53 protein-coding genes, 1 tRNA gene and 2 pseudogenes are annotated in these 57,671 nt (G+C 37.3%); 3 read left to right on the top strand and 53 right to left on the bottom strand.

The window, feature by feature from the left end; genetic code table 11:
• Positions 1 to 73: 73 nt before the first annotated feature.
• The 10 genes from cysK to spoIIE form a co-directional block, all read right to left on the bottom strand.
• Positions 74 to 1,003 (bottom strand): cysteine synthase A, encoded by a 930-nt coding sequence (gene cysK, locus KQI21_RS04455; protein WP_216482834.1) that lies wholly within the window; start codon positions 1,001 to 1,003, stop codon positions 74 to 76.
• A gap of 77 nt (positions 1,004 to 1,080) precedes the next feature.
• On the bottom strand, positions 1,081 to 1,992 hold the full coding sequence (locus KQI21_RS04450) for a peptidylprolyl isomerase (protein WP_216482833.1): 912 nt from the start codon (positions 1,990 to 1,992) through the stop codon (positions 1,081 to 1,083).
• 670 nt (positions 1,993 to 2,662) lie between these two features.
• Positions 2,663 to 3,541 (bottom strand): Hsp33 family molecular chaperone HslO, encoded by an 879-nt coding sequence (gene hslO / locus KQI21_RS04445; protein WP_216482832.1) that lies wholly within the window; start codon positions 3,539 to 3,541, stop codon positions 2,663 to 2,665.
• A 28-nt stretch (positions 3,542 to 3,569) separates the two neighbouring features.
• A complete protein-coding gene (locus KQI21_RS04440; RefSeq protein ID WP_216482831.1) occupies positions 3,570 to 4,343 on the bottom strand; it encodes a type III pantothenate kinase in 774 nt (257 codons plus the stop codon).
• Between the two features lie 423 nt (positions 4,344 to 4,766).
• Entirely contained in the window at positions 4,767 to 6,821 is a 2,055-nt protein-coding gene (gene ftsH, locus KQI21_RS04435) for an ATP-dependent zinc metalloprotease FtsH (protein ID WP_216482830.1), read from the bottom strand.
• A gap of 137 nt (positions 6,822 to 6,958) precedes the next feature.
• On the bottom strand, positions 6,959 to 7,501 hold the full coding sequence (hpt, locus tag KQI21_RS04430) for a hypoxanthine phosphoribosyltransferase (RefSeq protein WP_216482829.1): 543 nt from the start codon (positions 7,499 to 7,501) through the stop codon (positions 6,959 to 6,961).
• Positions 7,502 to 7,515: 14 nt separating this feature from the next.
• Positions 7,516 to 8,910: a tRNA lysidine(34) synthetase TilS gene (gene tilS / locus KQI21_RS04425; RefSeq protein WP_216482828.1), complete on the bottom strand. Its 1,395-nt coding sequence runs from the start codon at positions 8,908 to 8,910 to the stop codon at positions 7,516 to 7,518.
• A 600-nt stretch (positions 8,911 to 9,510) separates the two neighbouring features.
• Positions 9,511 to 10,449 (bottom strand): serine/threonine protein kinase PrkT, encoded by a 939-nt coding sequence (gene prkT / locus KQI21_RS04420; RefSeq protein WP_216482827.1) that lies wholly within the window; start codon positions 10,447 to 10,449, stop codon positions 9,511 to 9,513.
• Positions 10,418 to 11,152, bottom strand: coding sequence for a VWA domain-containing protein (locus KQI21_RS04415; protein WP_216482826.1), 735 nt, complete (start codon positions 11,150 to 11,152; stop codon positions 10,418 to 10,420). Before KQI21_RS04415 ends, prkT begins: the two co-directional genes overlap by 32 nt.
• A 652-nt stretch (positions 11,153 to 11,804) precedes the next feature.
• Positions 11,805 to 14,249, bottom strand: coding sequence for a stage II sporulation protein E (spoIIE, locus tag KQI21_RS04410; protein WP_216482825.1), 2,445 nt, complete (start codon positions 14,247 to 14,249; stop codon positions 11,805 to 11,807).
• 965 nt (positions 14,250 to 15,214) lie between these two features.
• On the opposite strand from spoIIE, the gene KQI21_RS04405 reads away from it, so the two are divergent.
• Positions 15,215 to 15,288 (top strand) — tRNA-Met (locus tag KQI21_RS04405).
• 1,036 nt (positions 15,289 to 16,324) lie between these two features.
• Here the strand turns inward: KQI21_RS04405 and KQI21_RS04400 are convergent.
• The 25 genes from KQI21_RS04400 to KQI21_RS04280 form a co-directional block, all read right to left on the bottom strand.
• Positions 16,325 to 16,708, bottom strand: coding sequence for a S1 domain-containing RNA-binding protein (locus KQI21_RS04400; protein WP_077317487.1), 384 nt, complete (start codon positions 16,706 to 16,708; stop codon positions 16,325 to 16,327).
• Positions 16,709 to 16,811: 103 nt separating this feature from the next.
• Positions 16,812 to 17,192 carry an FtsB family cell division protein gene (locus KQI21_RS04395; RefSeq protein ID WP_216482824.1) on the bottom strand — a complete coding sequence of 127 codons (381 nt, stop codon included), beginning with the start codon at positions 17,190 to 17,192 and terminating at the stop codon, positions 16,812 to 16,814.
• 4 nt (positions 17,193 to 17,196) lie between these two features.
• Complete coding sequence (gene yabQ / locus KQI21_RS04390; protein WP_216482823.1) at positions 17,197 to 17,796, bottom strand: spore cortex biosynthesis protein YabQ; 600 nt, start codon at positions 17,794 to 17,796, stop codon at positions 17,197 to 17,199.
• The gene (yabP, locus tag KQI21_RS04385; RefSeq protein ID WP_216482822.1) at positions 17,793 to 18,092 is read right to left on the bottom strand and encodes a sporulation protein YabP; all 300 of its coding nucleotides are present in this window, start codon (positions 18,090 to 18,092) and stop codon (positions 17,793 to 17,795) included. The genes yabQ and yabP overlap by 4 nt, the downstream gene beginning before the upstream one ends.
• Before the next feature lie 59 nt (positions 18,093 to 18,151).
• Positions 18,152 to 18,412, bottom strand: coding sequence for an RNA-binding S4 domain-containing protein (locus tag KQI21_RS04380; RefSeq protein ID WP_216482821.1), 261 nt, complete (start codon positions 18,410 to 18,412; stop codon positions 18,152 to 18,154).
• A gap of 1 nt (position 18,413) precedes the next feature.
• Positions 18,414 to 19,862, bottom strand: coding sequence for a bifunctional methyltransferase/pyrophosphohydrolase YabN (yabN, locus tag KQI21_RS04375; protein ID WP_216482820.1), 1,449 nt, complete (start codon positions 19,860 to 19,862; stop codon positions 18,414 to 18,416).
• The gene (locus tag KQI21_RS04370; RefSeq protein WP_216482819.1) at positions 19,855 to 21,447 is read right to left on the bottom strand and encodes a putative polysaccharide biosynthesis protein; all 1,593 of its coding nucleotides are present in this window, start codon (positions 21,445 to 21,447) and stop codon (positions 19,855 to 19,857) included. Before KQI21_RS04370 ends, yabN begins: the two co-directional genes overlap by 8 nt.
• A 298-nt stretch (positions 21,448 to 21,745) precedes the next feature.
• A complete protein-coding gene (gene spoVT, locus KQI21_RS04365; RefSeq protein ID WP_216482818.1) occupies positions 21,746 to 22,282 on the bottom strand; it encodes a stage V sporulation protein T in 537 nt (178 codons plus the stop codon).
• Positions 22,283 to 22,401: 119 nt separating this feature from the next.
• Positions 22,402 to 25,920 (bottom strand): transcription-repair coupling factor, encoded by a 3,519-nt coding sequence (gene mfd / locus KQI21_RS04360; RefSeq protein WP_216482817.1) that lies wholly within the window; start codon positions 25,918 to 25,920, stop codon positions 22,402 to 22,404.
• Positions 25,921 to 26,069: 149 nt separating this feature from the next.
• Positions 26,070 to 26,300 carry an anti-sigma-F factor Fin gene (fin, locus tag KQI21_RS04355; RefSeq protein ID WP_216482816.1) on the bottom strand — a complete coding sequence of 77 codons (231 nt, stop codon included), beginning with the start codon at positions 26,298 to 26,300 and terminating at the stop codon, positions 26,070 to 26,072.
• Between the two features lie 117 nt (positions 26,301 to 26,417).
• Positions 26,418 to 26,981, bottom strand: a complete 564-nt coding sequence (gene pth, locus KQI21_RS04350) for an aminoacyl-tRNA hydrolase (protein WP_216482815.1) — start codon at positions 26,979 to 26,981, stop codon at positions 26,418 to 26,420.
• Positions 26,982 to 27,328: 347 nt separating this feature from the next.
• Positions 27,329 to 27,964 (bottom strand): 50S ribosomal protein L25/general stress protein Ctc, encoded by a 636-nt coding sequence (locus KQI21_RS04345; protein WP_216482814.1) that lies wholly within the window; start codon positions 27,962 to 27,964, stop codon positions 27,329 to 27,331.
• A 248-nt stretch (positions 27,965 to 28,212) separates the two neighbouring features.
• A complete protein-coding gene (locus KQI21_RS04340; protein ID WP_216482813.1) occupies positions 28,213 to 29,166 on the bottom strand; it encodes a ribose-phosphate diphosphokinase in 954 nt (317 codons plus the stop codon).
• A 16-nt stretch (positions 29,167 to 29,182) separates the two neighbouring features.
• The gene (glmU, locus tag KQI21_RS04335) at positions 29,183 to 30,562 is read right to left on the bottom strand and encodes a bifunctional UDP-N-acetylglucosamine diphosphorylase/glucosamine-1-phosphate N-acetyltransferase GlmU (RefSeq protein WP_216482812.1); all 1,380 of its coding nucleotides are present in this window, start codon (positions 30,560 to 30,562) and stop codon (positions 29,183 to 29,185) included.
• A gap of 447 nt (positions 30,563 to 31,009) precedes the next feature.
• Complete coding sequence (spoVG, locus tag KQI21_RS04330) at positions 31,010 to 31,300, bottom strand: septation regulator SpoVG (protein ID WP_021290353.1); 291 nt, start codon at positions 31,298 to 31,300, stop codon at positions 31,010 to 31,012.
• Positions 31,301 to 31,488: 188 nt separating this feature from the next.
• Positions 31,489 to 31,740, bottom strand: coding sequence for a hypothetical protein (locus KQI21_RS04325; RefSeq protein WP_216482811.1), 252 nt, complete (start codon positions 31,738 to 31,740; stop codon positions 31,489 to 31,491).
• Positions 31,741 to 32,144: 404 nt separating this feature from the next.
• Positions 32,145 to 32,993, bottom strand: coding sequence for a pur operon repressor (purR, locus tag KQI21_RS04320; RefSeq protein ID WP_216482810.1), 849 nt, complete (start codon positions 32,991 to 32,993; stop codon positions 32,145 to 32,147).
• Between the two features lie 66 nt (positions 32,994 to 33,059).
• Positions 33,060 to 33,911, bottom strand: a complete 852-nt coding sequence (gene ispE / locus KQI21_RS04315) for a 4-(cytidine 5'-diphospho)-2-C-methyl-D-erythritol kinase (protein ID WP_216482809.1) — start codon at positions 33,909 to 33,911, stop codon at positions 33,060 to 33,062.
• A gap of 237 nt (positions 33,912 to 34,148) precedes the next feature.
• Complete coding sequence (locus KQI21_RS04310; RefSeq protein ID WP_216482808.1) at positions 34,149 to 34,328, bottom strand: small, acid-soluble spore protein, alpha/beta type; 180 nt, start codon at positions 34,326 to 34,328, stop codon at positions 34,149 to 34,151.
• Positions 34,329 to 34,508: 180 nt separating this feature from the next.
• The gene (gene veg, locus KQI21_RS04305; protein WP_216482807.1) at positions 34,509 to 34,775 is read right to left on the bottom strand and encodes a biofilm formation stimulator Veg; all 267 of its coding nucleotides are present in this window, start codon (positions 34,773 to 34,775) and stop codon (positions 34,509 to 34,511) included.
• A 420-nt stretch (positions 34,776 to 35,195) separates the two neighbouring features.
• The gene (gene yabG / locus KQI21_RS04300) at positions 35,196 to 36,074 is read right to left on the bottom strand and encodes a sporulation peptidase YabG (RefSeq protein ID WP_216482806.1); all 879 of its coding nucleotides are present in this window, start codon (positions 36,072 to 36,074) and stop codon (positions 35,196 to 35,198) included.
• Positions 36,075 to 36,395: 321 nt separating this feature from the next.
• Positions 36,396 to 37,280: a 16S rRNA (adenine(1518)-N(6)/adenine(1519)-N(6))-dimethyltransferase RsmA gene (gene rsmA / locus KQI21_RS04295; protein WP_216482805.1), complete on the bottom strand. Its 885-nt coding sequence runs from the start codon at positions 37,278 to 37,280 to the stop codon at positions 36,396 to 36,398.
• 2 nt (positions 37,281 to 37,282) lie between these two features.
• Positions 37,283 to 37,843 (bottom strand): ribonuclease M5, encoded by a 561-nt coding sequence (rnmV, locus tag KQI21_RS04290; protein WP_216482804.1) that lies wholly within the window; start codon positions 37,841 to 37,843, stop codon positions 37,283 to 37,285.
• 213 nt (positions 37,844 to 38,056) lie between these two features.
• The gene (locus KQI21_RS04285; RefSeq protein ID WP_216482803.1) at positions 38,057 to 39,304 is read right to left on the bottom strand and encodes a resuscitation-promoting factor; all 1,248 of its coding nucleotides are present in this window, start codon (positions 39,302 to 39,304) and stop codon (positions 38,057 to 38,059) included.
• A 269-nt stretch (positions 39,305 to 39,573) separates the two neighbouring features.
• Positions 39,574 to 40,344, bottom strand: coding sequence for a TatD family hydrolase (locus tag KQI21_RS04280; protein ID WP_216482802.1), 771 nt, complete (start codon positions 40,342 to 40,344; stop codon positions 39,574 to 39,576).
• 169 nt (positions 40,345 to 40,513) lie between these two features.
• Here KQI21_RS04280 and KQI21_RS04275 point away from each other — a divergent pair, with 169 nt between their 5' ends.
• Complete coding sequence (locus KQI21_RS04275; RefSeq protein WP_216482801.1) at positions 40,514 to 40,696, top strand: hypothetical protein; 183 nt, start codon at positions 40,514 to 40,516, stop codon at positions 40,694 to 40,696.
• 765 nt (positions 40,697 to 41,461) lie between these two features.
• Here the strand turns inward: KQI21_RS04275 and metG are convergent.
• A complete protein-coding gene (gene metG / locus KQI21_RS04270; protein WP_216482800.1) occupies positions 41,462 to 43,417 on the bottom strand; it encodes a methionine--tRNA ligase in 1,956 nt (651 codons plus the stop codon).
• A gap of 666 nt (positions 43,418 to 44,083) precedes the next feature.
• On the opposite strand from metG, the gene abrB reads away from it, so the two are divergent.
• Positions 44,084 to 44,362 (top strand): transition state genes transcriptional regulator AbrB, encoded by a 279-nt coding sequence (gene abrB, locus KQI21_RS04265; protein ID WP_216482799.1) that lies wholly within the window; start codon positions 44,084 to 44,086, stop codon positions 44,360 to 44,362.
• A 413-nt stretch (positions 44,363 to 44,775) separates the two neighbouring features.
• Here abrB and rsmI read toward each other — a convergent pair whose 3' ends face one another.
• From rsmI to KQI21_RS04180, 17 genes and pseudogenes are all read right to left on the bottom strand, one after another.
• Positions 44,776 to 45,645: a 16S rRNA (cytidine(1402)-2'-O)-methyltransferase gene (gene rsmI, locus KQI21_RS04260; protein ID WP_216482798.1), complete on the bottom strand. Its 870-nt coding sequence runs from the start codon at positions 45,643 to 45,645 to the stop codon at positions 44,776 to 44,778.
• Positions 45,623 to 45,913 (bottom strand): GIY-YIG nuclease family protein, encoded by a 291-nt coding sequence (locus KQI21_RS04255; RefSeq protein WP_216482797.1) that lies wholly within the window; start codon positions 45,911 to 45,913, stop codon positions 45,623 to 45,625. Before KQI21_RS04255 ends, rsmI begins: the two co-directional genes overlap by 23 nt.
• A complete protein-coding gene (locus tag KQI21_RS04250) occupies positions 45,903 to 46,646 on the bottom strand; it encodes a tRNA1(Val) (adenine(37)-N6)-methyltransferase (RefSeq protein WP_216482796.1) in 744 nt (247 codons plus the stop codon). Before KQI21_RS04250 ends, KQI21_RS04255 begins: the two co-directional genes overlap by 11 nt.
• 155 nt (positions 46,647 to 46,801) lie before the next feature.
• Positions 46,802 to 47,122, bottom strand: coding sequence for a DNA replication initiation control protein YabA (gene yabA, locus KQI21_RS04245; protein WP_216482839.1), 321 nt, complete (start codon positions 47,120 to 47,122; stop codon positions 46,802 to 46,804).
• A gap of 52 nt (positions 47,123 to 47,174) precedes the next feature.
• Positions 47,175 to 47,999: a PSP1 domain-containing protein gene (locus tag KQI21_RS04240; RefSeq protein ID WP_216482795.1), complete on the bottom strand. Its 825-nt coding sequence runs from the start codon at positions 47,997 to 47,999 to the stop codon at positions 47,175 to 47,177.
• Positions 48,000 to 48,005: 6 nt separating this feature from the next.
• Positions 48,006 to 48,995: a DNA polymerase III subunit delta' gene (gene holB, locus KQI21_RS04235; protein WP_216482794.1), complete on the bottom strand. Its 990-nt coding sequence runs from the start codon at positions 48,993 to 48,995 to the stop codon at positions 48,006 to 48,008.
• A 328-nt stretch (positions 48,996 to 49,323) separates the two neighbouring features.
• Positions 49,324 to 49,758, bottom strand: coding sequence for a YaaR family protein (locus KQI21_RS04230; RefSeq protein ID WP_216482793.1), 435 nt, complete (start codon positions 49,756 to 49,758; stop codon positions 49,324 to 49,326).
• A gap of 24 nt (positions 49,759 to 49,782) precedes the next feature.
• The gene (gene darA, locus KQI21_RS04225) at positions 49,783 to 50,112 is read right to left on the bottom strand and encodes a cyclic di-AMP receptor DarA (protein ID WP_216482792.1); all 330 of its coding nucleotides are present in this window, start codon (positions 50,110 to 50,112) and stop codon (positions 49,783 to 49,785) included.
• A pseudogene (gene tmk / locus KQI21_RS04220) lies at positions 50,081 to 50,756 on the bottom strand (dTMP kinase). The gene darA and the pseudogene tmk overlap by 32 nt, the downstream one beginning before the upstream one ends.
• Entirely contained in the window at positions 50,753 to 52,189 is a 1,437-nt protein-coding gene (locus KQI21_RS04215) for an aminotransferase class I/II-fold pyridoxal phosphate-dependent enzyme (protein WP_216482790.1), read from the bottom strand. Before KQI21_RS04215 ends, tmk begins: the two are co-directional and overlap by 4 nt.
• Positions 52,190 to 52,499: 310 nt before the next feature.
• Complete coding sequence (locus KQI21_RS04210; protein WP_216482789.1) at positions 52,500 to 52,691, bottom strand: sigma factor G inhibitor Gin; 192 nt, start codon at positions 52,689 to 52,691, stop codon at positions 52,500 to 52,502.
• A gap of 323 nt (positions 52,692 to 53,014) precedes the next feature.
• On the bottom strand, positions 53,015 to 53,281 hold the full coding sequence (locus KQI21_RS04205; RefSeq protein ID WP_216482788.1) for a pro-sigmaK processing inhibitor BofA family protein: 267 nt from the start codon (positions 53,279 to 53,281) through the stop codon (positions 53,015 to 53,017).
• A 393-nt stretch (positions 53,282 to 53,674) separates the two neighbouring features.
• Positions 53,675 to 53,887, bottom strand: coding sequence for a YaaL family protein (locus tag KQI21_RS04200; RefSeq protein ID WP_077317524.1), 213 nt, complete (start codon positions 53,885 to 53,887; stop codon positions 53,675 to 53,677).
• A 15-nt stretch (positions 53,888 to 53,902) separates the two neighbouring features.
• Entirely contained in the window at positions 53,903 to 54,499 is a 597-nt protein-coding gene (gene recR, locus KQI21_RS04195; RefSeq protein ID WP_216482787.1) for a recombination mediator RecR, read from the bottom strand.
• A gap of 11 nt (positions 54,500 to 54,510) precedes the next feature.
• Positions 54,511 to 54,825 (bottom strand): YbaB/EbfC family nucleoid-associated protein, encoded by a 315-nt coding sequence (locus KQI21_RS04190; RefSeq protein WP_216482786.1) that lies wholly within the window; start codon positions 54,823 to 54,825, stop codon positions 54,511 to 54,513.
• Positions 54,826 to 54,944: 119 nt separating this feature from the next.
• A complete protein-coding gene (gene dnaX / locus KQI21_RS04185; protein ID WP_216482785.1) occupies positions 54,945 to 56,636 on the bottom strand; it encodes a DNA polymerase III subunit gamma/tau in 1,692 nt (563 codons plus the stop codon).
• A gap of 750 nt (positions 56,637 to 57,386) precedes the next feature.
• Positions 57,387 to 57,671 (bottom strand): annotated as a pseudogene (locus tag KQI21_RS04180) (IS110 family transposase); the annotation flags it as partial.

Raw genomic sequence — 57,671 nt, 5'->3', positions numbered from 1 at the left:
GGATATAAATCACTAGACTAACATAAAAACCAGTACCGTTGTTTCGATACTGGTTACGCATAAAAACCTATATTTATTCGTTTTCTCCAAAATGATAAAGTGGAGTAGATAAATAACGCTCCCCATTATCTGGGAAAATAGCTAATACTTTCTTACCTTTACCTAGTTCTTTAGCAACTTTTTTCGCAGCGGCTACAGCTGCGCCTGCAGAAATACCACCTAATATTCCATTGGTCGTAGCAATTTCTCTGGCCGTTTCAAAAGCCTCTTCGTTTTCAATTTGTAATACTTTATCGTATATATGTGTATCCAATATCTTCGGTACAAAGCCTGCACCTATCCCCTGAATTTTGTGTGAGCCCGGTTTTTCTCCAGAGAGTACAGCAGATGTTGCTGGTTCTACAGCATATATTTTAATATCTTTAAAATGCTCTTTTAGCACTCTGCCCGCACCTGTAATCGTACCTCCTGTACCGATACCAGCAATAAAGGCATCTAATCCTTCAGACATTTGGGAAATGATTTCTTTTCCTGTCGTTTTTTCATGAACTTTGGGATTTGCCTCATTATTAAATTGCTGCGGCATAAAATATTCATGTTCTTTTTGCAGCTCTTCTGCTTTATTTATTGCCCCTTTCATTCCTTCAGCACCAGGCGTTAATACTAACTTAGCACCATAAGCACGTAATAGATTACGGCGTTCCTGGCTCATCGTATCTGGCATCACTAGGATTGCTTTATAACCTTTGGCAGCAGCTACCATCGCTAAGCCTATTCCGGTGTTCCCACTCGTTGGTTCAATAATGGTATCCCCTTCATTAAGTAAGCCTTCCTTCTCAGCAGCTTCTACCATCGCTAAAGCAATTCGATCTTTTACTGAACTTCCCGGATTCATAAATTCTAATTTCACATAAATATCAGCACTATTTTCATCAACTATATTATTTAACTTTACAATTGGCGTTTCTCCTATAAGCTCCGCTATCGAATTTGCAACTTTCATCTCACGGCCTCCCAATTCCTACTTTTTTTATCTGATTAATTATAAATTTACGAGTTTATTTTGATCTTGTCAACTATCTATTCTAATTTCTCGTAAATCCATTTAATATCTTGCTTTTCCCAAAGTGAATCAGCATCTAATGACTGATTTTTTTCATTTAGTGCTAATTCGCTTTTGATATATGGTTTTATTTCCTCATAGGTAAACGTAATCGAAGGAAGCTTACGATGTAAATATAAAATAGCTACCCCATTATCTGCTTTAAATGGTTTACTGTAAGAATGCTCATTCATCTTAGTAGCAATTTCCACATAGCCTTTAGGAAAAAATTGACTTTCTATTGAAATAAACCCTAAATATCCACCTTCCGATTTCGTTTCTTCATCCAATGAATATTCTTGTGCTAATAAGCTAAACGACGCTCCCGACTCTAACTCCTTATAAATTTTTTCCGCTGTTTTCTTATCCTTTACTACTATATGTGAAAGCTGCATGGAAGATGTGAAGTTGTAGTGTTTCCCATATCTTGCATGATACTCTTTGAGTTTAGCTTCGGAAACAGGTACATCTTCCGTCAGTAGCATTTGCAGTTGATAGCGATAACGTATATCATCTTCCCAATCTGCTTCTAATTCTTTATATTCAGAACTTGATAACACCCCTTGCATTGCAAGCAGGAGTGAAATTTCTCGTTCTATCACCTTATCATTAATCGTAATCCCTTTCTTTTCCGCTAACTGCTGAACAAGAATGCGATCAATCATTTCCTTCAGCTTTTCTTCTCCATAAGTATTCTTTAAAGCATCGTACCATTTTTGAAAGGTGATGTCTTCTCCATTTACGGTTGCCACCACTTCCTTATTGCTAAATTTCCGTTTTACACCATCATTTTTTACATCTATTTGCTCGTTATTACTCCAAACTAATATCATGGCAATATTCGTAATTAAAAGAATAATAATGATTCCAAGTAATAGTTTTTTTGACATTTCCTGCTCCTCCTGTACTCAGGTACAATTAGCCTTAAGAAGCTATACAAGTACAGCAACTAAGCTAATCCTAGGCTTACATAATAATGTGAGACTTCAAGCCTATTTATCCTCTTTTTGAACGTACATTTATAAGCACGTACATTTAAAGGTTTAAAAAAGAGTTAGCTAACACCCTTCTTTAGCAGTATGTCCAAACTTTACATGCCATTTACATGAAACTTGTATAAGCTTAATTTAACATAATATCCCTTCCTCACGCAGAACAAAAATTAGGGTTTTTGTTCACTTTAAGACTGTTTGTTTACATCAAAAGTAAGATTGGCATATTAAAGTGATACTTCGTTCAGTGGAGGTTTCTTTCATCCCTATTAATAGAAGTAGTACAAAAGCACAAGCGATCAGTTAGTGACGTATAAACTGGAGAACTTCTGACGATATGTAAAACTTCATTCAAGGAGTACTTTCCACCTTGAATGATTTTGTTGCCGTTATCTCCCATAGGCTTCTTCTTTTCTATCACTCTTGAAGGGGAATCTTACGCAGGATAGACGAGAACTCATTTGCGCCTGACTTCTACTTAAACTTAAATTTACTTGTTTACATTTCAGTTGCTAATAAAGCTAAAAATCGCAGTAATATCTGCGATTTCTAGTTAGTTTTTTAATAATTATTCTGCTTGTTCTTTTAAGTTAATTAACTCTTCTTCTGTAAAATGGTAAGTCTGGTTACAAAAATGACAGCTAGCCTCTGCTCCGTGATCTTCATCGATCATATTTTGAATTTCAGCTTCTCCTAATCCGATAATAGCTCGCTCTACCCGTTCTTTTGAGCATCGACAACGGAATTCCAACGGGATAGACTCAAGTAGTTTCATCTCCTGGTCGCCAAATAAGCGCTGTAATATTTGCTCAGGTGTATTTCCTTCACGAATTAATGTGGAAATGGCTGGGAAAGATTGTATTTGTTCTTCTAACTGTTCGACGACCTCCTCACTTGCGCCTGGCATCAGTTGGACAATAAACCCTCCGGCGGCTAAAATGCTATGATCAGGATTTACTAATACGCCTGCACCAACAGCTGAAGGGATCTGTTCAGAATTCGAAAAATAATAAGTAAAGTCTTCGCTAATTTCCCCGGAAATAATCGGAACTTCCCCAGTAAAGAAGTCTCTTAAACCTAAATCCTTAATGACACTAATATTCCCTTCTGTACCGACAGCCCTAGCCACATCCAACTTCCCTTGGGAATTTAGTTCAAAATCAACATGAGGATTCGTTACATAACCGCGAACTTGTCCTTTTGCATTCGCATCTGCAATAATTGCTCCAATTGGACCATTCCCAATTACTTTCGCTGTAATTGTGTCTTCCCCTTTTAGCATTGCCCCCATCATCGCTGTAATCGTAAGAGTTCTGCCCAGCGCAGCTGAAGCCGTTGCCCATGTGTCATGTCGCCTTCTCGCCTCTTCCACAGTATGAGTAGATAGCGCAGCATACGCACGTACCTTGTCATTATAAGCAGTTGCTTTTATTATAAAATCTTTCATGGCTTGTTCTCCCTTCTGCTGGAAAAAGCTATTCTGATTTGTTTTTATTATAAATATACCGTAACCCCTTTAAAGTTAAATAAGGATCTACAATATCTATCATTTTTGATTCGTCAGCAATTAATGGCGATAGTCCCCCTGTTGCTACAACAGTTGTCTTAACACCCATTTCTTCCTCTATACGACGCACAATCCCGTCAACTTGCTCTACATAACCATATAGAGCACCTGCCTGCATTGCCTCTACAGTAGATGAGCCAATGACACTCGGTGGAACTTGAATTTCTATTTTCGGTAATTTAGAAGCATATCGATACAAGGCTTCCATCGCTATCTGCATACCAGGGGCAATGACTCCGCCATAATATTCTTTTTGTTCACTAATGTAGCAATAGGTTGTCGCTGTCCCAAAGTCAATGATAATAAGCGGTGCACCATATTCCTCAATCGCTCCAACTGCATTCACAATCCGATCTGCTCCAATTTCTTGGGGGGTTGGATAACGCATTTTTAAAAAAGAATCTACTGCTTCCTTGCCAATGATCAATGGCTCTATTTGAAAATAGTTTTTACACATCTTTTCTAAAGCATACATAATAGGAGGTACTACGGAAGAAATAATTACTGCTGTAATTTCTGAAAAAGTAACACCTTTATGTGCAAATAATGACTTAATCAGCATGCCAAATTCATCTTCTGTTTTATGACGGTCCGTTTTTATTCGCCATTGATGAATTAATTTATCATCAGCAAAAACACCCAGGACCGTATTCGTATTTCCAACATCTAATACAAATAACATAAAGATCCTTACCCTTCTTTTAAGAGAATGTTCAACATTTTGTCTAAAATAATCCATTTATAATTTCTTCAAATGTTAGAATGTGAAAAATTTCAGCGCGAAGTTAAGACGACGCGAGTGGAAATTTAATAACGTATATAAAGCCCCATCATCTCTACTACTTTCATGGTTTGACATCAATAAGATGAAGTGGTGTGATAAAAGACAACTAAATACCCGATTGGCTTGGGACGACAGAACAGAGAAGCTACGACAGCAATACATCGCACGAAGAAAAAGCGTGACTTGCAGTTGGATCCTCCACTTATCCTCCTAGGGTTCAACTCGTAGATGGAAAGGCAGGTCTTACTGCCAGTTACATGCGGGATAAAAACACCCCCCACCTTGCTCATCTCATTAAGGTGGGGGGGGGATCCATTCCCTTTATTTCTCCTCTTCATCTTCTGCTGTCGGTTTATTATCAGTTCTGATTTCATGAGATGTAGGAGACGTTTTTGTTTCATCAAATGAAGTAGATACACTACTATCTTTAGAAGGCTGCTCTTTTGTTTCTTCTTTTAGCTTTTTGCTAGCTTTTTCTTTTGCTTCTTCATAAGATTCCGGTTCATCTTCTTTAGATTGAATATTCACCTTTACCTTATCGTCGTCCTCTGGAGGTAATACTCCATCTTCAAAGAGCGACTTAAGTTGCTTAGCGTCAAGCGTTTCTACTTCTAGTAAAGTCTGTGCAATTAACTCAAGCTTATCCTTATGCTCAGTAAGGATTTTCTTAGCTCGATCATAACAATAACTAATAAAGTTTTGCATTTCTTTATCAATTTCTCGAGCAATGGCTTCACTATAGGTTTGTTCATTGCTGAGATCACGGCCAAGAAAGACTTGACCGCTACCACTAGTAAATTGTAATGGTCCAATTTTATCACTCATGCCATACTCTGTTATCATTTTTCGAGCAATGGCTGTTGCACGTTGAAAGTCATTATGTGCACCTGTACTTACTTCACCAAACATAATTTCCTCAGCTACACGACCGCCTAATAGCCCTGTTATCTTATCAAACAATTCCGGTTTGGTCATGAAATAACGATCTTCTCTTGGAAGCATTACAGCATAACCACCGGCTTGGCCACGAGGAACGATCGTAACCTTATGCACCATATCAGCATCATCTAAAACCATGCCAATAACAGTGTGACCACTTTCATGATGAGCAACAATATTACGCTCTTTTTTAGAAATAACTCTGCTTTTCTTCGCAGGTCCGGCGATAACACGGTCAATTGCCTCATCAATATCTAACATTTCAATTTTAGTAGCGTCTCTTCTTGCCGCTACTAATGCAGCTTCGTTAAGTAAGTTTTCTAAATCTGCACCCGAAAATCCAGGTGTTCGCATAGCTATTGTTTTTAAGTCTACATCGTCAGCTAACGGTTTATTTCTGGCATGTACTTTTAACACTTCTTGGCGCCCTTTTACATCTGGTCGGTCCACCATGATTTGACGATCAAAACGTCCTGGACGCAGTAACGCCGGATCTAAAATATCTGCACGGTTCGTTGCTGCAATGACGATAATACCTTCATTTGCACCAAAACCATCCATTTCTACCAGCAACTGGTTTAATGTTTGTTCCCGTTCATCATGACCGCCACCAAGACCAGCTCCACGTTGTCTACCAACTGCATCAATCTCATCTATAAAAATAATACAGGGTGCGTTCTTTTTCGCATTTTCAAATAAATCGCGTACACGAGATGCACCAACACCAACGAACATCTCCACAAAATCAGAACCACTGATAGAGAAAAATGGTGTTCCTGCTTCGCCAGCTACAGCACGCGCTAATAACGTTTTACCGGTTCCAGGAGGTCCAACAAGCAACACTCCTTTTGGAATTCGTGCACCGAGTGAAGCAAATTTACGTGGATCTTTTAGAAAGTCAACCACTTCTACTAGTTCTTGCTTCTCTTCATCTGCACCGGCAACATCTTTGAAGCGTACTTTCTTTTTATCCTCGGTATACATTTTCGCCTTACTCTTACCGAAGTTCATCACACGGCCTCCGCCGCCGCCACCTTGAGCTTGACTAAGGATAAACAAGAAAAAGAGTCCGATAATCAGGAAAGGAATCATCGTTGTTAAAAGCGTTACCCACATACTAGGCTGTTCTTCTTCTTCTACCTTAAGTACACTTTGTTCATTCGCTTGCTTCGTAATCGAAGCAACAATCTCTGTATTATCAGGAACTTGTGCAATAAAAGGCTTTTCATCATCATTTAAAGTTCCTTTATAACGAATAATGCCATTAGCAGGCTGCATCGTCATTTCTTTAATTTCGCCATTATTTAAAGCATCCATAAATTGCTTAACATTGTATTGTTTTGCTTCTTCATTCGGCCCAGTGAATACTGAAATAACCGCAATAATTACAAAGAAAATCAGTATCCAAAAGAACGCGTTCCGAAATATCCGGTTCATTACTTACCTCCTCCCAAACGGGGAAAAACTATATTAAATCGTACCATATAAAAAAGTTGCAATACAACTAATTTATCTTAATAACTTCATTTACTTATAAAAAATTTAGGGTTAATTAGTTGACTGTTATATTAGACCTATACTCCTCCATACACTTCAGGCTTTAAAACGCCAATATATGGAAGATTTCTGTACTTTTCCTGATAATCCAAACCATAGCCTACGACAAACTCATTTGGCACTTCAAAGCCAATAAGATCCGCTTTAATATCAGCAGTTCTTCCTGATGGCTTATCAAGTAGTGTAACTATTTTGATGGAATTTGCTTTTCGATACTTAAATAGATCAACTAAATAACGCAATGTTAACCCACTATCGATAATATCCTCAATAATTAATAGATCCCGACCTTCTACTTTAGTATCAAGGTCTTTAACGATCTTCACCTCTCCAGAGGAGCGCATTTCCTTGCCATAGCTGGACACATCCATAAAGTCCGTTTCTAGATAAGTTTCTGTATAACGTAATACATCAGACATGAACGGCATAGCACCTTTTAATACTCCAATAGCCAGAGGGAACTTTCCCTCATACTCCTTCGTTAGCTGAGCCCCTAATTCTTTACATTTGTTTGCAATCTCCTCTTCTGATATTAACACTTCTTTAATATCATTATGCATATAATCTGCTCCTCCTACATGTTGCCTTTTTCATAATATAGTTGTATTTGTGAGGTGCTGGTGGATCGTTTGGCAAGTGACGCTTTTCGTAATCCAACCAACCATAATATTTCCCCATGATCGTCGGTTATAATCGGCCAAATTGCTCGCTTTCTACGAGGTATTTTGGCATCAATAAAAATATCCTTTACCTTCTTGCTTCCGTTCAACCCTTTTAAATGCATTTTATCTCCATGCTTTCGGGTTCTTATATGTAATGGAAGTACAACCTGACTGGCATCAAAGCAGAAGCTATCCTTTGTCTCTTCTGAGAAAGCATCTACATATTTAGCTATAATAGCTGAACCATCAGGTAAAACGGTCTTTCCTGGAATTTTTATATGCTTATGGAATGACGATGAACAATGAAGATCATCACAGAAGTGACACCTTAACTGATTATAGGATTTTTCTACTTTTAAGCCAGCAGGGAAATCAATTTGTGCATTTCCAGTTTGTCGGTGTAATAATGCAAAAAATTGCTCTTCATGGACATACGATAAATCTTTTGGTAAATCAATATACAGATAGTTTAATATTAGATGATAGGCTCGTCTTTGTAAAGCAAATGCATGCGTTTTAAATAGATCAATTTCAAAAGATAATTCCCGTTTTTCTTGATCGAACTGGGCTACTGATTGTACCATGTTTTCTGCTTCCTCTGTTATATACGCCTGATCTATGGCTAATGTTTCACTAAGACGTTGAATGGTAGTATGTAAGCTTCTATTTTTTTCCTTTAGTAAAGGAAGAATATGATGTCGCACATAATTTCTAGTATAGATTGTTTCCTCATTTGAAGGATCAAGTCTCGGAGTAATATAATGGGTTTGACAATATTTCCATATATCCTCCTTTGAAACACAAAGAAACGGTCGTACAATTGAACCTCCTGCAAACGCTCGTTTTACTGGAATTCCTACGAAAGCTTGTGAATCGGCAGAGCGAGTGAGTCGCATCAACATCGTTTCTGTTTGATCATCGCCATGATGTCCCAAGGCTAGATAATCGGCACCCAACTGTTTCATTTGTTGTTCAAAAATAGCATAACGTAAGGTTCGTGCAGCAACTTGAGTTCCCTGTTTCTGTTCTTTTTTCCAACTAGGCACATCTACAGATTTACCGATAAATTCTACTTTCCATTGTTTGCAAACATTTTCCACATAGCGTAAATCTTCTAATGATTCCTCTCCCCGCAACTGATGATCAACAGTTATGGCAACAATGCGAAAGTTCCATTCTTCCTTGAGCGAATGTAAATAATGCAGAAGAGCCATCGAATCTGGTCCACCAGAAACGCCAACTAAAATGGTTGCGTCTTTTGTAAACAAGTTATGTTTCAATATGAAATCTTTCACCATTGTTTTCATCTTTCCATCTCCACCAAACTAATCTAACAACACATAAAAATATGTAGACTTCTATGTCTTTTCTTAGAAAAACTTGGCTTATCGCCAAGTCTTTAGCGAAAGCTGTAGTTTTTCTTATACTATAAACCATAAAATTTTATACTTTCCTATAGTATAAAAAAAGAACTGGGGCATTTAACATGTTTCAAACACTTCTAACTATTAGGAGCATAAAATATGCAATCTTAGAAAAACTTGGCTTGTCGCCAAGTCTTTATGGCGAAAGCTATAGTTTTTCTTATACTATAAAGCCTAAAAGCCTAAAGTTTTATACTTTCTTATAGTGTAAAAAAGGCTTTTCGCTTACCACACTGGTTAAGCCATTTTGCTTTAGATTCGAATACCTAAAAAACGAGAAGAAGAAAAATTGCCTAGCTGTGCCCATGTGTCAAACATAAATTTACAAGTCGCATCAACTTCTATTTAAAATGCACCAACTTATTTTCCATGTTAGACTTTTTAATTTCTGTTCAAGGATAACCCAGCTCTATCCCAAAAATGCGCATCTGCTTTTTTAGTTTTGTTAAAAATTCCTTTAGTATTATCCTATCACAATCCTACTTACTGAAAAAGCAAAGATATTACATAATAACTTACTGCCATCATGGAAATTCCCCCTGCTTCCAGTAACAGTGCGGATTGCTTTACCGATTGTCCTTGAGTCTTTTGTTGCTGACGTTTCCGCTGAGCCGTGTAAATGATTTGTACTAATTCTTTTTTCACTTGCGTGCTCGAACGATATTTTCCCATTATGGCATTTTTTAATAAAGAACGGTACGGGATTAATGCTTTTGCTTCATCTATTTTACGAAATAGCATTTTTTGCGGGTGCGGACCTTTTGCAAATCTTTGTGGATAGTAAACATGGATAAAAATCATAGCAAATGCAAATAGGTCATAGCTTGGTTCTGCTTTTCTACTGCCTAACCCCCAATATCCTCGATCAAAAAATTCCGTATACTCTTTAATCGCCCTCCCCATTTGCGTCATTCCACCTACATCTACCCAGCGTATTTTCGGTGGGGAAGATACGACAAGGAGGTTATCCGTTTTTAAATCACCAAATACCCACCCGCTCTTATGCAAGTCTTCTAAAACATCTAGAAGCTGAATCATAAACACGCCAATCCACGCTTGCCCACGACTTTGAATATACGAAATTAATGGTTCTCCTTGCAAGTACTCCATGACATAAAAAGAATACTTCGTTCCAGTTGGCGATGTCCAATCATCCACATCCAACAAAGAAGGTCCAAGTCGATTTCCTTGGACCTTTCCTAAAGACTGCAACACATTAACTTCAACTGTCATTGATGAACGGTTATCACTTAGCTTTAAAGCCGCATGTTTCCCATTACTTTCACAAAGATATACGGCTCCAATTGCACCAGACCCAAGCTTGCTTTTTATTAAATATGTCTTTCCATGCCACTTTCCACGAATCTTAATTCCTGGTCGTACATCATAATTATGCTTCTTCCAGCCCTGGTTCGTCTTCATTTATAAAGCTCCTTCGTAAGCCCTTCTTGCTAAATTGGTACATTGCTTCACGAATTGCCGGTCCGGTTGGGGTAACACCTCCGCTAGTCAGCTTCGGAAAAATGGATGATATCGTATCTAGAGCAGGCGACCAATCCAGAATTTTTTCCATGGTTTTTCGTTTGGCAGGAAAACGGCAAATAGCAAACCGATTCCGACCAATTCGAGCGTTTAAACTAATCGATAAATCAATTAACGCTTCTTTAACCGTGGGAAGCTTATCATACATACTGGCACTCGTATCTACTAAAACAAGTACTTCCAAATCACAAGTTTCTCCCATGTCCTCTACAACTTCCATAATTTCGCCACGTTTTTCCGGTTCTACATCTTCCAACGTTTGACCTTTCCCTAAAATCTGTTGAAGCTCTTGATTAACAAATCCCTGCATTGTCTGTGTCATCGCCTGCTTGGTTACTGATTGAACCGTTTGCGACAATGCTTGCTTATAGACAAGCTGACTCACACCTCCGCCTGACAGCGCAATATCCTCAACTTCTCTTAAACTATCCGTCTCTTCTAACTGATCATCTTCTAATATGCCAATTACATTAACGGTTATTCCTTGCTCATGCGCCAACGAGGCTGTTGCAACAGGATCTTCACCTTGATTGGAGCATCCATCTGTAATAAGTAAAATTTGCCTTAAGGTTCCTTTTCTCAACTCCATCTACCTCCCAACTATTTCAGTACCATCATCACCATTTTTAACCGTATCTATACATGGTCTGAAAGTGGCAGGTTGGAGCAAAAGCTTAAAGCGCTCAGGTAGCGACATACAAACTGGAGAACTTCTAACGAGGTCAAGTGAAACTTCAGTCCATGGAATGCTTTTTACACGGAATGTTAGTACCGGGAGGGGTATAACCTAAAGGCTCTTGAATGAATCGGCATTTAGGTGCCGTTTTCTCCCTCTTTGACTTCTCCGTATTCTCTTTAACTCTTGAAGAGAAGACTTACAGCACCTTACAGGGATAAAGGAAACATACCTCTAAAACAGGGGTTTGCCGACGCCTGAGCGGTAAGCCCACTTTTAGTCGGCCTTCCTTTTGATTCAAGCTGATGTTGACTTATCGTAGCAAGAAGTTCGAAGTTTGTTACAGCTTGAGCGTTTAAGCTAGACGAAGCCACATCTCAAAAATATCCCAATGGAAAAATTTTATAATTTTTTAAGCATGCACTAAACTTTTAGTGGTCCTCTTTTTAGTTATACGATAAAGCCTGCTTTTTATACTCTCGAATCACCTCGATATCAAATATGATACATTCTAACTAGAAGTAAGAATTTATTAGCTATTCGTAAAACAAATAAAATATTACGCAGTATGAATTGGAATCGATGACCATTTAGGAATATTTTTTTGGATTTTAGCAACAACCACCGTCATATCATCTTCAATCTCTCCTGATCTTGTACGAACCACCTCTTCTAAAATTAAATCCGCAATCTCTTGTGGATCATTCGTTCGCATTTCACGAATTTTACGCTTCAGCCATATATCTGTATTTTCAACATGTTTCGGACCCTCAAAAATGCCGTCACTCATCATGATTAATATATCATTTGGTAGTAACTGTTCACTGACAATATCTACATCAAACTCCTGAATAATTCCGATTGGCAAATTACTTGCTTCTATTTTAATCAATTCATTTGTCCGTTTAATAAAGCTCGGTGTGGAACCAATTTTTAAAAACTGTACAGATGCGTCATGCAAATCTATTACTGCTAAATCCAATGTCGCAAATATTTCATCCGTCGACCGTAAGGATAAAATTGAATTAATGGATTTGATTGCTACCTTTTCAGGTATTCCCGTTTGTAAAATTTGCTGTAACAACCGCAGTGTTTCTACACTTTCTTCTTGGGCACGTGCCCCATTTCCCATACCATCACTAATCGCCATGGCAAATTTACCAGCTCCCAATTCAATGGTCGTATAACTATCTCCAGAAATAAGTCCTCCTCCCTTAGCAGCATTAGCCGCTCCTGTTTCAATAACAAACTCCCTTGCTGAACCAAAAGCGAGATAACTATAACCGTTTGGAAACGGCGCAATTTCCTCCTGCTTCACAACAACTACTTCTTTTAAGATGTCAGATAATATTGGTGCAATTAACTTAGCCCCTTCTCCGTGGTAGCTATAAAAAGTTAATGTCATTTCAATATCAATATTCCCTTTATCCAAACTATAAATTTCCAATTTCTCTAATTCTAATCCTATCTGTTTTAAAGTGTGAACAATTTGCAGTTCCTGTTGCTCATGATGTTCTCGTTCCTTTAAAATCTCTTTAGCAAAATCCTCCATCACCTCTGATACACCTTGTAATTGCTCTGCCACCAACTTCTTACTTTCTAATACTTGTTGTTTTAGCTTTTGATTTGCTTCAAAATAGGAAGTCTCCTCCTTCATCACATCAATGACTTTTTGTGGCTTTACACAAAAGTTTTCAAATTCTCGTAATGCCTTTCTTGGTGGTTTCCCTCCTTCTTGTATACCATCCTTCAGCATTTCCATTAATGTATACGTTTTATCAAACTCCTTTTGCCAGCATCTTTCTTTCTTAAAGCAGTTTTGACATGTTTTTTCGGTTACTTGACTTAAAAAAAAATCAGTCTCCCGTTGTGCTTCCTGTTCACTTTCATGTTGTCCATCAGCAGTGGCAAAGCTATTCGATAATGCTTGAAACACATCAGAAAATTGTTCTACTCGTTTAGCGGTAACGTTACGAATTTTTTGTAAATATCGTTCCTGTTCATTTGTATATTCATCTGTCCCCGGAATAAATCGGGACAAGTTTTTAAACCAATTTGCCGGTGTAAGCAAAAACAGTACAATGGCAATGGAAGATTCCATAATAGATGGAACAAGTTCTGTCGCATTTCCATAAATTCCAATTAAAAAGGTACCAACAAATAATCCTACAGCTACACCTGGTTTTTTCCCTTCTTTTAATAATCCGCCTAAAAGACCAGAAAACGCTAGTAAGCTCATTTGATATAAATTCGCAACATTTGCAAGTGACAAGATTAGTCCGGCAACTACACCTACCGTTGAACCAATGGCAGCTCCACCGACATAGGCAAGAATTAAAACAAAATAACGAGAAAAAACTTGCTCAATTGCTGCACCATAAAGCTGCCATCCTATCGTTCCAGTTAGAATGGAAGCAATAAGAATAATCATACAGACGATTTCTTCATTTTTTAGCACCGGATTATACCTTTTTGGTGATAATAAAGGCAAGCTTTGCATAAATATTAAAACAAGAACTGTTCCTAACACTCCTTCTACTAAAATAAACATCCATTCATAAGCTGCTAACTGGCGTTCAATGGAATATTGAAAAATACGCGTCCCTGCAGTAGCTAAGAAGACAAATAACGGTATTAGCAGCTGCTGACGCTTTGCCTGCTTAAACAATCCCGCTAAAAAAACAAAGACAAGTAGCCCTAAAGTAATGAAGATACCGTGGGTAACAGAATAGCTTAAAGCACCAAGCATAATGGCAACAATAGTTCTAATTGTTTTTTCCTTATGAACAAACCATACTGTTGCTAAAAAAGCTACCGCAAAAGGAGAAACAACTGATAATATAACTGCTCGTCCCAACAAAAAACCAATAACATAAAATAGCCAGCTCCGCTCTAGCAATATATGTTTTAGCTTTGCATATAGCCGGCTTCGAAGCTTGTCCATTTGATTGGTTCGCCGCACTCCGAATGCTTTAGGTTCCATTCTTGAAATTGAATCCATCATAACTACCACTCCCTCTTGTGCATATCATTAAATCACAATATGCTAACTATTTTTGTCAAAACAACGGAGCTTCATTAAAAATTCGTTCGACGTCTTTTTATGCCTTAAACAGTTTTCAACACGAACACCAGTTCGCTTAAACTGAACTTATTTTTTGAGTTTAGTTAAATACCATTTTATTTACAGCTGAGCGTTTAAGACTTTTATCAGTTGCTTATCCGAATCATTCTTCTTCATGAACAAAAGCTAGAAGCACTCGGTTAACGACGAGCAAACTGGAACTCTTCTGACGGGGTAAAGTGAAACTTCATTCCATGAATGCTTTTCCACGGAATGTTAGTACCACAAGGGTATGACCTAAAGGCCCTTAAACCAATCAGGCATTTAGGTGCCGTTTTCTCCCTCTTATCTCCGTATTTTCTTTAACTCTGGAAGGAGGAGACTTTCGGCACCTTAGAAAACATGCCTCTAAAACAGGGGTATGCCGACATCTGAGCGACAAGCCCGCTTTTAGTCGGCTTTTCTTTTGATTCAAGCCGATGTTGACTTATTGTAGGAAGAAGAGCGAAGTTTGCTAGCTGCGCGAGCGCTTAAGCTAAACAACGAAGCTACTTTCAAAAAAATATTCATCATATAAAAAGATTTTGTTTTCCTAGGCATGTATAAAAGCTTCCCTCAATGTAGTTCCCCATGAAATAAACTACATTTTTTGCCGAATACTGCATATTCCTATCTATTCTTTTTTTGCTAAACAAATAATAAAGCATAATTCGAGTTTTAACGGTATAATTAATTATTACTTAGGAAACGAGATTCCTATATAATTAACTGCTCAGTATTTTTATTGGGAGATTCAACATCCATCCCATTAGAAGTTTTCTATTTATGACTCCTTTATAATGACTACTAAATAATTGTTGACAGACTAAGCTTCCTGCTGTATTATATTTCATGTTGGCTTATTTGGCGGTGTAGCTCAGCTGGCGAGAGCGTACGGTTCATACCCGTGAGGTCGGGGGTTCGATCCCCTCCGCCGCTATCATATAAATCACAAAAACTCCCTGTTTACATTACAGGGAGTTTTTGTTGTCTATTCAGGATCTGTTAGAAAACTTGGTTATATTAAATTTGATAATGACCTATGTACAAACTGGAGAACTTCTGTCGGGATAAAGTGAAACTTCATTCAAGGAGTGCTTTTCTCCTTGAATGTTAGTTAAACGAATCGGGGATTTAGGACCCGTTTTTTCTCATCATGTTCAAACATCATTAGCACATTTTTGAAATGAGAAAAATACGGATCCTTACATCCGGGATAAAGTGAAACTTCATTTATTGGAATGCTTTTCCCAAGAAATGTTAGTACCTTAATGGTATGACCTAAAGGCCTTCGAACAGACTCGGAAATTTGACTTGCAGTTAGATCACTCGACTTATCCCTCCTAGGGTTCACCTCGTAGGATGGAGGGCAGGTCTTAGAAGGAGGGCTTTTTTCCTTGAAAAAGAAGAACGCTTTTTATGCGTGCGATGTATCGCTGTCATGGGTTGTTTCTTGTCCTTGAAAAAGAAGTACACTTTTTCTACGATGCTTATTCATGAAGCTTTCCCTGTCGACCCGAACAAGTCGAGAGTTGAAGAACCTTTTCTCTTATAAAGATAAGATCGCAAAAAATAATAAGCAGATTTTCAAATGAGGGAAGTACGGCTCCTTACATTCCGTATAAAGGAAACATGCCTCTAAATAGGGGTATGCCGACACTGAGCGGCAAGCCCGCTTTTAGTCGGCCTTCCTTTTGATTCGAGCAGATGTTGACTTATCTAATAAGAAGATCGAAATTTGCTGCAGCTTGAGCGCTTAAGCTAGACGAAGATACTTTTGAAAAAAAGTTATCCACTATACAAACCGATATCTTTCCCAAACAAGAACAAAAGCAAGGATTACGCCATATTGGTAATCCCTGCTTTTTGTTCGTCTTTCTTACAACAAAGGTTCGCTATTTTGACAACTAGATGCTAACTGCAAAAACACAATTTATAACTAGAGCATTATTATCGTTTTTTATAGACAGCAACTGCTATCCTCTTTTAGCACCTCGACCCCCACGTTTGGATTCCGTGTGCTTCTTTAAAGAGGCAAGACGGTCTTCTGAATCCTTTAAAAAGCGATTCATTTTTGCTTCAAAAGATTCCATCCGTTCACGGCTATCTCGTTGACGTTTTGGTTTATCTATTGCTTTTTTGATAGATAAGCCAATTTTCCCGTCCTTTTCAACATTAATGACCTTGACCTTTACCTCATCACCGACTGAAAGGTGATCGTTAATGTCTTTGACATAGTTGTCGGCAACCTCACTAATGTGAACAAGTCCTGTTTTTCCTTGCTCGATTTCTACAAAGGCTCCGAAATTAGTGATACCAGTTACCTTACCTTGCAGCTTGCTGCCTACTTCAATTGACATAAAAAAAATGCTCCTCCTTAAGATTTTTAGGAAACTAATATTTAATCACTAATGACATATCATCAGCTTACTACTATATTATAGCCAAGCAAGTGAAAGTGTGTCAATAAGCGGGTTCCTCATCCGGTAGTTTAAAGATTAATTCGCCTTCTTTAGAGAAGAAATAATTCGTTCTGGCTATTTCTAATACATATTCTTCATCTTTCAATCGTTCTGCTTCTTCTTGTAAGCTGACCTCTTCATTTTTTAAATCAACTATTTCCTGTTGCAATCTTTCATATTCTTCTTTTTTTTCTGCATGAAGAGCACGCTGTTTTATATGGTATGTCGTCATACTACCAAAAGCAATTAGTGCTATGATAGAAAACAACACAAGACGCCGAATTAAACGTTGTTTTTTTCGCTTCTGCCTTTCTACATGAGCATTATATTGCTGCATGTAATTCGAATCTAATTCTGTTACTGTTCGTTTTTCTCGGGCCAACGTTTTACCTCCTCTTCAAGCTCACATACTTCCATATCTTTATACACTTATTCTTCATTGTACTATAAATTCCTGCTAATTTTAATATAAATCCTTGAAATTTTTTAGGAAGTAAGCGATAGATGAATAAAAGGAGCCATTTTATCGGTGTAATAATAACTATGATGACAAATAAAATAAGCTTAAGTATAAGCTTAATAAGCCACATGATGATTTTATAAAGAAGGAAAATAATTCCTTTTATTGGAGAAGTAATCACAGCTTGTACGACTTTAACAAAGAAACGGTACACTGCACTAACTATTCGAATAATATGCTCCAATAGCTTTTTATAACTAGTTGCCGCAACTGCCTGATAAGCGGAAAACCCTAATAAGCAGGCAAGTATAATATACAGTCGAATCTCCCCGCCATTGACTAAAAACAAAATATAAAATAACAATAACGTTTGGGTTAACCAGAACCCGATTTCCATAACATATGTCATGATTCGCCTGTTTTTCCAATAAGGAGTAAAGCGGCGAAAAGTATCCTGAATAACACCGATATAAAAACCGCTTGAGATCATCGTTAGCATCGTTATAAACTGTGTACTTAAACTCATTTAAATAACTTGCTAAAGAATCCTTTAGCTTTCTCCTGCTGTTCATCTATATAAGAAAGCTCATAAATTTTCCCTTTGATGACAACAGATCCTTCATTCACATCCAGATTCTTTAATTGAAGGTTTTGTCCGCGAACAATTAAATAACCCATTACCGTTTCCAAAAGAAATTCTTCGTTGTCAAAACTATCTACTTCTTTCACACCGCTTATTTCTAAGTTTTTACGATTATTAATCTTCACATTATGATCTATTGTCGTACGAGTTATATTTTCTTTATTCTCATAATAATTCATTAAAAAGCCCTCCTTATCAATATTACTTTATGATAGGAGGGACAAGAGTAGAACAAATTCTAGCTATTTAATTTTTCTTCTTTTATTACTGTATACAGTGAGGCTGCTTCATCTTTTTTAATCGTTTCTCGTAATTCATTTACTTGAATCGTGACGAGCTTTTGCCCAAACTGAATAACAACCTCATCACCTACAGTCAATGTAGATGAGGCTTTTGCTTGTTTCCCATTTATAGTTATTCTCCCTTGATCTGCTATTTCTTTTGCTAGTGTTCGCCTTTTAATTAATCGGGATACTTTTAAAAATTTATCTAATCGCATGTTAATTCTCCCCTTCTTTTGCTCTTTCCCATAATTCGCTCATTTGATCAAATGTGGCGTCATGAATCGAACTGCCACGCTTTATAAGCATCTGCTCAATATAAGTAAAACGCGATATAAACTTTTCATTTGCTCTGTTTAATGCTACCTCAGGGTTAATGTTATAATGCCTTGCTAAATTAGCAAGCACAAATAAAATATCACCAAACTCCATTTCCTGTTCATTCATGGATTCAGCTGAAATGGCAGTTTTAAACTCAGCTATCTCTTCCTCCAGCTTATTCCATACACCGTATACTTTATCCCAATCAAAACCTGCTTTTGCTGCTTTCTTTTGTAATTGATATGCTCTTATTAACGAAGGTGAATGCTTCGCCACACCATCTATCATAGAAGTGCGTGCATGACCTTTTTCGGCCTGTTTCAGTTGATCCCAGTTACTTTTTACTTCAGCAATACTATTCACAGCAGTATCTTTAAAAACATGAGGATGACGATGAATCATTTTATCTGTAATACCGCGAATGACATCATCGATATTAAAATATCCATTATCCTCCCCAATTTGACTGTGGAGCATCACTTGTAAAAGTACATCTCCTAATTCTTCAACGATTCCGTTATCATCTTGAGTATTAATAGCGTCAATTAATTCATATACCTCTTCAATCGCAAATTCCCGCAAGCTTTCATGCGTCTGTGCCTGATCCCAAGGACAACCTTCAGGTCCACGAAGCTTTTGAATAACTTTGCGCAGTTGCCAAAATGTATGATGTAATACAGCGTCTGGTGCAGGAGGGATGTAAACACTTGTTAAATTACTTACTTCCACCGTACGATCTAACATTTCTAGTGGTATTTGCTTTATCGACTGAGCTTTGCTTCCTGCAGATTCCACAACCGTAATTAGATAATCTGCCGGCAAGTCCTCTAGTAAGGTTAATTTTACCTCTGATGCAACAAACTGATCATAAACTTGTGAAAAAACAAGGTGGTTCTTAAAATTTAATCCGCTTCGATTAAAAGACGTAGCATCAACAAACTGAAAGCCCTCAATCGGATCAATTTTCAACGCTGTAAAGATATCATCTAAATAGCTGCTTCCACCGACTATTATCACGTTCAGCCCTTTTTGCTCTAATAGTAATTGTACTGTTTTTTCGGCAAGCATGGGATGTCCAGGCACGGTATAGATTACATCATCCTTCATCGCTTTCTCTCGAATAACCTCAACGATTCGCTCATATACGCGGGAAAATTGTTGCTCTTCTTCATACAAATAATCAAATGAATGAAAGATAGTACCTTCTTTTTGTAAAGCAAACACCGCTGGATGATCAATTGTACGTGTATAGACTGTTTTTTTTGCAGATACTAATTTTTTATAAATTCCTAAAGGTAATTGATCTAAATCACCTGCACCTAATCCAACTATTTCAACCTTAAACATGCTCATCTCTCCTGTTTTTTAACTTCATCAGATGGATAGAAAATGGAAGCATTTGTAATTGCTCCTCTGTGAATCCCCGTAGTTTTATTAAGCTATATCCATATACAAGCGCACCTGTGATGGAAAGCAGACTAACAAACAAAAATAAACCAAGCCTAGAGTCGTCAAAGAACGAAAGGAATAACCATTGAACTATATATAAATAAATAATCATGATAACAGCCGATAATAAAAGCGCTTGCCAGCGTATCGCCCTTAATAATTTTAAGAGCGGTAATTTTCTGCGTAACTCTGTTAGTGCCACCACACAAAATAAAAATAACGCTAAAACTGTAGCAACCGAACTTCCCATTAAACCGAATGAGGGAACAAGTACTTGATTGGCAATCCATTTTACGAAAAAAGCGATTAATATAAACAAGGCAACTCGCTTTATATAACCTAACCCCTGCAAAATAGACGAAGCGGTAATAGCTACCGAGCTTAAAACAATGGAACATACAAGCACTTGCAACTCTCTTGTTCCTTGTTGATCCTGAAATAAAGCTAGATTTACTTCTGGAAAGATTAGTATCAGTCCAATCGTAGCCCCTGCTGCTAAATACACACTAAAAACCATAGCTACACGTATGTATGGATAAAATGTATGCGGATCCGCTGACAACTTTTTCTTGGAAATGGATGGTATTAGTGCTAACGCCAATGATGAACCAAACACGGTTCCCAGTTGAATCAGTGGTTGTCCGCGATCAAACACGCCTTTTGCCTCCATTGCTGCTACTTTTGAATACCCCCCTTTTAACAAACTTGGAAAGAGAGTAAATGTGTCAGCAAACTGCAAAATAAGCAGCACCATATGATTCAAGGTAGCTATGACGCCAAACATAAAAATTGTAGACACATAATAGCTCCAAGGGATTTTTTCCTGCTTGATAGCAAACGGTCTGGTTCGGAAAAAATATAGGATAAGGACGCAAATTGCGGCAATTTGCCCCAAAATAGAGGCTATTACAGCCCATTTTCCAATTTCATAAATGTATTTTCCGCTTTCTGCAATTGCTATTGCGGTTGCGATAATCACAGCTACACGTATCGTTTGCTCAGCCAGTTGTGAAAAAGCGGTTGGTTTCATCAGATAATTTCCTTGAAAGACGCCACGCAATAAAGCAATAACTGGAATAAGCAAAAAAACAAAAGCTGTAAATCGATATGTTTCTATCAAAAGGCTATCTCCAATCCAGCCTGCAATATATGGAGCATTCACCAATAAAAAAACAAATAGCCCTCCACTTATCAAAAAGAGGATAAATAAAACAGGCAGATAGAAACTAAATAATGATAGCTCTTGATACTGGGATTTCCTATCTACAACCATTTTGGATATCGCAGACGGAAACCCATAGAGCGCTAACATAAAACCGATTCCTAAAATAGGATAGACTTGTTGATAGACATAAAAACCAATATCACCGGTTAAATTTTGTAGCGGTATTCGATAACCAGCACTTAATAGTTTGCTTATGATTCCAGCTATTGTTAGTATTAATGCCCCTTTAACGAGCTGTTTAGTTTCATTACTATTCATGTTGAACTTTCCTTTAATTCATACGTTTATCCACCCATTATAGCATAGAATTTAAAATGAAAGGAAACCCTCATCCTTGGCCGTCTTTGAGGATAAGACTACTCCGCTTATTTTAACTTGGCATAATGAATACTATTTCTGAAGACACGAATTATACTAAAGTTATCGGTCTTCATTTACGTACTAAATTGTTATGCATTCAAGCGAAACTACTTAACATTTTCTCAAATCAAACAAGCTGCCTTCTAATCCCATTATTAGAATGACAGCTTGCATACAAAACAGATAAGCAAGTATATTATTCCATCTGCTTAGCTAAAAAGCTTGCAGCTGTTTCTGCTGCTTTTTGCTCTACTTTGCTAAATGGTTCTCCCTCTTTGGCAAAAATCACAACAGAGCCAATTACATCACCATTAGCGATAATTGGACTAACACAATAGGAATTTAATTCTTGCTCATGTCCTTCGATAATCTCTAAGGTTTGTGGTTCTTTTTCAATAATATGCGTTCTACCTTCAATTATTTTCGCTAAAGTTGAGCTAATATTTTTGTTTAAATAATCTTTTTTTGATTCGCCTGCTACAGCAATCACTTCATCGCGATCGGAAATAATTACAGGCGTTTGTAGGGAGTCAAACAGTGCCTCTGCATATTCCTTGGCAAAATGACCCAATTCGTTAATAGGAGAATATTTTTTTAAAATAACTTCTCCTTCCCTGTCCACATAAATTTCCAGTGGATCTCCTTCTCTAATTCGCAGTGTCCTTCTGATCTCCTTAGGAATTACTACTCTCCCTAAATCATCAATACGACGAACAATTCCTGTTGCTTTCATACAATATAGCCTCACTTTCTAAATAATGATGATCATTACCCAAGTTTCTCTGTGGAAATCATCAGTTGTGGTTTTAGTATGAAGCAAAGCAGGATAACTATACATGAAATACCAATTTTTTACGATTTACGATTTGCATCTGTTAGTTTTTCCATAAATTCTGCTACATTAGAGTAACGCTCGGCTTCTGTATCTTTTGTGTATTTAAATACAAGCTTTAACTTATTCTTTTCAGTACCCAACTGTACGCCTCGGCCAAATGTATTCGCTATTTCAAATAGTTTTGCGCCATCAATTTGCTGACTACGTTCTTCATCTACGAGTACTTCTATTTTGTTATTTTTTTCACTAATTGATACTATTCGTTCCCGCTTAGCTAGCATTTTTAGTATTGCTACCGTAAATAAATGATCAACTTCCTTCGGATAATCACCAAAACGATCGATTAATTCATCACGTAAATCATCCGCATCTGCTCTGGATTCCATCGTTTGAAATTGTTTATAAATATCAATTTTCTGTTTTTCATCATCAATATACTCATCAGGAATATATGCATCGATATTTAATGTTAATTCTGATTCAAACGGTTTAATATCTTTTGTATCCTTACCTTCTTTTCGAGCATCAATCGCTTCTTTTAGCATTTGTGAGTACATATCAAAACCTACTGAATCTATAAATCCATGTTGCTGAGCACCTAATAGATTTCCTGCTCCGCGAATGGATAAATCACGCATCGCTATTTTAAATCCGGAGCCTAACTCCGTAAATTCTTTTATTGCTTGCAATCTTTTTTCTGCTACCTCTGTCAACACTTTATCTCTTTTGTACGTAAAGTAGGCATAAGCTACTCGATTAGAACGGCCGACTCGACCACGCAATTGATACAGTTGACTCAATCCCATCCGATCCGCATCATTGACTATCAACGTATTTACATTAGGAATATCGACACCAGTTTCAATAATGGTTGTGCTAACAAGTACATCAAATTCTCCTTCTAAAAAGGCGAAAATGACATTTTCCAGTTCTGTTTCGTTCATTTGTCCATGAGCAACAGCAATTCTTGCGTCAACATGTCTTCCTAGCTCTCTCGCTACTTCTTCAATATTTTCTACCCGATTATGAAGAAAGAATACTTGCCCACCACGTGCCATTTCTCGTTCGATTGCTTCACGAATAAAAACGGGATTATACTCCATTACGTATGTTTGAACTGGGAAACGGTTTTCTGGTGGTGTTTCGATAACAGACAGATCACGAACACCAAGCATAGACATATGAAGCGTCCTCGGAATTGGTGTAGCCGTCAGGGTAAGTACGTCTACATTTGTTTTCAGCTGTTTAATTTTTTCCTTATGTTTAACTCCAAAACGCTGCTCCTCATCGACAATTAGCAGACCCAAATCATGGTACTGTACATCTTTAGATAAAAGACGATGCGTTCCAATAACAATATCAATCGTACCTTTTCGTAATTTCTCCAATGTTTCTTTCTGTTGCTTTCTAGTTCGGAATCTACTCAATAATCCAATAGATATTGGATAATCCTGGAACCGCTCTCGAATTGTCTCAAAATGCTGCTGTGCCAAAATAGTAGTAGGGACTAATAAAGCCACTTGCTTATCATCCATAATTGCTTTAAATGCTGCACGAATAGCGACTTCGGTTTTCCCATAACCTACATCACCGCAGAGCAAACGATCCATTGGGCGTTCTTTTTCCATATCTCGTTTGATCTCTTCTATACAACGCAATTGATCCTCCGTTTCTTGATATAGGAAGGATGCTTCAAACTCTCTCTGCATTTCTGTATCTTTTGAAAAAGCAAATCCCTTTCTCGCTTGTCTTTCAGCATACAGCTTAATTAAGTCATCTGCTATATCTTCCACGGAGGATTGAACTTTGCGTTTTACTTTTTTCCATTCACTTCCGCCTAATTTATACAACCTAGGCTCTTTTCCTTCTGAGCCAACGAACTTTTGAACTTGATCGATTTGATCAATCGGTACAAATAACTTATCATCGCCGGAATATTTGATTAGCATATAATCTTTATGCAAATCGTTTACTTGTAATGTCTCAATACCAAGATACTTTCCAATACCATGGTTTGCATGGACAACATAATCGCCAACCTTTAATTCTTGATAATCCTTAATTCGCTCAGCATTAGATATTTTCTGCTGTTTTCGCGGCCGTTTTGTTCGTTTCTTAAATAACTCCTGCTCCGTAACTAGAACTACCTTATGCATTGGCAATTCAACGCCACTGGAAATATTACCTACTGTAATCGTCGGTTTTTCAACTGGAAGATACAGATGTTTTGCAATACCAAATTCCATATCATAATCCAGGAAAATAGAATGGATCTTTTCAGCTCGGTGTTCATCTGGCGCTACAACGATAACGGAGTAATCCCCTTTTTTCCATCTTTTCAATTCATTCTTTAATAAATGCATTTGTCCATGGAACTCTTGCATCGGTCTAGAGGATAAATTAATAATATTTTTCGGTTGTGTATTTGGAATATGGCGTAAAAATACAGACATATACAATCGCGGCTGTTTCATTCGCTCCCAAATGGTATGCCAATCAAAGAAGACACTATTTTTTACCATCTGATGAGATGCTAGGAGGCTACTATACCAATCTGCCTCTTCTGTATCCAAATGTAAAGCCGTCTCTTGTATTCGACTCATTTCATCGATAATAATTTGGCCATCAGGCGGTAAATAGTCTAGTAAACTAGCTGGCTGACTATACAAATAACCGATATATTTATACATTTCTGAAAAATGTTCCAGATTTTTCAAACGTTCTATGTCAGCCTTTACCACCTCTGTAAGCGTTTCCTTTGATTCTTTAGATTTGAGCGTTTTTAATGTTTCAGCAAGCGCTTCCTCGACACGCTCACCAGCAGTGTAAATATCAGATTGACTCAACAATAACTCTGTAGCTGGACCAATTGTAATTTCTTTCAGTTTATCTAGTGAGCGCTGCGTTTCTGCGTCAAAATACCTAATCGAATCAATTTCTTCATCAAATAATTCAATGCGAATCGGATGCTTCTCGGTGAGTGGATAAACATCAATAATTCCACCACGTCTACTAAACTCACCAGGAGAAGTAACCATGGAAGCATGATTGTAGCCCATGTCTACTAAAGAAGATAGGTAAGCTTCAACATCGATATCCTCACCTAGTTTAAAAGGAAGTTGATATTTCTCCCAATATTCTGGTGGAGGAAGGATTCGCTTTAATGCTGCAACAGGAGCAATTAAAATTCCCGACTTATTTTTTGACCATGCCATTAATGACTCGATACGCTGACTTCGTAATTCGGGACTAGCAATAGCAATTTCTGATGCAATTAATTCGTTCACTGGATATAAATGGACTTCTTCTTCACTAATAAATCCAGTAAGGTCATCATATAATTGTTGCGCCTGTACTAGTTGATGTGTTACAAGCAAAATAGGCTTATTGACCTCACCATGAATAGCGGATACAAGCAGTCCTCTAGCTGAACCAGATAATCCAGCAACTAGCTGCTCATCCATTCCAGCTAATATTCCTTTAATCACAGACTGTATATCTTCTTTCGATTGTAAATATGATTGTATACCCTTCATTACTAAACCTCCACTTACATTGGGTGACGTAAGTCTTCACAAGCGAATCTGTATTGACTTTTCCATGCTTTGTAATGTCTAAGTCTTCACCCTTTGTATATACAAGCACAAAAACGCCTTGGTTCTATTACCAAAGCAGCAGCTTGCTTTTATTGTATAAAAAAGTCTAATTCATGATAATGTGGATGATGTCCTAAGGCCTCTTCACAATTCTCACAGATAACCTTTATATGGACATCTCCATTTGGTTTATAAGTGATCATCTCTTCTTTTTCCTTCATTGTTAATTGATCAAAACCTAGCATTGTTGTATCTAAAACCTTCTGTTGAATACTTCCTATTTTCTGACCACAATGCCTGCATAAATATATGATAGGCAAAAGGAGCCACCTCCAATAACAAGTAGTTATTGGTAATAAGTGTATCCGAAATTGCCTTCGTCTATACAAATGAAAGAAGTGGTTCAATTTAAGTTTGTGTTTTATTTTATGTGGTGATTACTTATTATATTCGTTCATCACTTCATCAAACGGCTTATTTATCCAGGCCTCACATGCATCTGCTGCTTTTCTTACCCCTTGCATGACTTCCTCTAGTTCATTTTTAGGGAAGGATTGAAGTACGTAATCAACGATAGTAAGTGATATTGTCTGTGGTCTTCCAATACCGATGCGAATTCGTTTAAAATCTTTTGATCCTACATGATTAATAATAGATCTAATGCCATTATGTCCACCGTGCCCACCTTTTTGACGTAGGCGAATTTTACCTACAGGTAAATCTAAATCATCAAAAATAATCAAAATATTTTCTAAATCAATATTATAATAATCCATCAACGGTCTTACAGCTTCGCCAGAAAGGTTCATAAACGTTTGCGGCTTTATCAGCATAACTTTTTCTGTTTCTAATTGACCGATGGTATAGTACCCTTTAAATTTCGTTTTGTCGAGCTTCCACTGATGGCGCTTTAGTAACTCATCAATAACCATAAAACCTGCATTATGTCTTGTGTTATCATATTTATTTCCTGGATTTCCCAATCCAATAATACATTTCATCATAACTTCTTCCTTTGTTTAATATCTTTCTAAAACAAAAACACTAGGTATAGAATAATAAGTTTTAACCTATAAAAACCAAACTTCTGCAGGACTTAAATGTAGATGACCTGTTGTCCAGCTTCTACACTATCTATACTTTCATCTTATCTGTCACACATTTTGAAAGATTTTATACTTGCTTAAATAATACAACACAACTCTCCCCCCTAAACAGGAGGGAGAGTGCTTCCTCATCTATAAGCTGATACACGAACCCTCTTTCACATTAATAAAGTATAGACATTGAGAGCTCTTACTTGAGACATGCTCCAATTAGTTTGAGGGTTGTGATTACTTTATTTAGCTTAAGCTTCTTCTTTGTCCTTTTCGGCACCGACTAATTCCGGCTCAGCATTTTCAGCTGGAGTTTCTCCCTCTAAATCTTTAGCTGTGTCTGGAGCTAATACTGTTACAACTGTAGTAACTTCATCATCTAAAATAGTGTAATTACCATCCGTTTTAATATCACCAACAGCGATACTATCACCTATTCCAAGATCAGAAATGTCCACAACAATTTCTTCTGGAATGTCAGCAGGCTTTGCACGCACTTGCAATTCATACAATGGCTGTTGTAACACACCTCCATCCTTCGTTCCTATCGCTTCGCCTTCCAGACGCAAGTTCACTTCTACATCCATCTCTTCAGCCATATCAACGATATAAAAGTCTGCATGAATAAGTTCATCTCTCAATGGATCAATTTGGTACTCATGCAACATTACATCAACAGGTGCTTCATTTTCGACATGCAATGAAATTATCGTATTTCTTCCTTCATCACGTACCGTTTTTACCAGTTCGATTCCATTAACAGAAATAGATTTCGTTTCTTTTCCCTTTCCGTATAAAACAGCAGGCACATGACCGCTATTTCTAATCTCCTTTGTTGCTGATTTAGTATGATCTTCTCTTAATTGCGCTGCTAATTTGACTGCCATATTTATCATCCTCCAAAATTTAACAAAAAACCTTGACTTGTTGCAGTACTTCTATCTTGAAATTTTACGTTTTTAATTTCATTCATGCAATTAATTCATAAGAATCGGGGTATTTGACTTGCAGTTCGATCCTTCACTTATTCCTCCCGGGTTTCACCTCGTTATTGAAATGGAGGTCTTACTGCCAGTTACTTTGCGGGATAAAATACACATCATAGATAATACCCGTTTTACTTATGGCTTAAACATCAATCAAATAAAATGCTTACAGATTGTAACTCATGCACACGAATAATCGCTTCCCCAATTAAAGGCGCGACAGACAACTGTGTGATTTTATTAATTTGCTTGTCCTCTGGTAATGGAATTGAATTCGTAATGACTAGCTCTTTTATTTTTGAACTGTTAATACGTTCAATAGCTGGACCTGATAAGACTGGATGCGTACAGCAAGCATACACTTCTTTTGCTCCGTTTTCAACTAGTGCATTGGCTGCAAGAGTAATGGTACCTGCTGTATCAATAATGTCATCGATGAGAATCGCTGTCTTTCCTTCAATATTTCCCACAATATTCATCACTTCAGCAACATTTGGACGAGGTCGACGCTTATCAATTATTCCAATAGGCGCCTTTAAGCGATCTGCCATTTTACGTGCCCGTGTCACCCCGCCATGATCAGGAGAGACAATAATTATATCCTCCAAATTCATTGCTTCAAAGTAATCTGAAAGAATTGGAACACCTTGCAAATGATCGATCGGGATATCAAAAAATCCTTGAATTTGCGGTGCATGTAAATCTAGTGTTATAACCCGATTAGCACCGGATGTTTCTAGTAGATTAGCTACTAGTTTTGCCGCTATGGGCTCACGGGACCTAGCTTTACGATCTTGTCTAGCATATCCATAATACGGCATAACAATATTAATAGATTTAGCTGATGCTCGCTTTAAGGCATCGATCATAATTAATAATTCCATCAAATGATCATTAACTGGAGAACAAGTTGATTGAACGACATAAACATCACATCCGCGGATGCTTTCTTCAATATTAATTTGAATCTCTCCATCACTAAACCGGGATACGGTACACTTCCCCAGCTTAGTACCGATGTGGTCTGCGATGTCTTGCGCCAATTTGCGATTAGAATTTAATGTAAAAACCTTCAAGGATGAATCCTTGTAAGTAGATGCCATGAGTTAATACCCTCCGTTAATCTTTTTTCTGATTTTTTATTTTTGATGCATATCCTTCTTTATTCGTTTGCCGCGCTCTAGCTACTGATAAAGAACCCTCTGGCACGTCCTTCGTAATGGTTGATCCAGCTGCAACATAGGAACCCTTTCCAATGGTTACAGGAGCAATGAGGTTTGAATTGCATCCAATAAATGAATCATCTTCAATTGTCGTTACGTATTTATATTTGCCGTCATAGTTCACTGTTATTGTACCACAACCAATATTCACATTGCTTCCTACGTGCGCATCACCTATATAGCTCAAGTGAGAGACTTTGCTATTTTCCTTGAGTTCTGTCTTTTTAATCTCTACAAAATTACCTATTTTACCGTTATTTCCAATTGAGCTTTCAGGACGAAGATGAGCATATGGCCCAACTTTTACATGATTGCCAATTTTACTATCACTAGCAACACTTTGTTTAACAATCGTTCCTTTTCCTACATAACAATTGATTAGCTCTGAATAAGGGCCGATCTCTGTCTCCTCTTCAATCACAGTTTCGCCTTTAAGGATTGTCCCAGGGTGGATAATTGTATCAGCACCAATTTTAACATCTGGTCCAATATATGTGTGCTCTGGATCAATTATCGTTACACCATTTTTCATATGCCGTTCATTGATACGCAACTTCATAATCTTTTCTGCCTGTGCCAAAGCAACTCGATCATTAATCCCTAAAGTTTCATCAAAGTTATGCGTTATATACGCACTCACAATTTCCCCTTGCTGTTGGAGGATTTCTATGACATCCGGCAAGTAATACTCACCCTGTGCGTTATTATTAGAAACATGCTTCAATGCTTGAAATAATGCTTGATTATCAAAACAATATGTACCTGTATTAATTTCATCTACAAGTAATTCCTTGTCATTTGCATCTTTATGCTCTACAATTCGTTCTACACTATTTGCTTCATTGCGAATAATCCTGCCATAGCCGAATGGATCAGGGGCTTTTGCAGTAAGAATTGTCGCTTTTGCTCCTGATTTTTCATGATGATCAATAAGAGATTGATATGTTTCCTTTGTAATTAACGGTGTATCGCCACAAACCACAATGGTTGTACCTTCTTTGTCTTGTAAAAGCGCTTCAGCCTGTAGCACCGCATGCCCAGTTCCAAGTTGTTCCTCTTGAAGAACAAACTCACTTTTAGTACCAATATGCTCCTTGACATCTTCAGCACCAAACCCGACAATGGTAATTACTTTATCCACATTCACGCTGCTTATTTGATCAATGACATGTTGCACCATTGGTCGACCTGCTATAGGATGGAGTACTTTGTAGAGCTTTGATTTCATTCTTGTACCCTGTCCAGCCGCTAAAACAACAGCATATCGATTCGTCATATAAAGAAACCTCCATCATTTCGATTTACCCATTATGAATATATCTTAAATGACAGCTCATTTCAATAGATAAACCATGTAAATCAAGGCTTATAACAATGCAAAGCTTTCCATTTTCAGCAGAATATTCGATTTAAAGAAGTTCCACCGGAAACCATTATCTAGTTGTATTTATAGAGATTGTTGTTCAAAAACATCATAAAAAAAACGTAACAAATTTCTTTGTACGTAAAAAGGAGTCAAGCCAACCGCGAACGAAAATTTTAATGTTTAAATATGTGCAACTAATCGCATTCTCCAGTACCCTCCATTTTCTTTATATGAAGAACGCATGAAATTTTTCCTTGTATAAAAAAGGGAGTAATCGTTTTCAACAAAAAAAGAAGGCTAACCTGATGTAGATTAGACCTCTAGTTGCTATAAAATATTATTATTAGAAAAGATTGCTTAGGAGGCTCCTGCTTCTTCATACTTTACTTCTGCCTCACCTGCTCGATGATACTCTTCTAACACAGCATCCTGAATTTTTGCCCGTGTCCCTGAATTGATCGGGTGAGCAATATCTCTAAATTCACCATCCGGGGTTCGCTTAGATGGCATCGCTACAAATAGCCCATTATTTCCATCAATCACTCGAATGTCATGGACAACAAACTCCTGATCCAAAGTAATTGATGCAATCGCCCGCATTCTACCTTCCGTATTAACGCGGCGTAACCGAACGTCAGTTACTTCCATGATGTGTCACCACCTTTTCGCATGAATCTATATTAACTAGTTCAACAAAACTATTAAAAGTCCTGCTAAATTATTAAAAAAAATAAAATATTTTCAATGCTAGATTTTTTCTTATGTAAAGCCAAAACTAGCAGCGCTCGTTTAGCGGCATATAAACGGTAGATCTTCTGATGAAATAAAGGGAAACTTCATTCAAAGAGTACTAAAAGAAGAACACTTTTTCTGCGTGCGATGCGTCGCTGACGTAGCTTTTCTTGTCCTTGAAAAAGAAAAGCACTTTTTCTGCGTGCGATGCGTCGCTGACGTAGCTTTTCTTGTCCTTGAAAAACCGTGATGTATCGCTGTCGTGGTTTTTTTGTCGTGTGTCGCCCCAAACGAAGCAGGAATTTAGAAGTCGTTTCTCTCATAAAAATTGCAATAAATAAGCAGATTTTTTTCAAATACAAATACAGCTTCTTACATTGATAATAAAAAATGCCTCTAAAACAGGGGTATGTCGACGCTCAAGCGACAAGCCCGCTTTTAATCGGGCTGGCTTCCTTTAGATTCGAGACGATGTTGGCGGCTTATCGTAGAGGAAGAAGATCGCAATATAGCCACCATATAGGAGCAGATATAGTTACCTAAACAATTGCGGGAATGCTTCATCAACAAATTCGACTTCTCCATTACACAATAGTGCTATTGAAATATTAAGTTTGATGCGAACTTAGTGTGAATCTCCTACGGAAAAAAGATCTACGCGCAAGCTTGTTAAACTCATCCATATTTCAATCCTACTGCCAAAACTCTCATTCTTGTTCATTAAAATAGGGAAAGCACGTATCTCTTTCCCAAATGACTGCTATTCATTTATAAGCGACTGTCCATCTGTTTTGTAATTTTCAAGATAGTTACCAACTTGTACATCAATCTGCTTTTTCTTTATATCCACATTGGATATTTTTATTAATGATATATAATCGTCAATTACTCGCTCTTCCTCTTCATCATCTGCTTCAGCTAATACCCCAATTCCTTGGACCGTTGCATCAAACTCTTCTAGTAAATTCCTCATACCTGTAATCGTTCCACCAGCTTTCATAAAATCATCAACAATACAAACATTGGATCCCTCTGGTAAACTTCGCTTTGGCAATACCATCGTTTGAATTTTTTTAGAAGAGCCAGATACATAATTAATACTTACAGAAGATCCCTCTGTTACTTTTGGATCTCTCCGCACAATAACTACTGGTACATTGAGAAATGAGGCAACTGCATAAGCTAACGGTATCCCTTTTGTAGCTACGGTTACAACCACATCAATATCCTTATCAGAAAATGCTGATGCAAATACTCTGCCGATCTCTCTTATCGTTTTTGGATCTCCTAATAGATCACTCATATACAAATAGCCGCCCGGAAGGATACGAACCGGATCTTCAAGACTCTGACAGAGTTTTTCTATAAATGCTTTATTTTTTTCATGGATACTAAACGGTATATACTTCACGCCACCACCGGCACCAGTCGTCCGTTGCAAATATCCAATGCCCTCGCGGCGAAATACCTTATCAATAATATCCATATCCTCACTTACAGAAGCTTTAGTTGTTTCTAATCGTGACACAAAATAAGGTAATTGGGTATGCTTCCTCGGATTTTCGAGAAAAAAATTAGACAATACAACTAAACGATTACTTCTTTTCATCTTGACACCTCAAAACCGAATGTTTCTTCTTAATATACCATTATTATACGCTTTTTACCAATATAATTATCCTAACAGCCTTACATAGTATACTTCCTCACAAAAGCCTCGCATGCCATTGTAAATTTTCCTTGCTTTCCTCTCATGCTCGACGAGACCATATACCGTTGGACCACTACCGCTCATTAATGCAGCAGCTGCTCCAGCTTGTTTCAACACATGTTTAATTTGCTGTACTTCGGGATGTTGTTTTATAGTTAAAGGCTCTAAGGCGTTACCTAAGCTATGGCAGAGCTTTTCAAAATTATTTTCTTTCAATGCTTTAATGACTTTAGCTGTTTGTGGGTGAACAATATCCCTCATTACAATCTGTTTGAAAATTGTTCTTGAGGATACCCCGATATCCGGTTTAGCTAAAACTACCCAGCAAGGAGGCGGTGAAGGCAGTGGTTCTACAATTTCCCCACGCCCTTTAACGATTGCTGTTTGTCCACAAATACAAAACGGGACATCTGTACCTAATGCTGCTCCTAGTTTGAGCAACTCTTCTTCCGAAATTTGCATCGACCATAACCGGTTCAGACCTTTTAAGACCGCTGCAGCGTCTGCACTTCCACCAGCAAGCCCAGCAGAAACGGGGATATTTTTTTCAATGGTAATATGCACTCCCTTATGTATCCCATAAGTTTGTTTAAATAAAGATGCAGCTTGATAAGCTAAATTTCGTTCATCGCTTGGGACATATCTACTTTCTAATGAAATTTCAATACGGTCTTCAGCCAATTCATTCAGTATAATACGATCGGCTAAATCGATCGTTGTCATAATCATTTCTATATTATGGTAGCCGTCGCTTCTTTTGCTTAAAACATCAAGTGATAAATTTATTTTCGCGGGTGCTTTTTCAAATATTGCCATCGCCCGTCACCTTCTTGTTTTTTAGATAATGAAATTGTAACATATTCCAAATTATCGAGCGACTACAAAAGGAAAAGCATATACACTTATAAGTTTCAAACAGCTGTACAAGAAGGTTTAAAAGGATTTTTACGCGAGAGCGTCTTGCTTACAACCAAAATTTTTACTCGCTTGAAATTACTTTACGCTAAAATTGTGTATATACACAATATGTATATGAAGAAAAGGCAAACCCGATTAGGATTTGCCTTGTTGCATACTTGCTTCGGCTTTTTCAATAGCTCGTTTCACCATATTTCCAGCATCACGTGCTTTTATGCCGCCCCAGCCTTCCCTTTGCACCGTGTCGTAAAATCCTAACTCTTTGGCAATTTCTTCTTTCAATTGTTCTGACATCATTCCACGTCGTCTAGCCATGAAAGAACAACCCCCTTTAACGTAATGAGTAATTACGACACTTATAGTATGTGCTTCTATTCCAATAACAAAACCGTTATATGTAAACAAAAAAGGAAACATTTAGGTAGAATCGGCATTTAAAATCAATTAGAACTATTCTGTTAATTTAATCTAAAACAAAAAGCAGTAAACTTACGGTTACTGCTTTACAGCGGATGCAATGTTTCGATCGTCCATGAATTTAAGTTCCACTGTTTCTGTTAAAACGTCTGCATAGCTATATGAAACACGTTCGAATGCATTTTCTTCTTGGTCAAGCTCAACGATAAATACAGAAGGATAGGTTTCAGCCAGGATCCCGGACCGCTCAATTGTTTTTCTTCTACCACCATTCGCTTTAAGCTTTAACCGTTTCCCTACCTGACCTTCAAGACCTTGCTTAATTTCGATTAATGTTTTCGCCACTATACTCCACCTCACTATAATTAAGCATACCACAAACTTGTACATCAGTCAAATGAAACTTTTTATTATATCAATATTATATTTTCATTGTCAATCATTTATTTCCCTAATTTCGTTTATTATTTGTAATTGTTAACTTTTTATGCACATTTTGCTTGAAAATCTTGACTAATGGAGAGAGATGCCACTTACCTTTTTCATTGTTATGGGAAATTATATCTCTTTCTACATGGTAGATTTCTTTTTTTAGAAAAACTTGGCTTGTCGCTAAGTATTTAGCGAAAGCTGTAGTTTTTCTTATACTATAAACTCAAAAATTTTATACTTTTCCATAGTATAAAATAACTTCGTCTAGCTGATACATCCGAGCACCTGCGTTTTTGTTCTGACTTGTCCTTTTTAAAAAAAGCAACCTCACCATTAAGGTAAGCTGCTTAAGTCTTGTTCTTCTATATAAGGCAGACCCGTCCTTAGTAAGCCTTTTGTGTCCACCCCTCCCATTCCTTTATTGCCTGTTAGTGTATTTCGAATGGCATCCCATACACTTACTTTCTCCATAAAGGGGGTAAAAGCAATCTTAGCAACGATATACACAGGATCTAAGGCATGGATGTTTACGCGTAATGGAGAACTGGCAAAATTAGCCCCAGCGCGAATTAAGGATTCAAAATGCGATTGACAGGCCCCGGCAAAAATAATTAACTGATCTAAATTTGGATTCATTTTTCTGGCTTCACGAACTGTCTCAACAAAATACTTCGAATTCCTATAAGCACGAATATCATGCTTTGGTCCTTTATTTTTGGAAAATGAATCATGACCAGTAATCACAATAATATCTGGATGAATTTTTGTTACCAATTCTACAATCTGTACCGGCATTTCCCGTTCATGTAAGTGCACACCATGTACCTGAAGACCAATCCGGTTATATAGTTCAATACATTTTTTTAAATACGTCTGATCGCCATCTACATGTAAAACCTTTGCTGGGAGTTGAAAAAATGACGCTTCATACGTAAAGCCATCCGTTGCCTGATAATTTCGTTTTTCCTTCATCAATTGATAATCTTGACGAAACAAGCGATAAGAGAATTCTTCCTTTTCTTTTCCTTTCTGTCTACGCTTTTGTAATTCTCGTTCTTGAACTAATCTTAAATCAGATATCGGTGCATCTGCTTTAAGGCGAATATCTTCGCCAACTAAATCTGCATACTCATCTTTTACAGATGAAATCCGAAACAATACATCATGATTATAAGAATATCTTGTTACTAAATCTCCTTTTGTAAAGCTCATCCTCCACCTCACAGCCTTCCTTGCCCAAACGTTTAATATATCTTATGAATTGCCTAAAAAACTGTGCGTCTGACACAAGTGATCTGCTTTATTATTGGATTCATTTTTTAAAAAGGTTGGTATAAATTAAACTATCACTCAAAAAACGTTTTTCTCTACGAAAGAGTAATCAAAGGTTAAGATCGTTACGTTCTTTACAAGGAGTGACATTTTTACACCATAAAAATATTCCTCCATAAAATATAATCCCCCTAAAAAGCAAATATAGCCTGCCAGGGGGGAATTAGGGTAGATCAAGGGAGTAATCCTTTGTCAATAACATCACTCAGATATTGCACGATAAAATGCATTTGCCATAGTGGCAAATTCCTCTATACTTAATGATTCTCCTCGTCTTGTTCCATCTATACCAACTTGATTAAGAATCGACGTAATTTCATCTTTTATTAAATTAGCTCTAAAAAAGTTTGCTAAATTGTTTCGTAATGTTTTCCTTCGTTGTGCGAAACAAGCCTGAATGAACGAAAAAAAGTAGGCTTCATTATCTACTTCAACAGGCGGGGCTTTACGCGTAACTAATTTTAAAATGCTTGAATCTACATTTGGCCGAGGCATAAACACACTCTTTGGGACATGCATCACTACTTCTGCCTCTGTATAATATTGAACAGCAAGTGTTAATGATCCATAACTTTTACTATTGGGACGTGCAGCCATACGGTCTGCTACTTCTTTCTGAATCATTACGATAAAACTTTCTATAGGTAATCGATCCTTTAACAGCTTCATTAAAATAGGTGTTGTTATATAATAAGGCAAATTAGCAACAAGCTGAACGGTTTCTTCAGCCGGGAAATAAGCAGCAATCAGTTCTCGAACATCGGCTTTTAAAATATCTTGATGGACAATTTCAATATTGTCATATGGTCTAAGTGTATCAGCTAATACTGGTAATAGACGCTGATCGATTTCAAATGCTAGCACCTTCTTCGCATGGATAGCCAATTGCTCCGTTAAAGCCCCAATCCCCGGTCCTATTTCAATAACCCCTACATCCTTAGTAATTCCTGCATGGCGAACAATATTTTCTAAAATATTACTGTCCACTAAAAAATTTTGCCCCAAACTTTTCTTAAAAGAGAAATTATATTTATTCAGTATTTCCTTCGTACGAGATGGGGTAGCAATATATTTATGAGCTGTCATCCTCATTCATCCTCCTGCATGATTTGCATCAGCGCTTGTTCCAATTCATCTTTACTAATTTTAAACATCGTTAATCGTTTTATTAGCTGTTTGCCATTGGTATGACCAATTTGTAATATTTCCCCAAGTTGTTTCCGTTTGCGTGCAGCTTCTATGCCGCCAATTAATCCATAATCGATTAGATGCGTCTTTGTTATATTACTTGTAAAATTTTCTTGCAGTTCATATACAGACGCTAATGCTCGCTGAATCGCTTGAATGGAGGCATGTTCAATTCCTAAGCTTTTATTTTTCGAATGCTTTGCTTTTGCTTGATCACGCGTCAAAAACGCATGCTTACATCCGGGAACAGCCTGATCTATAATATGACGAATACGTTCTCCAGGATAATCTGGGTCGGTAAAAATAATAACTCCCCGCTTTTGCTTTGCATGTTGAATCTGCTTTAGAATGGATGGATTGATCGCAGAACCATTTGTTTCAATTGTATCAGCTTCTACCGCTTGTAGAACCTTTGCTGTATCATCCTTTCCTTCTACAACAATCACTTCTTTTACTTTCACACTCGTCCCTCTTCCTACATGTCTTCATCTTCATTACTTAGTATAACCATTATATCCTAGCACGCTTTGTTTTATGATTCTACGTGAACGTCGCTCATTACAAAATAACTTAGGATTCACCCTAAAGCCTAATAGCGAGCTCCTTACGGATCCTCAGAGGCAGGATAAAATAAATCATGCTCTTATCACTATAACATGATAAGAGCATGATGATTAATTCAACATTTTTACAGTTACGGTTTTAACTCCCCAACTATATGCAGCCTGTTTAGAAGGCACATGCACATCAATACGGTTTCCAACAATGTGTCCCCCTGTATCCGAAGCAATAGCCTCACCATAACCCTCAACCCAAACTTTTGAGCCTAATGGAATAACACTTGGATCAACAGCAATAACCTTCGTATTTGGGTTTGCTTTTAGATTAATCCCTGTTGCTGTTAGACCTGAACAACCGTTACAAGTAGAAGTATATGCGCTTGCTGTCATAGTAAACGTTTTTCCCGTATCAGTATTAGTTCCACTCGAGGAAGTATCGTTATTATCGGACGTTGGCTTCTTATTCGATAACGTTACTAGGTTTTGTTCCTGCTTTGGCTCCTTTGCACCAATTGCAACAACTCGATTTTTACTTTCTTCAATAATTTCCTCATTGATAAGTTCTCTACTTACTTCTCTGCCATTTTCTTTAATAATTTCATAAACCTTTTTAACCTTACCATCTTTTCCTTCCGACAAGACTCTTGTTTCACCTTGCGCTAAACTGCTGTCCTCTTTTTCTTCGGTTGAAAATGCCAGTTTTTCCATGACACTATCTTTTTCTTTTTCCACACGGACAACTGTAACGGTCATATTTTTCATAACCTTTTCATCTAATGCAGGCTTTACTTTGTCAGCGCTGTCTTTTGCGTATTCTACCTTTGCTTTTTCCAGCAGGTCTGCCACCGTACCGCCGGTGGTCCAAATACGTTTTTCTTTCCCACCATCATTAATAGTAATCTGGAATGCCTGATTTACTTTTATATGCAACTCATCTTCAATGGCGTCGCCTTGCTTATAAGATACATCGTCTTGTTCTTGAAAAGAAAGATTATTCTCTTTTAAAAATTCATCTATCGTAGCTGCCGTTGTATAATATTCTTTTTGTTCTCCGTCAATAGTCACGAACACTTGCTTTGCTTTGATGTAATTGATTTCCATTCCGTTTTTAATGGAATCATCTATGTTGTGGGATAAGTGATCATGCTCTCCGACGTTAATATCTAAATCAGCTAGTAATTCCCTTACGGTGTTTTTATGCGTTTTTACTGTTTTTTCTTTTCCGTCTTCTATGAATACGACTTCTGCTTTGGTCGCCTCAAATAAAGTGAATCCGGAAAGTAAAACAAGCGCTAAAACACCGACACACGAAATTACTAACTTTAATGTCGACGCCGGCATTAGCTTTGAAAACATTCGCATGCTTCAGCCTCCCTCTTAATGCATTTTGATTATAGTAACAGTTATATGCAAAGTCAAAGTAATTCCAATTACGTTTGTATTACATTTCGGTTACACGTAAAAATTAATCGCTTTTTATTTTTTTCGAAATCACTTGTAACAATTGATACATATGGGATTAGTCAGCTATTAAAAAGCAAAGAAAAAAAGAAGGAAAGCAATGAAGCTATCCTTCTTTTTTCCGTTTTTTTCCTATTTTTTCACAAATTGTTTTACTTTTATTACAACCCTCATATATTTAAACGAAAGAGAGAAATGGCATTTTTTGTCGTCGCTTCACTAATTTCTTCCAAACTCACGCCCCTAAGTTCTGCTATTTTCTCTGCTATTAACTTTACATATGCAGGTTCATTTCTTTTTCCCCGATATGGATGTGGAGTTAAAAACGGTGCATCAGTTTCAATCAATAATCTGTCTAGAGGTACTTGAACAGCAACCTCTTTTGGCAGTGTAGCATTTTTAAATGTAACGGGTCCACCTAGAGAAATATAGAAGTTCATATCTAAACAAGTCTGTACATAATCAACAGAATCATTATAGCAATGCATAATCCCACCTACGGATGCCGCATCCTCCTCTTTAAGAACCTCAATAATATCTTCTGTCGCTTCCCGATTATGGATAATGATCGGCATGTTAAGCTTTTTAGCTAAACGTATTTGTTTACGAAAAACTTCTTTTTGTACATCTTTCGGCGACTTATCCCAATGATAATCTAGTCCCATTTCGCCAATAGCCACCACTTTAGGATGGGCGGAAAGCTCCTTTATCCACTCTAATTCTCGATCTGTCATATCGATCGCATCAACCGGATGCCAACCGACTGCAGCATAAATGGTCTTATATTGTTCAGCGATTTCAATCGCTAAAGGAATCGTCTCACGATCAAAACCGACGACAACCATATATTTTACTCCTGCTGCAATTGCTCGTTTAATCGTTTCATCACGATCTTCAAAAAAATCTCTAGCATTTAAATGAACATGGGTATCAAATAACAATTCCTTCGCTCCTTTAAGAGGTTGTCAAAAAGTCCGGTAAAATGACACGACAAATTACTTTGCGCATTAATGGATAAAATTTTAAAATCTAATGTAGTGAAAATGTTTACCCCTAATTATGGTTCGTATTTTCCTCGCTTCTAATAGCTTTTATTAACCTGATAACATCGTGAAAACACAGCTCCTGACCCTGACTCGATTGGATCGACAGTACAAGAAGCGCTACGACAGCAACACATCGCACGCAGAAAAAGTGCTTTTCTTTTTCAAGGACAAGGAAAGCTTCTTGAATAAACATCGCGATTTTTTCAAGGACAAGAAAAGCAAAAAGCTTTATCAGCACATCGTATAAAGAAAAAGCGATTTTCTTTTTTTTATACTATAGGAAAGTATAAAACTTTATGGTTTATAGTATAAGAAAAACTATAGCTTTCGCCATAAAGACTTGGCGACAAGCCAAGTTTTTCTAAAGAAAAGACGTTACATTTTTAGCCTTTGTTCCACTTCAAGGAGAAAAATACTCCTTGAAAAAAATTTCATTATCTCGTTAGAAGTTTCCGGTTTGTAAGTCAATAACCAAGCGCCTGCGCTTTTATGTCTAGCTTATGCCGTCGGAACGTAGTGAACCAAGACTCGATAGGACGTGGTCGTAAATGTCGACAGTAATACTATAACTTCAAGGACGCCTGAGATCTTAGCCGACCTTGGTCTTTTTTGTCCTCTTCTTTTGAACTGAACCATAAATTAAACGAAGCAGGATGGGCATTTAGGAAAAGACCAAGCTTTATCCCGTATGTAAGGTGCCGTAAGACTCCCACTTCAAGAGCCTGAGTTGGTACAAAAGGGTCTAAGTGGGAGAAAACGGAATCTAAATACCCGATTCGTTCAAGGGCTTTTAGGTCATACCCTTGTGGTACTAACATTCAGTAGGAGATGAGAGAAAACTCCTACTGAATGAAGTTTCACTTTATCCCGGATGTAAGGCTCCGTATTTTTCTCATTTCAAAAATGTAAAAACGGATCCTAAATCCCCGATTGGTTCATCTAACATTTCTTAGGAAAAGCATTCCAAGAAATGAAGTTTCACTTTATTAGCATTGGTCTTTTTCCACCTATATTATTTTACAACCGATCCATTTGGAAGCGATGATTCTACAGTAGCTAATACAAGCTTCCCTGCTTTATCTTCACCAGAAAGAATCATGCCTTCTGATTTTTCTCCACGTAATTTAACCGGTTTTAAGTTTGTTACACAAATAACTTTCTTTCCTACTAATTCAGCAGGCTGATAGTGTTCAGCAATACCTGAGACAACTTGACGTTTTTCACTTCCTAAATCCAGTTGGAGTTTTAATAGCTTGTCTGCATTTTTTACAGGCTCTGCTTTCAATACTTCAGCAACACGCATATCTACTTTCATAAAATCATCAAACACAATTTCTTCTTTTGCTTCTGCTGATTTTCTTACCTGTTTTTTCGGTTCTGGAGTATTTTGCATCATCGCTTTAATTGCCTGTACTTCTTTTTCTACATCTAGTCGCGGAAAGATCGGCTTGCCTTTTTGTACCTTGACTCCTGCTTTAATTTGCCCTTCTTTATATAGGCTATCCCATTGTTTAAGTTCTTCGTCCGTAATATTTAACTGACGGAAAATTTCCGTAGGCGCATCTGTAAGAAATGGCTGCAACATAACAGCAATCTTACGTAAATGTTCAGCAAGATGAGCCATGACATTTCCTAGGCGGTTCTGATTGGTTTCATCTTTTGCTAAAACCCAAGGCTCTGTTTCATCAATGTACTTATTTGTTCGTCTAATTAATTGCCAGATAGAAGCCAGCGCCACAGAGAATTGCATTGCTTCCATTGCTTGCTCTACTTTTTTCACTGTTTCTTTGCCAAATGCTTCTAGAGCTGCATCGATATCTGTCTCAGAAGCTTGATAAGCTGGCATTTCACCAGCAAAATATTTGTTAATCATCGCAACAGTACGATTAAGCAAATTACCTAAATCATTCGCTAAATCATAATTAGTTCGTTCAACAAATCCCTCCGGTGTAAAAACTCCATCAGAGCCAAATGGCACTTCACGCAGTAAATAATAACGAAGTGCATCTAAGCCATAACGATCGATCAACTTAACCGGGTCGATGACATTGCCTTTTGATTTAGACATTTTTCCATCTTTCATTAAAATCCAGCCATGGGCAAATACCTTTTTCGGTAGAGGCAGATCTAAAGCCATTAACATAATCGGCCAATAAATGGTATGAAATCTAACAATTTCCTTACTCATTAAATGAACATCAGCTGGCCAATATTTCTGAAATTTAGAATCATCGTCAGTACCATACCCTAAAGCGGTTATATAGTTGGTCAATGCATCAATCCATACGTAAATAACATGCTTTGGATCTCCGGGTACTTTAATCCCCCAATCAAAGGTTGTTCTAGAAACTGCTAAGTCCTCTAATCCAGGTTTAATAAAATTATTTAACATTTCATTTTTGCGGCTTTCGGGCTGAATAAACCCTGGATTTTCGTCGTAGTATTGAATAAGCCGATCAACATACTTACTCATCTTAAAGAAATAAGATTCTTCTTTTACCTTCTCTACTGGACCTCCACAATCTGGACAATGTCCGTCATCTAATTGTCGCTCCGTAAAAAATGATTCACAAGACGTACAATACCAGCCCTCATACTCATCTAAGTAAATGTCACCTTGTTTAACAAGCTGATCAAAGATTTTTGCAACGATTTTTTTATGACGTTCTTCCGTTGTACGTATAAAATCATCATTTGTTATTTTTAATTTTTTCCATAATTTTTGAATGCCGGCTACAATATTATCTACATATTCTTGTGGGGTAACCCCGCTTTCTGTAGCCTTCTTTTGAATCTTTTGTCCGTGCTCGTCCGTCCCTGTCAAATACATGACATCGAACCCGTGCATCCGCTTATATCGTGCAACAGCATCTCCTGCTACTGTTGAATACGCATGACCAATATGCAATTTTCCACTAGGGTAATAAATGGGTGTCGTTATATAAAATGTTTTCTTATCGTTTACCATACCCCTACCTCCTTGTACATCTACCTACATCCTTTTCTAAACTATTACTATTGTAGCTTTTCTCATGCTATTTGCCAAATAGTGTGTAGAAAAAATTTTCCGTAAGAAATTTAGAAAAACTTGGCTTGTCGCCAAGTCTTTATGGCGAAAGCTGTAGTTTTTCTTATACTATAAACCATAAAGTTTTATACTTTCCTATAGTAGAACAAAAGCTAAGAGCGCTAGGTTAGTGATGTACAAACTTTTACAATACACAAATACGATACTAAAAATTGTAAATCCTATGGAATAAACTCATCAGAAATTTCAGCAAATAATCCCTATCAAGTACCTTTTACTATTCATCCGAAACCGTTAAGACGAAATATGGTAAAAATTTGTCGAATAAACTTCCAATTTTTACATATAATTTTCGTGTTCTCTCCTTCAATAGTATTGACAAAGAACACCTGAAACAGACCTTAAATAAAGGGATATCGACCATGATCAAATTATTTAATTTTCTGGTAAATAATTATTGACAGAAAAAAGAAACACTGGTATTCTATTGCATAGAAACCTGTCGAAATATGACGATTTTTCTAGTTACTAAATTTATTGGAGAACGCTGACACTTACAATAATAAGTATAGTCACGTTTTTCCTACCGTAGGGGGGAAAAGTAATTTGAAGTCCACCGGAATTGTCCGTAAAGTTGATGAACTCGGCCGTGTAGTAATCCCAATGGAACTTCGGCGTACACTGGAGATCCAAGAAAAGGATGCTATGGAGATTTACGTTGAAAATGACAAAATTATTCTAAAAAAGTATAAGCCTAACATGACTTGTCATCTTACAGGAGAAGTATCTGATGATAACTTGTCCTTGGCAAACGGTAAACTAGTTCTCAGCCCAGAAGGCGCAAAACAATTAATTAAAGAAATAGAATCGAGATTAAACAATTAATTGTACAAAAAATGTGCGCCCATTTTACATCACTTCGTACCTGTGCCTGTACCCGTATTTCTATACGCTAGAAAGAGATAATTTACAAATTACAAAACTTTTTATTTTTCTAGATTATTCATGGCATCAAGGTTGGTTTCCCTTACATGGGCGCAAAAAATACTATACTACCTTTACGTTATCAAAAAGGTCGGATGCTTGCATTTTGCACGTCAGACCTTTTTTTGCTGTCCATTTATCCCACATCTAACTGGCAGTAAGACCTCCACCTCGGGGAGTAAGAGGAATCAAGAAGTCTAGGTGGAGGAAACTTACAATAAATGTCCGATTGGTTCAAGGGCCTTAGGTCATACCATTAAGGTACTAACCATAAGTGGGGATGAAAGAAAATCCCCACTCATGGAAGTTTCACTTTATTTATTCATATGGTATTTCTGATATACTTCGCGTTTTGGCAGTTGTCTTTCTTTTGCCACAAGCTTAATAGCTTCTTTGCCAGACATATCGTTCGTTCTGCGATAATAGTCAATATGTTCTTCAATGCTCAAATGGCTCCACCATAAACTATTTTGCTGAGAAGCTTTTGATGCGCCCTCCACTACGATACAGCATTCCCCTTTTATCTCTTGATTACTTACATATGTAAGCACCTCTTCCAATGTACCACGAAGATATTCTTCAAATCGCTTTGTTAATTCTCTTGCAAGCGCCACTTGGCGATTCCCTAACACTTCTTGCAAGGCTTTTAAGGTGTCTTTTAAACGGTATGGCGATTCATAAAATAATAATGTCGCCTGTATCGAAGCTAATCGATCTAATTCAGCTTCTTTTTCCTTTTTCTTACGTGGCAAAAAACCATAAAAATAAAACTCTTTAGCTGAAAGACCGGAACCTACTAATGCACATAAAGCAGCATTTGCCCCTGGTAAAACTACGACAGAAATATCCTCGGCAACAGCTGCCCGAACCAATTCCTGACCCGGGTCTGAAATAACCGGCATTCCGGCATCACTTACCAGTGCAATCGATTCCCCATTTTTTACTCTCGTTATTAATTGATCTTCTCGTGCTAATTTATTATGCTCATGGTAACTAATTAGCGGTGTAGCTATATCAAAATGCCGCAATAAATTTTTCGTATTTCTCGTATCCTCAGCAGCAATCACAGACACCGATGTTAAAATAGATAACGCTCGGTATGTAATATCCTCTAAATTACCAATTGGCGTAGGAACAACGTAAACCGCAGCCTCTTTTTGCTCAAAACTTTTCTGTAATTTCATAACTCATCACTTCTTTCAGTCTATCCCGAATAAGTTGTAATTTCCCTTTCCTTGTAAACTGTTTAATTTCATATTCTTTTTTCATTGCTTGCACTTTGGTAGGAAAGTGTTCTACATAAACAACCCGAAAAGGTCCTCTCCCGCGTGTATATTTTGCTCCCTTTCCTTCCTGATGCATTTTTAGTCGATGCTCTAAATTGTTTGTATAGCCTGTGTAGAGTGATCGGTCCTTACATAGTAAGATATATACGGTATGTTTATGTTCCATAAATAATTTCCTTTGCTTCTTTTGTATATTCTCCAGCTTCATTATAAATATATAAAGGAGGCAATATCTTTAGATCCGCTTTGCCATCTCTTGTACCTTCTATTAAGAGCATATTAGCTTCACGTCCTTGTTTTGAATAAACAAGCTGTAAGCGTTTAGGCTCCAGTTTGTATTTACGAAATAAGCTAATAATATCAACTAGTCTACCCGGTCTGTGCACCATAGATACTTTTCCACCGGGTCGAACATGTAATTTACAGGCTTTAACCACATCTTCTAATGTACAATATACCTCATGTCTAGCAATAGTAAGATACCGATTTTCATTATGTTCTGATTCCATTGGTGTAGGAAAATATGGTGGGTTACAAGTAACTGCATCAAAGCTGCTCTGCCCAAGAATTGGCTGTAGTTTTTTCAAATCCTTATGTATCATGTCTATTTGTTCAGTTAACCGATTGAGCTTCACATTTCTTACAGCCATATCGTATATTCTTTCTTGTAATTCCACACCAGTGATCCTTGCTTTCGTTTTTCTCGATAATAATAGCGGAATAACTCCGTTTCCTGTACATAAATCCAGTATACTTCCTCTTTTTATCGGCACATACGCAAAATTAGCCAACAAAACAGCATCTAAAGAAAAAGAAAAAACCTCTGGGCTTTGAATTATTTTCATCCGTTCTTCTGCTAGTAAATAATCTAACCGTTCGTTGTTATATATTTCAACCATATATGCATCCTTTCTGTATTTCTTCTTGTGCCAAAAATAAAGGAGAAGTATTTATGATTATACATTCCAGCTTTTTACAATGTAATAAAGGCTGCCCCAAAATGAAAGCAGCCATACGCCCCGTCCCCTGTAAAAAAACAGGGAAGCTTATTTTATTATTTCGTCTTATTAAGAAAATCCAAACAAAAAATACAATCTTCATTGCGCCGTGGACTGCCAAATTCCAGATTACAAATATGAAAACCTTCTTCATAAAGACGAGCCAAGTTATCATAACCTTCACCAGGGAAACTTTTCCCTTGCCCCCTTTTTCTGTCATGATCATCCATATCTTTACCACCAGAATTTGTATGTTGTAAATGACTGCGAAGATTATGATTTTCCATTACAAGCCGATGATTTTCTTCTAACAAATCACTTAGCTTTCCTTTTAAATCTCCTAATTGCTCATATAACTCCCCTATTTGCTTTTCCATATCAGAAACCTGATCAAAAATCTGCCTGTTCTTCTTCACGCTACTCACCCCGTTATTCTGTGGCCTGCGCTAAAATTCCTTCATCAATTAATTCATCTAAAGTATATTCGATCACACGTTCCTTTTCAGGGATTTCGATTTGGATGAGTCGTTCTAGGATGTTTAAACCAACTACCTTACCGTTTCCAAACGGGGTATTTATCTTCTCCCCGATATCTGGTAATTCACGCTTAGCCGTCTCGTAATCGTCATTTTCATATTTTAAACAACACATTAGCCTGCCACATAGACCAGAAATTTTAGCCGGATTTAATGATAGATTTTGATCTTTTGCCATTTTAATAGACACAGGTTCAAAATCCCCCAAAAAGGTAGAACAACACAGCATTCTGCCACAAGGCCCAATTCCACCTAGCATTTTTGCCTCATCACGCACACCAATTTGCCTTAATTCAATGCGCGTTTTAAACATGGCGGCAAGATCTTTTACTAAGTTTCTAAAATCCACTCTGCCGTCAGCTGTAAAATAAAAAATAATTTTATTACGGTCAAATGTATATTCTACTTCTACTAGATTCATTTCTAATCCATGTTCTTTTATTTTTTCTGTACAGGCAAGAAGGGCACTCTGTGACCTTTCTTGATTTTCGACAACTGCTAATTTATCTTTTTCCGTAGCAATGCGAATTACCTTCTTTAAAGGTAAAACAACATCTTCTTCATCGACCTGTTTATTGGTAAGAACGACTTTGCCGAATTCAATTCCGCGAATCGTCTCTACGATAACATAATTATCTAAGGAAATCGTCTCTCCCCCTGGATCAAAATAATATATTTTACCCGCTTTTTTGAAGCGGACGCCAATTACTTCTATCATTCCCTATCACCTCTGCATTTGAAGTGTAAGCTGTTCCATCACTAAAGTCGGATGGACATTCTGCTTCAATTTTCGCTTTGCTTGTAAAACAGCCTGTAACATCGCAAGTAATTTTTCTTGCGAGAAAAGCCGAGCTGCTTTTTCCAGCAATTCATCAGAAGGGGCGAAAAACACCATCCCAGCTTCATGTTCTATATGGTAATAAAGAATATCTTTTATGGCAAAAAGCAAAAGATCCAATCCTTCTTCCTGCTCATTTCTCTCTTTGAAATGAGTCACCCAATACTGATGAATAAATAGGTATACATCTTCAGGATTGGTTAAAAGTACTTCTACTAATTGTATCACTAACCTTCTTGCTATGGCAAACGACTCATCATGACTTTTAGCAAGTGCCTCATCGAAATTATTCGTTAACGTACTCATTAACACCGCTGTACGTTGATCTAGCCCTTCTTTAACAAGCTGATTTTGAAATTCACCGGGATGTAGCGGCCGTAAATCAATTACCTGGCATCGGGAGCGAATCGTGGGAAGAATTGCCTGACTGTTGTCGGTCAGCATAATTGCTGTAGTTTGTCTACTTGGCTCTTCCAGAAATTTCAAAATTCGATTTGCCGCATTTACGGTTAATGTATCGGCACCTTTAATAATATATACCTTGCGATTGGATTCTAATCCAGAATACGTAAATTCTTTCTGTAAATTGCGAATTTGCTCTATTTTTATCGACTGACCATCCGGTTCAATCCAGTGCACATCCGGATGATTCCCAGAATCAATGCGTTTACATGCATTACAATGGAGGCATGGATCTGACACTGGATTATTTTCACAAAACAGCCCTTTCGCTATAAGTAAAGCAATGGCTTCTTTGCCAGTACCTCGCTCACCTTGGAGTAAATACGCATGAGAAATTCGGTCTTTTTTTATACTGTTTAAAATAATTCTACTTGCTAATGGCTGAATTTTTGCAACCTCTGACCATGTTTCCATAAGTATCTCCTTCATTTGCTGTTTGAACATAGCTTGTTTCATAGTACTTTCTATCAGGAATGAGTCTTACCAAGTCTTTATGGCGAAAGCTATCGTTTTTCTTATACTATAAACCATAAAGTTTTATACTTTGCTATAGTGTAAAAAATACTGCTCTTCGCTAAAAATTCACATCAAACCAACCATTGTCTACGATTTGATGTTTATTTCTATACAAATCACTTTTCGAATTTCCTCTGTTTTCCTTATTACTTTAAAAACAGAACTATCGATCAAGCAAAAAACCAGGCATCACATAAAGGAGCATCCATTTACCGTTCTGTTACTTTTACGTATATAAATTTACTAATAAGCCTTTTATTTCACCAATTAAACCGAGTAAATCTACCGCTTTCTTTTCCTGATTCATGATTTCTTCTGTTAACTGAATAAGCTTTTCATCAATTTCCTTTACAATCGCTAGCTGGCGATTAGCTCGTTCCATACCGAAGCTGGTTGATTTTTGTAAGCTCAATCCACTGTAGACTGTTTCCTGCAAAAATCCTTTGATAAGCCGTTTAAATTTAGCCAAATCCCGAAACGTACGAAATCGAGCTAGCTTGTCCCCCTGAAGCGAGATATTCTTAACCAATACTTGTAATTCCTGCTGTTTCAAATGAAGAGTCTGGGACTGAAGCGTTTTTTGAAAAGAACGTGCAGCCTCCCCATTTGTACGGGCATAATTTGTTTCTGGTTGTGTTCTTAATTCCTGACTTATTTTCATCTGCTCAGCCCCTTTTTAACTTCATTAAAATTGAAAGAACGACTCAATTGGCAAAATAAATACCGTTGCCCCGCCTACCTCGACCTTTACCGGCCTTGGAATATACGAATCAGCATTTCCACCCATTGGAGAAATTGGTGCAACCATTTGCTCGCGCTGTGAGCAATTATCTTTGATGATTTTTAATGCATCATCCACATAATCATCTTCACAGCCAATCATCAATGTTGTATTACCCTCTTTTAAAAATCCTCCTGTAGTAGCCAGCTTGGTCGTTTTAAAATTTTCTTGTCCCAAAGCATCTACCAGTCGATTCGAATCTTTATCCTGAACCACTGCGATAAGTAACTTCATTTTTTGCCAGCTCCCTTTTATTTTAATAAAGATAGGATATGATCAAAAGCTTCCTGCTCCACGGTTTCCAATGATTGACTTGCATCAATGGTTTGAATTCGTTCAGGAAAGCTTTCTGCAAGTATATGATACGCTTTATAAACCTGTTCATGAAATTCAAGATTTTCAAGATCTAAGCGGTTTTGTTCTCTATCTTTATTTGCCGCAATTCTTGCCAATCCTTTTTCCGGCTCTATATCAAAAAATAATGTTAAATCTGGCATACAATCGCCAACCGCAAATTGGTTAATTTTTAATACCTCATCCATTCCCAAGCCCCTCGCATAGCCTTGATAAACGAGACTGCTGTCTATAAATCGGTCACAAAGCACGATTTTCCCTTGCTTTAATGCCGGTACTACTTTTTCAGCAAGGTGTTGACTCCTTGCTGCTGCATATAATAGAGCTTCTGTGTGCTCTTCCATTTCTGTATGAAGCGGATCTAAAATAATCGTTCTAATCTTTTCTGCTATTTTAATTCCACCCGGCTCACGAGTTACGAGGACATCATAGCCCTTATCCCTTAATCTATCACTAACTAATTGAAGGACTGTAGTTTTCCCTGCACCCTCGCCACCTTCAAATGTTATAAAATATCCGCTCACTTTGTTTCTTCTCCTTCTTCCGTTCCTGTAAAAACTTGAATCAGATTTGGGGAACGCTGTTGCATTCGAACCCCCATTTTACGCAGTTTATGGATCATTTCGATATGTGCCGCTGTAATTTTCTCCCCCTTTAGAATTAAAGCAATTCCTGGTGGGTAAGGAATAACTGCTTCAGCCGCAATATATCCGACAGCATCTTTTAAAGACAAGTATTTCGCAGGTTGCCGATTCATCGTTTGGTACGATAATGCGAGCTCCTGAATACTTACAGGAAAAAAATATTTTGTTTCTATTGTATCATGTCTCGCATAATTTTTTAATTGTTCAACAATGGTTTGTACTGCTTTTTTCAGGCGATGAAGACTTAAAAAAGGAGCCAATCCATGAACAAATAAAATCTGCTTCTCTGTCACTAACTCCGGAAAAATCTGTTGCTGCTCAAATAAATAAGCAACTTGCTTCGCAGCAACTCCCTCTTCCATCTGGATCGTAATTTTTAAAGGATCATCACTTGGTAGTATTCGCCAATATCTCGACTCAGAAATTACCGTTTTTACCTTCTGGACACTTTCCAATACTTTATCGATCATTTCCTCGGTAAAATTAGCTAAAAATGCCCGAGCAATATCCAATGAAGCCATAAGCGGATAGGAAGGACTGCTTGACTGAAGCATTTGTAAATAATGTGCAATCCGCTTAGGTAAAACTCGCTCCGAATTACAATGTAAAAAAGAGCTCATCGTCATTGCCGGAGCCATCTTATGTGCAGATTGCACGACTACATCTGCCCCCAACCTCAGGGCAGAAGGTGGAAAAGGATCTCCTAATGAAAAATGCACTCCATGAGCTTCATCCACTAGGACAGGAATATAAAAAGAATGAGCCAGTTCAATCATTGCTTGTAAATCATATGTATTTCCGAAATAATCTGGATACGTCAATATAATCGCTTTTGCATTTGGGTAACGTTTGATCGCTTGCTCTAATACATCGATAGAAGGATTGGTAAATCGCTTTAAACATTCATCATAAACTGGAGCAATAAATACCGGCCTCGCTCCACTTAACTCCAAGCCATTCATCACCGATTTATGGCAATTCCGTTGAACAATAACTGTATCTCCTTCTCTGCATGCAGCCAATATCATCGCTATATTTCCAGCTGTACTGCCTCCCACTAGAAAAAATGTCTGCTTTGTTTGAAAAAAATCCATTGCTAGCTGTTCTGCTAAAGCAATAATACCTTCAGGAGCATGCAAGTCATCTAAGCCCGTTAACTCAGTCATATCTATGTTTAAAATCGAATCAAAAATTACTTTCGCTTCATCCAGAAACACGTCACCATTTTTATGCCCGGGTACATGAAAAGATATCGGTTGTTTCGATTGAAATTGTTGTAATGCATGAAATAATGGTAATTGTTGTTGATTCATATGTATCACCTTGTCAAGAAATTCAAGCAAATAGTTTTATATAGCTTACCACATCTGCCTTTTTTTATCATTTCTTGCTTAAATAATGCTAGAATTGCAGCTTCTAAAGAAAGCCTATCTAGGCGATTTGCTAATGGTGCTTGAAAAGAGAAATGTTTACAACCGCTCCTGCATTAATTCTTAGAAAAACTTGGCTTGTCGCCTAGTCTTTAGCGAAAGCTGTAGTTTTTCTTATACTATATTCCCTAATATTTTATGCTTTCCTATAGTATAAATAGAAAAAAGCCTTTGCATGCAAAGACTTTTTAAACTAGGAATATAGCTTCGGTTTAGAGATATTTTTTAATTTACGTAAATAATAGTTATACTTTTCTTCTCTCGGCTCCGTATGGATTATATTATGCTCACATTCACAACAAATAAATAATGTGTAGAGATGAATTCCATCCTTCTTTTCCTCTTCACAAATACCACAACGCTCATAGATAGTACGCTGCTTCATGTCCCCACCTCCATATCCATTAGCATCTCCTAATCTAACGGATTTTATACAGAAAATCTTTGAAACTTTTAGAGGTTGTTGAAAAAGTTTAGCAGCAACTACATCGAATTTTATACGCTATATTTAACACCAAAGTTAAGGGTGGCGTATAGAATTGTATATATGTACAGCTAGGCAGTTACCTACCTAAAGGCTTCATGCTAACTGATTTTTTGGATAATCTGTAGAAATTGTGATCATTAAATGCAACCTCCAGCTGATTAAGAAACTATACCTCGGGCTTCTCTTTTGATTAAACATACCGTTTACTAAAGTAGCTTGTCTTATGGAAGAACAAACAAATGAATCGCGGATAACGAAGCAAGTCCAAATATACCCAGAAATCCGGCAATTACCACTGTAAACAAATTGATCGGAATATGTAATCCGATTACTCCTCCAAAAACATTGATAAAAAATAAAAATAAAATTCCTATTCCCAACTTTACCGTCGTTTGTCCAATGATACGCATAAACTTAACCGGGGTGCCGACTAACAGTAACAGTATAATTAACCCTACCATAATGGAAATAACTAATGTTGAACTCAAAACTCATCAACCTTCTTTCTTGTCTCTTTTCTACTATATATGCATTTGTACAAGAAAAAAGAACTGAATCTTCTCTAATTATCCTTACTCTCATCTTTAAAAGGATGTTCGAAAAGCTTAGTAAAATGAACATATCGAATTACTTCATAATGTTAGAATGGATGACATTTAAAAGTTAGATTAATCCTGCTTGTCTTTTTTAACCACCTTTTTTACGTATATAATTTTAATGCCCTGGTTTCCTCTTGCTACATGTATATTAGGATTTAATCAATTGAACTTTTGTTGAAAAACCAAAAGACAAGGCGAGAGTTGCCTTGTCTTTACTCTATGTTTTTATACAAAAATAATCGTTGCTAGCTAGTATAGCTCATCTTATCTAGTTCATTTATTTTAATGAAAATCTGCACGCAGTCTCCGATGTCTTGCTTCTCGGAGCAAATAAAGATATTTTGCACGAGAAATTGCTTCCCAATAATGTCCATCCAATGTTGGCTCAACACTTATGGATACGATGGATTGCATATGCTTCCATTCTCTTTCCAGAATTCTAATCGTGTCTAGCAATTCCTCGTCAACATCTTTTTTCTTCATTTTTTTTGCCATGTATTCACCTAATTCCTACAGATCTCTTCTACCTTCTAATGCCTTCGATAGAGTAACTTCATCTGCATATTCCAAATCCCCGCCAACTGGTAAACCGTGCGCAATTCTAGTTGTTCGAATCCCTGACGGCTTAACAAGACGAGAAATATACATCGCTGTTGCTTCCCCTTCAATATTTGGATTAGTTGCTAAAATTAATTCCTCTACTTCCTCATCTTTTAGACGCTGAATTAAATCAGGAACATTAATATCCTCTGGTCCAATACCATCCATTGGCGAAATAGCCCCATGCAACACATGGTATTTTCCCCGGTATTCTTTCATCTTCTCCATTGCAATAACATCTTTAGGATCTTGGACAACGCAAATAATAGATTGATCTCTCGTTGGATCCTGACAAATAGAGCAAGGATCCTGATCCGTAATATGTCCACAAATAGAGCAATGGGTGAGTTCCCGCTTCGCATTTACTAGCGAATTAGCAAAATCTAATACATCATCTTCTTGCATATTAATTACGAAAAATGCCAGCCGAACCGCTGTTTTAGGTCCGATACCTGGCAATTTAGTAAAACTATCAACCAGTTTAGATATTGGCTCTGGATAATACATGTATGTGCCTCCTAGAACATTCCAGGCATATTTAACCCTTTCGTGAATTGTCCCATAGTTTCATTCGTTTTATCATCAATTTGTTTTAATGCATCATTTGTTGCTGCTAAAATTAAATCTTGTAGCATTTCCGCATCATCAGGATCGATAACTTCTTCCTTGATTTCTACATCTGTTATTTCCTTTTTCCCATTTGCAGTTACCGTCACCATACCGCCGCCAGCAGACGCTTGGAATGTCATTGCATGTAGCTCGTCTTGTGCTTTAAGCATTTTTCTTTGCATTTTTTGCATTTGTTTCATCATATTATTCATATTTCCCTTCATGGAAAATACCTCCTTTTTTATTGTCTAGGAAATTATATCCTTCTACAATGTGGATATGTTTTTTGAAATTAGCTTTATCTAGCTTATGCGCTCGAACGCCTGTGCGTTTGTTCCTTGTTTTAATCATGTATTTCCAATATATCATCACCAAACAGTTTTTTGGCTTCCTCCACAAGTGGATCTTTATCTTCTTCATGATTAGATGGTGATGACTTTTCTTGTTTTGTTACATATTCATTTCGCAAATTTTGCCAATCCTTTTCGGGAATTGGAATGATCGTCAATGGCTTCCCCAGTATCGTTGCTAATACAGATTCTACCATTTCTCGATTATCTAAAAACAGCGAACAATGAATTTCATATTTAAATGCAACTACAAGTGCTTCATTCGATGCAGCTGCAGGCTTACTATCCTGAATGGTTGCATGTGCCGGTGCGCTAGCTTTTTTTAGATTTGTCAAAAATGCTGCCCAATGGGTATGAATATGCTTTAATGCCGATTTTTCCGCTTGCTCAAGCACATGTCGAATCCGTTCAAACGGAATTTTATAACTGTTTTTTGCAGATCTATTAAGCGATCTTTTAGTTTGACGCTGTGGAGCAGGCTGTGCACTAACAACAGGGTTTTTCTTGAGTAGTTTTATTTCCTTCTCCAGTTGTCCGAGTTGTGATGTGAGACTGGCGATAGTATTAGAATTTGCCAACGGATCTTCGCTAGCCTGTTCGTTTGTACTGCTGGCAATGGATAGAATAGCTATTTCGATGTATACTTTTGGGCTATTGGTCCACTTTATTTCCTGCTGACACTGATTTAACTGTGACATTGCTTCTTGCATCCATTTACTCGAAATGGTTTCCGCCAAAGTTTGAAACTGTTCATCTACCCGCGCTCTTTCCAACAAGCCTTCCAAATCTGGAGCACTCTTGTAAAGTAACAAATCACGCAGAAAATAAATCATATCATACACGAACCGAGCTGGATCCTTTCCCTTTTGAATCAAGTCATTAAGCTGTATCAACGCCTGATGTGCATCTTTCTCATACATACAGCGAATAATATTGGTTAATGTATGTTGTGAGACGCCGCCAGTAACAGTTAAAACATCCTCCAAGTCTACCGATTCATTACTATAGGATATAGCCTGATCGAGAATACTTAAAGCATCACGCATGCCACCCTCAGCAGCTAACGCAATTGTATCTAAAGCTTCTTTTGAAACCGTTATGCCTTCAGCCTCTACAATCGTTTGCATCCGCTTGACCATCGACGAGTTAGAGATAGGCTTAAAATCAAATCGCTGACACCTTGATAAAATGGTTAATGGAATCTTGTGCGGCTCTGTTGTCGCTAAGATAAATACAACATGACCCGGCGGCTCCTCCAGTGTTTTCAGTAGTGCATTAAACGCATTTACCGATATCATGTGTACCTCATCAATAATGTATACTTTATAAGGGACCTCGCTAGAAGCATATTTGACATTATCCCTTATTTCGCGTATATCCTCTACACTTGTATTTGAAGCGGCATCAATTTCAATCACGTCTGCAACCGAACCATTTTGAATTCCTTTACATGCGGCACATTGATTACAAGGTTCTTTAACAGGGGAACGTTCGCAGTTGATCGTTTTAGCAAAAAGCTTCGCAGCACTTGTTTTTCCCGTCCCTCTTGGACCAGAGAATAAATAAGCATGCGAAAACTTTTCCTGAACAATCGCATTTTGTAATGTTCGGGTAATATGTTCCTGTCCAACCACATCGGCAAAAACCGTTGGACGCCAAACGCGATATAAAGCCTGATAGCTCATGGTATGATTCTCCTTTAAAATCTCCCTCTAATTATACTCTATTTAAGGGGTGAATGTGAACCATAGCGATACACAAATAATAAAAAATCAAGTAAAGCCAAGCCGCAGAAATTTTTTTGATTTCTAAACAAAAGCTAGAAGCGCTCGGTTAGCGAGTATAAATTAGAGAGCTTCTGAGGTAAAACGGAAGAATAAGAAAGAGATCAATGTTTGCCTAATCGCTCTTTATATGAACTAAACAATTCTACTTTTTTAGAAAAACTTGGCTTGTCGCCAAGTCTTTATGGCGAAAGCTATCGTTTTTCTTATACTATAAAGCCTAAAGTTTTATACTCCCTCTTTATTCTTACGAAATCTCTTGTTTTCTTTGTCTTTCTTAGAATTTCATTTTGTTTTTTTATTTATCAACAATATTTAAGACGGTATAGGAATAAATTTTAATGTAGAAGGGTGCACTTTAATAAGCCATCCTTCTCTCTTTGAAAAAAATGGAATTTATTGCTGCTATGATCGCACCTCTTAATCCCACTATACTCATGGCGACAAACCCTCCCACATCTCACAGCGTCATTTGCGCATACATTCCTTCGTTCGGTCTATCCATGAAGTGGGGCCGGCGATGCTTTCCTGCAGGGTCATTGCCCGATAGTATAAAAATTTGCCGGCTGCTCCGTGCTTCCATTGTTATGGATGATTCCTCTAAAAATAAACGTTTTACATTCTCATTAATACATGGGAAACGTTATGTCTCTAGGCTACATTCTGTAATCGAAAATGCGGAATGTCACGTAACATCTTTTCTGCACTAAATGCTACTTGCTTCGTACCTACCGCAAACAAAATTCGAATCAACTTACAACATAGTGCTATCAAGGATTGCTTTTTCTTTAACGGATTTTCTTTTCTTGTTGTAAAATATTCATGTAATGCTTTAAATGCAGGGTTATGATGGACTAAAGGCAAAATAACTTTAAACAATAGGGCTCTTAATTTAGGACGCCCCCTCTTGGTAATAACTGTTTTGCCTTTCCATTT

Origin of the sequence: Virgibacillus proomii, assembly GCF_018916875.1 — a bacterium.
Lineage (GTDB): Bacteria > Bacillota > Bacilli > Bacillales > Amphibacillaceae > Virgibacillus > Virgibacillus proomii_B.
The sequence above is the reverse complement of the archived record's forward strand: the minus strand, read 5'-3'. Positions and strand labels throughout refer to the sequence as shown.

Bases quoted from the DNA above. Each gene is read 5' to 3' on its own strand.
- KQI21_RS04310 (WP_216482808.1), bottom strand. From the start codon at position 34,328: ATGGCTAGACGACGTGGAATGATGTCAGAACAATTGAAAGAAGAAATT.
- mfd (WP_216482817.1), bottom strand. From the start codon at position 25,920: ATGAAGGGTATACAATCATATTTACAATCGAAAGAAGATATACAGTCT.
- spoIIE (WP_216482825.1), bottom strand. From the start codon at position 14,249: ATGATGGATTCAATTTCAAGAATGGAACCTAAAGCATTCGGAGTGCGG.
- KQI21_RS04450 (WP_216482833.1), bottom strand. From the start codon at position 1,992: ATGTCAAAAAAACTATTACTTGGAATCATTATTATTCTTTTAATTACG.
- KQI21_RS04345 (WP_216482814.1), bottom strand. From the start codon at position 27,964: ATGGCAGTCAAATTAGCAGCGCAATTAAGAGAAGATCATACTAAATCA.
- dnaX (WP_216482785.1), bottom strand. From the start codon at position 56,636: ATGAGCTATCAGGCTTTATATCGCGTTTGGCGTCCAACGGTTTTTGCC.
- yabG (WP_216482806.1), bottom strand. From the start codon at position 36,074: ATGAGCTTTACAAAAGGAGATTTAGTAACAAGATATTCTTATAATCAT.
- KQI21_RS04255 (WP_216482797.1), bottom strand. From the start codon at position 45,913: ATGGAACATAAACATACCGTATATATCTTACTATGTAAGGACCGATCA.
- spoVT (WP_216482818.1), bottom strand. From the start codon at position 22,282: ATGAAAGCAACAGGAATTGTTCGTCGTATTGATGATTTAGGGAGAGTA.
- KQI21_RS04285 (WP_216482803.1), bottom strand. From the start codon at position 39,304: ATGCGAATGTTTTCAAAGCTAATGCCGGCGTCGACATTAAAGTTAGTA.
- hpt (WP_216482829.1), bottom strand. From the start codon at position 7,501: ATGCATAATGATATTAAAGAAGTGTTAATATCAGAAGAGGAGATTGCA.
- tilS (WP_216482828.1), bottom strand. From the start codon at position 8,910: ATGAAAACAATGGTGAAAGATTTCATATTGAAACATAACTTGTTTACA.
- holB (WP_216482794.1), bottom strand. From the start codon at position 48,995: ATGGAAACATGGTCAGAGGTTGCAAAAATTCAGCCATTAGCAAGTAGA.
- glmU (WP_216482812.1), bottom strand. From the start codon at position 30,562: ATGACGAATCGATATGCTGTTGTTTTAGCGGCTGGACAGGGTACAAGA.
- yabN (WP_216482820.1), bottom strand. From the start codon at position 19,862: ATGTTTAAGGTTGAAATAGTTGGATTAGGTGCAGGTGATTTAGATCAA.
- KQI21_RS04400 (WP_077317487.1), bottom strand. From the start codon at position 16,708: ATGTCAATTGAAGTAGGCAGCAAGCTGCAAGGTAAGGTAACTGGTATC.
- ispE (WP_216482809.1), bottom strand. From the start codon at position 33,911: ATGGCAATATTTGAAAAAGCACCCGCGAAAATAAATTTATCACTTGAT.
- cysK (WP_216482834.1), bottom strand. From the start codon at position 1,003: ATGAAAGTTGCAAATTCGATAGCGGAGCTTATAGGAGAAACGCCAATT.
- KQI21_RS04230 (WP_216482793.1), bottom strand. From the start codon at position 49,758: ATGAAAATAAGTCAGGAATTAAGAACACAACCAGAAACAAATTATGCC.
- hslO (WP_216482832.1), bottom strand. From the start codon at position 3,541: ATGAAAGATTTTATAATAAAAGCAACTGCTTATAATGACAAGGTACGT.
- KQI21_RS04380 (WP_216482821.1), bottom strand. From the start codon at position 18,412: ATGCGATTAGATAAATTTTTAAAAGTATCCCGATTAATTAAAAGGCGA.
- spoVG (WP_021290353.1), bottom strand. From the start codon at position 31,300: ATGGAAGTAACTGACGTTCGGTTACGCCGCGTTAATACGGAAGGTAGA.
- pth (WP_216482815.1), bottom strand. From the start codon at position 26,981: ATGAAATGTATTATTGGATTGGGAAATCCAGGAAATAAATATGATAAC.
- ftsH (WP_216482830.1), bottom strand. From the start codon at position 6,821: ATGAACCGGATATTTCGGAACGCGTTCTTTTGGATACTGATTTTCTTT.
- KQI21_RS04340 (WP_216482813.1), bottom strand. From the start codon at position 29,166: ATGGCATCTACTTACAAGGATTCATCCTTGAAGGTTTTTACATTAAAT.
- rsmA (WP_216482805.1), bottom strand. From the start codon at position 37,280: ATGACAGCTCATAAATATATTGCTACCCCATCTCGTACGAAGGAAATA.
- KQI21_RS04190 (WP_216482786.1), bottom strand. From the start codon at position 54,825: ATGAAGGGAAATATGAATAATATGATGAAACAAATGCAAAAAATGCAA.
- KQI21_RS04210 (WP_216482789.1), bottom strand. From the start codon at position 52,691: ATGAAGCAGCGTACTATCTATGAGCGTTGTGGTATTTGTGAAGAGGAA.
- yabA (WP_216482839.1), bottom strand. From the start codon at position 47,122: ATGGAAAAGCAAATAGGGGAGTTATATGAGCAATTAGGAGATTTAAAA.
- recR (WP_216482787.1), bottom strand. From the start codon at position 54,499: ATGTATTATCCAGAGCCAATATCTAAACTGGTTGATAGTTTTACTAAA.
- darA (WP_216482792.1), bottom strand. From the start codon at position 50,112: ATGAAGTTACTTATCGCAGTGGTTCAGGATAAAGATTCGAATCGACTG.
- yabP (WP_216482822.1), bottom strand. From the start codon at position 18,092: ATGAATTATTATGAGAATAAAGAAAATATAACTCGTACGACAATAGAT.
- prkT (WP_216482827.1), bottom strand. From the start codon at position 10,449: ATGAAGACGAACCAGGGCTGGAAGAAGCATAATTATGATGTACGACCA.
- KQI21_RS04440 (WP_216482831.1), bottom strand. From the start codon at position 4,343: ATGTTATTTGTATTAGATGTTGGAAATACGAATACGGTCCTGGGTGTT.
- KQI21_RS04250 (WP_216482796.1), bottom strand. From the start codon at position 46,646: ATGGTTGAAATATATAACAACGAACGGTTAGATTATTTACTAGCAGAA.
- KQI21_RS04240 (WP_216482795.1), bottom strand. From the start codon at position 47,999: ATGATAGAAGTAATTGGCGTCCGCTTCAAAAAAGCGGGTAAAATATAT.
- KQI21_RS04370 (WP_216482819.1), bottom strand. From the start codon at position 21,447: ATGAATAGTAATGAAACTAAACAGCTCGTTAAAGGGGCATTAATACTA.
- metG (WP_216482800.1), bottom strand. From the start codon at position 43,417: ATGGTAAACGATAAGAAAACATTTTATATAACGACACCCATTTATTAC.
- KQI21_RS04200 (WP_077317524.1), bottom strand. From the start codon at position 53,887: ATGGCAAAAAAAATGAAGAAAAAAGATGTTGACGAGGAATTGCTAGAC.
- rsmI (WP_216482798.1), bottom strand. From the start codon at position 45,645: ATGAAATTACAGAAAAGTTTTGAGCAAAAAGAGGCTGCGGTTTACGTT.
- purR (WP_216482810.1), bottom strand. From the start codon at position 32,993: ATGAAAAGAAGTAATCGTTTAGTTGTATTGTCTAATTTTTTTCTCGAA.
- yabQ (WP_216482823.1), bottom strand. From the start codon at position 17,796: ATGAGTTTAAGTACACAGTTTATAACGATGCTAACGATGATCTCAAGC.
- KQI21_RS04215 (WP_216482790.1), bottom strand. From the start codon at position 52,189: ATGAATCAACAACAATTACCATTATTTCATGCATTACAACAATTTCAA.